The organism is Neisseria weixii, from assembly GCF_042658245.1.
In the GTDB taxonomy this organism is placed as follows: Bacteria; Pseudomonadota; Gammaproteobacteria; order Burkholderiales; family Neisseriaceae; genus Neisseria; species Neisseria weixii.
The window spans coordinates 1-51714 of record NZ_JBHSPY010000015.1 but is presented as its reverse complement, the minus strand read 5'-3'; the positions used below and the strand labels follow the sequence as shown (position 1 = coordinate 51714).

48 protein-coding genes and 6 pseudogenes are annotated in these 51714 nt (G+C 50.2%); 27 read left to right on the top strand and 27 right to left on the bottom strand.

Translation table 11 applies throughout. The annotated features are described in order from the left end of the window. Positions 1-91: 91 nt before the first annotated feature. The 4 genes and pseudogenes from ACFPVS_RS08510 to ACFPVS_RS08495 all read left to right on the top strand — a co-directional run. Positions 92-796, top strand: a pseudogene (locus ACFPVS_RS08510) (YheT family hydrolase); the annotation flags it as partial. A gap of 189 nt (positions 797-985) precedes the next feature. Continuing rightward, positions 986-1591: a trimeric intracellular cation channel family protein gene (locus ACFPVS_RS08505; protein ID WP_123804100.1), complete on the top strand. Its 606-nt coding sequence runs from the start codon at positions 986-988 to the stop codon at positions 1589-1591. Positions 1592-1656: 65 nt separating this feature from the next. Next, positions 1657-2439 carry an indole-3-glycerol phosphate synthase TrpC gene (gene trpC / locus ACFPVS_RS08500; protein ID WP_123804101.1) on the top strand — a complete coding sequence of 261 codons (783 nt, stop codon included), beginning with the start codon at positions 1657-1659 and terminating at the stop codon, positions 2437-2439. Between the two features lie 66 nt (positions 2440-2505). Next, positions 2506-2807 (top strand): annotated as a pseudogene (locus tag ACFPVS_RS08495) (monooxygenase). Positions 2808-2853: 46 nt separating this feature from the next. On the opposite strand, the gene murJ reads toward ACFPVS_RS08495, so the two are convergent. Continuing rightward, a complete protein-coding gene (gene murJ, locus ACFPVS_RS08490) occupies positions 2854-4392 on the bottom strand; it encodes a murein biosynthesis integral membrane protein MurJ (protein WP_378595643.1) in 1539 nt (512 codons plus the stop codon). A 290-nt stretch (positions 4393-4682) separates the two neighbouring features. Here murJ and ACFPVS_RS08485 point away from each other — a divergent pair, with 290 nt between their 5' ends. Then, the gene (locus ACFPVS_RS08485; protein WP_123804103.1) at positions 4683-5390 is read left to right on the top strand and encodes a thiol:disulfide interchange protein DsbA/DsbL; all 708 of its coding nucleotides are present in this window, start codon (positions 4683-4685) and stop codon (positions 5388-5390) included. A gap of 134 nt (positions 5391-5524) precedes the next feature. Here ACFPVS_RS08485 and ACFPVS_RS08480 read toward each other — a convergent pair whose 3' ends face one another. From ACFPVS_RS08480 to amgK, 4 genes are all read right to left on the bottom strand, one after another. Further along, positions 5525-5749, bottom strand: a complete 225-nt coding sequence (locus ACFPVS_RS08480; RefSeq protein ID WP_378595642.1) for a hypothetical protein — start codon at positions 5747-5749, stop codon at positions 5525-5527. Positions 5750-6067: 318 nt separating this feature from the next. Continuing rightward, the gene (locus ACFPVS_RS08475; RefSeq protein ID WP_378595641.1) at positions 6068-9169 is read right to left on the bottom strand and encodes an efflux RND transporter permease subunit; all 3102 of its coding nucleotides are present in this window, start codon (positions 9167-9169) and stop codon (positions 6068-6070) included. 141 nt (positions 9170-9310) lie between these two features. Further along, positions 9311-10282 carry a glycosyltransferase gene (locus ACFPVS_RS08470; RefSeq protein ID WP_378595640.1) on the bottom strand — a complete coding sequence of 324 codons (972 nt, stop codon included), beginning with the start codon at positions 10280-10282 and terminating at the stop codon, positions 9311-9313. Between the two features lie 186 nt (positions 10283-10468). After that, positions 10469-11473, bottom strand: a complete 1005-nt coding sequence (gene amgK, locus ACFPVS_RS08465; RefSeq protein ID WP_123804107.1) for an N-acetylmuramate/N-acetylglucosamine kinase AmgK — start codon at positions 11471-11473, stop codon at positions 10469-10471. Positions 11474-11543: 70 nt separating this feature from the next. On the opposite strand from amgK, the gene ACFPVS_RS08460 reads away from it, so the two are divergent. The 3 genes from ACFPVS_RS08460 (at position 11544) to ACFPVS_RS08450 (ending at position 16296) form a co-directional block, all read left to right on the top strand. Next, positions 11544-14021, top strand: coding sequence for an LPS-assembly protein LptD (locus ACFPVS_RS08460; RefSeq protein ID WP_123804108.1), 2478 nt, complete (start codon positions 11544-11546; stop codon positions 14019-14021). Then, the gene (locus ACFPVS_RS08455; RefSeq protein WP_378595639.1) at positions 14018-14932 is read left to right on the top strand and encodes a foldase protein PrsA; all 915 of its coding nucleotides are present in this window, start codon (positions 14018-14020) and stop codon (positions 14930-14932) included. The genes ACFPVS_RS08460 and ACFPVS_RS08455 overlap by 4 nt, the downstream gene beginning before the upstream one ends. A gap of 284 nt (positions 14933-15216) precedes the next feature. Then, positions 15217-16296 (top strand): endonuclease/exonuclease/phosphatase family protein, encoded by a 1080-nt coding sequence (locus tag ACFPVS_RS08450; RefSeq protein ID WP_378595638.1) that lies wholly within the window; start codon positions 15217-15219, stop codon positions 16294-16296. Between the two features lie 174 nt (positions 16297-16470). Here ACFPVS_RS08450 and ACFPVS_RS08445 read toward each other — a convergent pair whose 3' ends face one another. The 5 genes and pseudogenes from ACFPVS_RS08445 to ACFPVS_RS08425 form a co-directional block, all read right to left on the bottom strand. Next, the gene (locus ACFPVS_RS08445) at positions 16471-16848 is read right to left on the bottom strand and encodes an ACP-like domain-containing protein (protein WP_123804111.1); all 378 of its coding nucleotides are present in this window, start codon (positions 16846-16848) and stop codon (positions 16471-16473) included. A gap of 560 nt (positions 16849-17408) precedes the next feature. Beyond that, entirely contained in the window at positions 17409-17939 is a 531-nt protein-coding gene (locus ACFPVS_RS08440) for an alpha/beta hydrolase (protein ID WP_123804141.1), read from the bottom strand. Positions 17940-17964: 25 nt separating this feature from the next. After that, positions 17965-18741, bottom strand: coding sequence for an exodeoxyribonuclease III (locus ACFPVS_RS08435; protein ID WP_378595637.1), 777 nt, complete (start codon positions 18739-18741; stop codon positions 17965-17967). A gap of 135 nt (positions 18742-18876) precedes the next feature. After that, positions 18877-19635: a Slam-dependent surface lipoprotein gene (locus ACFPVS_RS08430; protein WP_123804113.1), complete on the bottom strand. Its 759-nt coding sequence runs from the start codon at positions 19633-19635 to the stop codon at positions 18877-18879. A gap of 127 nt (positions 19636-19762) precedes the next feature. Beyond that, positions 19763-20439: pseudogene (locus tag ACFPVS_RS08425) on the bottom strand (IS1595 family transposase). A 416-nt stretch (positions 20440-20855) separates the two neighbouring features. On the opposite strand from ACFPVS_RS08425, the gene pyrE reads away from it, so the two are divergent. From pyrE to ACFPVS_RS08370, 11 genes are all read left to right on the top strand, one after another. Next, a complete protein-coding gene (gene pyrE, locus ACFPVS_RS08420) occupies positions 20856-21497 on the top strand; it encodes an orotate phosphoribosyltransferase (protein WP_378595636.1) in 642 nt (213 codons plus the stop codon). A gap of 80 nt (positions 21498-21577) precedes the next feature. Beyond that, positions 21578-21979: an MJ0042-type zinc finger domain-containing protein gene (locus tag ACFPVS_RS08415; RefSeq protein ID WP_378595635.1), complete on the top strand. Its 402-nt coding sequence runs from the start codon at positions 21578-21580 to the stop codon at positions 21977-21979. A gap of 8 nt (positions 21980-21987) precedes the next feature. Next, a complete protein-coding gene (argA, locus tag ACFPVS_RS08410) occupies positions 21988-23292 on the top strand; it encodes an amino-acid N-acetyltransferase (protein ID WP_378595634.1) in 1305 nt (434 codons plus the stop codon). 227 nt (positions 23293-23519) lie between these two features. Next, positions 23520-23798, top strand: coding sequence for a hypothetical protein (locus tag ACFPVS_RS08405; RefSeq protein WP_233572090.1), 279 nt, complete (start codon positions 23520-23522; stop codon positions 23796-23798). Between the two features lie 112 nt (positions 23799-23910). After that, on the top strand, positions 23911-24186 hold the full coding sequence (locus tag ACFPVS_RS08400) for an oxidative damage protection protein (RefSeq protein WP_095503041.1): 276 nt from the start codon (positions 23911-23913) through the stop codon (positions 24184-24186). Positions 24187-24295: 109 nt separating this feature from the next. Continuing rightward, positions 24296-24847, top strand: a complete 552-nt coding sequence (menA, locus tag ACFPVS_RS08395; RefSeq protein ID WP_378595633.1) for a 1,4-dihydroxy-2-naphthoate octaprenyltransferase — start codon at positions 24296-24298, stop codon at positions 24845-24847. After that, positions 24820-25173, top strand: coding sequence for a UbiA family prenyltransferase (locus ACFPVS_RS08390; RefSeq protein WP_233572899.1), 354 nt, complete (start codon positions 24820-24822; stop codon positions 25171-25173). The genes menA and ACFPVS_RS08390 overlap by 28 nt, the downstream gene beginning before the upstream one ends. Positions 25174-25280: 107 nt before the next feature. Continuing rightward, on the top strand, positions 25281-25970 hold the full coding sequence (locus ACFPVS_RS08385) for a Bax inhibitor-1 family protein (RefSeq protein ID WP_378595632.1): 690 nt from the start codon (positions 25281-25283) through the stop codon (positions 25968-25970). A gap of 167 nt (positions 25971-26137) precedes the next feature. Then, positions 26138-26650 carry a pantetheine-phosphate adenylyltransferase gene (gene coaD, locus ACFPVS_RS08380; protein ID WP_123804118.1) on the top strand — a complete coding sequence of 171 codons (513 nt, stop codon included), beginning with the start codon at positions 26138-26140 and terminating at the stop codon, positions 26648-26650. Positions 26651-27264: 614 nt separating this feature from the next. After that, complete coding sequence (locus ACFPVS_RS08375) at positions 27265-27663, top strand: DUF485 domain-containing protein (protein WP_123804119.1); 399 nt, start codon at positions 27265-27267, stop codon at positions 27661-27663. A gap of 12 nt (positions 27664-27675) precedes the next feature. Then, positions 27676-29355 carry a cation acetate symporter gene (locus ACFPVS_RS08370; protein ID WP_123804120.1) on the top strand — a complete coding sequence of 560 codons (1680 nt, stop codon included), beginning with the start codon at positions 27676-27678 and terminating at the stop codon, positions 29353-29355. A 315-nt stretch (positions 29356-29670) separates the two neighbouring features. On the opposite strand, the gene ACFPVS_RS08365 is transcribed toward ACFPVS_RS08370, so the two are convergent. Continuing rightward, positions 29671-29931, bottom strand: a complete 261-nt coding sequence (locus ACFPVS_RS08365; protein ID WP_123804121.1) for a bacteriocin — start codon at positions 29929-29931, stop codon at positions 29671-29673. Positions 29932-30245: 314 nt separating this feature from the next. Further along, entirely contained in the window at positions 30246-31397 is a 1152-nt protein-coding gene (gene lpxB, locus ACFPVS_RS08360; protein ID WP_123804122.1) for a lipid-A-disaccharide synthase, read from the bottom strand. Positions 31398-31552: 155 nt separating this feature from the next. Between lpxB and ACFPVS_RS08355 the strand changes: the two genes are divergently transcribed. The 4 genes from ACFPVS_RS08355 to ACFPVS_RS08340 all read left to right on the top strand — a co-directional run bounded on the left by ACFPVS_RS08355 (position 31553) and on the right by ACFPVS_RS08340 (position 33964). Beyond that, positions 31553-32224, top strand: coding sequence for an XRE family transcriptional regulator (locus ACFPVS_RS08355; protein ID WP_378595629.1), 672 nt, complete (start codon positions 31553-31555; stop codon positions 32222-32224). Positions 32225-32449: 225 nt separating this feature from the next. Next, entirely contained in the window at positions 32450-32599 is a 150-nt protein-coding gene (locus tag ACFPVS_RS08350) for a hypothetical protein (RefSeq protein ID WP_158608757.1), read from the top strand. Positions 32600-32629: 30 nt separating this feature from the next. Next, a complete protein-coding gene (locus ACFPVS_RS08345; RefSeq protein WP_123804124.1) occupies positions 32630-32899 on the top strand; it encodes a hypothetical protein in 270 nt (89 codons plus the stop codon). A gap of 813 nt (positions 32900-33712) precedes the next feature. Then, on the top strand, positions 33713-33964 hold the full coding sequence (locus tag ACFPVS_RS08340) for a hypothetical protein (protein ID WP_123804125.1): 252 nt from the start codon (positions 33713-33715) through the stop codon (positions 33962-33964). Positions 33965-34038: 74 nt separating this feature from the next. On the opposite strand, the gene lpxA is transcribed toward ACFPVS_RS08340, so the two are convergent. The 10 genes from lpxA to frr all read right to left on the bottom strand — a co-directional run bounded on the left by lpxA (position 34039) and on the right by frr (position 44377). Beyond that, the gene (gene lpxA / locus ACFPVS_RS08335; protein ID WP_123804126.1) at positions 34039-34815 is read right to left on the bottom strand and encodes an acyl-ACP--UDP-N-acetylglucosamine O-acyltransferase; all 777 of its coding nucleotides are present in this window, start codon (positions 34813-34815) and stop codon (positions 34039-34041) included. 82 nt (positions 34816-34897) lie between these two features. After that, positions 34898-35347, bottom strand: coding sequence for a 3-hydroxyacyl-ACP dehydratase FabZ (gene fabZ, locus ACFPVS_RS08330; protein WP_123804127.1), 450 nt, complete (start codon positions 35345-35347; stop codon positions 34898-34900). Between the two features lie 10 nt (positions 35348-35357). Beyond that, on the bottom strand, positions 35358-36416 hold the full coding sequence (gene lpxD / locus ACFPVS_RS08325; protein WP_378595626.1) for a UDP-3-O-(3-hydroxymyristoyl)glucosamine N-acyltransferase: 1059 nt from the start codon (positions 36414-36416) through the stop codon (positions 35358-35360). 163 nt (positions 36417-36579) lie between these two features. Further along, on the bottom strand, positions 36580-37092 hold the full coding sequence (locus tag ACFPVS_RS08320) for an OmpH/Skp family outer membrane protein (protein ID WP_378595644.1): 513 nt from the start codon (positions 37090-37092) through the stop codon (positions 36580-36582). 70 nt (positions 37093-37162) lie between these two features. Beyond that, positions 37163-39556 (bottom strand): outer membrane protein assembly factor BamA, encoded by a 2394-nt coding sequence (bamA, locus tag ACFPVS_RS08315; protein WP_123804130.1) that lies wholly within the window; start codon positions 39554-39556, stop codon positions 37163-37165. A 4-nt stretch (positions 39557-39560) separates the two neighbouring features. Next, positions 39561-40901: an RIP metalloprotease RseP gene (gene rseP, locus ACFPVS_RS08310; RefSeq protein ID WP_378595624.1), complete on the bottom strand. Its 1341-nt coding sequence runs from the start codon at positions 40899-40901 to the stop codon at positions 39561-39563. A 74-nt stretch (positions 40902-40975) separates the two neighbouring features. Then, positions 40976-42154, bottom strand: a complete 1179-nt coding sequence (gene ispC, locus ACFPVS_RS08305; RefSeq protein ID WP_378595622.1) for a 1-deoxy-D-xylulose-5-phosphate reductoisomerase — start codon at positions 42152-42154, stop codon at positions 40976-40978. A gap of 43 nt (positions 42155-42197) precedes the next feature. Next, a complete protein-coding gene (locus ACFPVS_RS08300; RefSeq protein WP_123804133.1) occupies positions 42198-42995 on the bottom strand; it encodes a phosphatidate cytidylyltransferase in 798 nt (265 codons plus the stop codon). 4 nt (positions 42996-42999) lie between these two features. Next, positions 43000-43746 (bottom strand): isoprenyl transferase, encoded by a 747-nt coding sequence (locus tag ACFPVS_RS08295; protein ID WP_378595619.1) that lies wholly within the window; start codon positions 43744-43746, stop codon positions 43000-43002. Positions 43747-43819: 73 nt separating this feature from the next. Continuing rightward, the gene (frr, locus tag ACFPVS_RS08290; protein WP_123804135.1) at positions 43820-44377 is read right to left on the bottom strand and encodes a ribosome recycling factor; all 558 of its coding nucleotides are present in this window, start codon (positions 44375-44377) and stop codon (positions 43820-43822) included. 479 nt (positions 44378-44856) lie between these two features. On the opposite strand from frr, the pseudogene ACFPVS_RS08285 reads away from it, so the two are divergent. Further along, positions 44857-45267, top strand: a pseudogene (locus ACFPVS_RS08285) (IS1595 family transposase); the annotation flags it as partial. A gap of 142 nt (positions 45268-45409) precedes the next feature. Continuing rightward, complete coding sequence (locus tag ACFPVS_RS08280; protein WP_378595617.1) at positions 45410-45544, top strand: hypothetical protein; 135 nt, start codon at positions 45410-45412, stop codon at positions 45542-45544. Between the two features lie 143 nt (positions 45545-45687). On the opposite strand, the gene ACFPVS_RS08275 is transcribed toward ACFPVS_RS08280, so the two are convergent. From ACFPVS_RS08275 to ACFPVS_RS08265, 3 genes and pseudogenes are all read right to left on the bottom strand, one after another. Continuing rightward, entirely contained in the window at positions 45688-47118 is a 1431-nt protein-coding gene (locus tag ACFPVS_RS08275; protein WP_123804136.1) for an OmpP1/FadL family transporter, read from the bottom strand. A 202-nt stretch (positions 47119-47320) separates the two neighbouring features. After that, entirely contained in the window at positions 47321-48793 is a 1473-nt protein-coding gene (gene pyk, locus ACFPVS_RS08270) for a pyruvate kinase (RefSeq protein ID WP_123804137.1), read from the bottom strand. A 158-nt stretch (positions 48794-48951) separates the two neighbouring features. Further along, positions 48952-49597: pseudogene (locus ACFPVS_RS08265) on the bottom strand (IS1595 family transposase). Between the two features lie 210 nt (positions 49598-49807). On the opposite strand from ACFPVS_RS08265, the gene ACFPVS_RS08260 reads away from it, so the two are divergent. Together ACFPVS_RS08260 and ACFPVS_RS08255 are read left to right on the top strand one after the other, a co-directional pair. After that, complete coding sequence (locus tag ACFPVS_RS08260; protein WP_123804138.1) at positions 49808-50302, top strand: hypothetical protein; 495 nt, start codon at positions 49808-49810, stop codon at positions 50300-50302. 114 nt (positions 50303-50416) lie between these two features. After that, positions 50417-50721 (top strand): annotated as a pseudogene (locus ACFPVS_RS08255) (transposase); the annotation flags it as partial. A 470-nt stretch (positions 50722-51191) separates the two neighbouring features. Here ACFPVS_RS08255 and ACFPVS_RS08250 read toward each other — a convergent pair. Both ACFPVS_RS08250 and ACFPVS_RS08245 read right to left on the bottom strand, forming a co-directional pair. After that, complete coding sequence (locus tag ACFPVS_RS08250) at positions 51192-51479, bottom strand: ComEA family DNA-binding protein (protein WP_096296184.1); 288 nt, start codon at positions 51477-51479, stop codon at positions 51192-51194. 50 nt (positions 51480-51529) lie between these two features. Then, positions 51530-51714 (bottom strand): hypothetical protein (locus ACFPVS_RS08245; RefSeq protein WP_378595614.1); only part of this gene is annotated, 185 nt, incomplete at its 5' end.

Here is a 51714-nt window from a genome sequence, read left to right as displayed (position 1 = left end):
TTTCTACTCAAATTTCCCCTTATTTTTTGTTTTATTTGGATTTTTTTCCGTTTATGGTATTTATTGTCCCATGACAAAACTAACACCACCCCACAGCGTGGTGGCGCATTTTCGGGGTTGCGGCGGCATCGGCAACACCGCGCCGGTGTTTTACCACTCGGGCGATTCGGCGGAAATTGGGTTTGTATTAAACACGTTGGCGCAACGCTATGCCACGGTTTACGCCGTCGGTGTGTCGCTGGGCGGCAATGCCCTGGTAAAATATTTGGGCGAACAAGGCCTTGAGGCGTTGCCCAAAGCCGCGGCTGCCGTTTCCGCCCCCTTGGATTTGGCCGCCGCCGGTACCCGCTTCGACAAAGGCATGGCCCGCCTGCTCTACACGCGCTATTTCCTTGATTCGCTGGTTCCCAAAGCCGAAGCGTTTACACAGTTTCAGACGGCCTCACCGTTAAAAAGCTGCAAAACACTGGGGGATTTCGACGATTTGTTCACCGCCCCGCTACACGGCTTCACCGACCGCATCGATTACTACCGCCGAAGCTCGTGCAAGCCCTACCTGAAATCGGTACACACGCCGCTGCTGATGCTCAATGCCGTTAACGACCCTTTTCTGCCGCCGGAAGTATTGCCTACCGCCGCCGATGTATCCGACAGCGTGACCCTGCTGCAACCGCCCCACGGCGGCCATGTCGGGTTTGTGAGTAAAGATGAAGGCCGTCTGAATATCCGATGGCTGCCGCACACTTTGTTGCAGTATTTTTCGCAATTTGAAGCAAAATATAGTGAATTGAAATAAAAAGAGACAAGGCGGCAACGCGCACGGTGTAGCACATAAGCACGTTGGCAACGCAGTATATTTTGTGTTTTATTCACGATAAAAAGGCTGCAGGCCGTCTCAAACCCCAACCTTTCAGACGGGCCCGCCCCATTCCCACCGCTTCATGCTATCATCTCGCTTCATACACTTTGATGCATAACCTGACCCATGACCGCCACCGACGTCATCCACATTATCGGCACCATTGCCTTTGCCCTTTCCGGCTATCTGGTGGGCGCACGCAAACGGCTGGACATGCTTGGCGTGTGGATTTGCGCGCTGCTCACCGCCATCGGCGGCGGCCTGATTCGCGATGCCTTGGTCGGGCACATGCCGCTGGTGTTTACCGAATACGGCGCACTGACGATTACCGCGCTGACCGTGCTGGCGGCGTGGCTGTTTAAAGTGCAAAACAACCAAGGCCGCGTGTTGGCCGAAGCCTTCGTCTGGGCGGACTCGCTCGGGCTGGTGGCCTTCACCATCACCGGCGCGCAAGTCGGGCTGATGTATGATTTAAACGTTTTCGGCGTGGTCATGCTCGGCTTCATTACCGCCGTCGGCGGCGGCGTGGTGCGCGATGTGCTGGTGAACGACATTCCGATGATTATGCGGCAGGATTTCTACGGCACCGTCGCCGTAATCGTCGCGCTGGCCGTGTTCCTGCTCGACCGCCGGAACTGGGTCAACCCGCTAACGCTCAATATCCTGCTGATTGGCGGCTATGTGCTGCGGATGTGGGCATATAAAACCCGCCTGACACTGCCGAAACTGTAAGGCCGTCTGAATCCTTGTCCCGATAAAACCCCAACCGATTTCCCACACTTTCCCGAAAGTCAACCATGACCGACATTCTGAATAAAATTCTGGCCACCAAAGCCGGAGAAGTCGCTGCGCAAAAAGCCGCTGTTTCTTTAGAAGAGATGAAAACCCGAGCCCGCGCCGCCGAGCCGGTGCGCGGTTTTGCCGATGCGCTGCATGCCAAACACGCGCAAAACCTGCCGGGCATTATTGCCGAAGTGAAAAAAGCCAGTCCGAGCAAAGGCTTGATCCGCGCCGATTTCAACCCCGTCGACATCGCCAAAGCTTACGAAGCGGCCGGTGCGGCGTGTTTGTCGGTGTTGACCGACGAGCCGTATTTCCAAGGCTCGCCCGAATATTTGAAACAGGCGCGCGCGGCGGTAAATTTGCCGGTATTGCGCAAAGATTTCATTATCGATGAATACCAAATTTACCAAGCCCGCGCATGGGGTGCCGATGCCATTTTGCTGATTGCCGCCGCGTTGGCAGCCGAACAATTGGAACATTTCGAACAAGTGGCACATGATTTGGGCATGTCGGTATTGCTCGAATTACACGACGCATCCGAACTGGAAAAATGCCGTAACATGACCACCCCGCTGTGGGGCGTGAACAACCGCAACCTGCGTACTTTCCACGTCGATTTGCAGCAAACGCTGGATTTATTGCCCGTTTTAAGCGGTAAAACCGTCATCACCGAAAGCGGCATCCGCAACAAAAACGACGTCGATTTCATGCGCAGCCACGGCGTGCACACATTCCTTATCGGCGAAACCTTTATGCGTGCCGATGATATTGAAGCGGAAGTGAAGAAGTTGTTTTGATTATGAACACAGGCCGTCTGAAAGTTTTTCAGACGGCCTTTGCCATACTTATCTAAAGGACAAAAAATGTTTATCTTACAAGTCGATTTCCCCTATCAAGGCCCATGGGGCGAAGAGATGGCCGCCGGAATGAAAACGCCGGCCGAATCCATCGCCCAAGAGCCGGGTTTGATTTGGAAATTTTGACGGAAAACCAAACCGCGCAAGAAGCCGGCGGCATTTATTATTTTGCCACCGAGCAAGATGCACACCATTATCTGGCCATGCACACCGCACGTTTGAAAAGCTTCGGGGTGCCCCATGTGAACGGTAAGATTTTGCCGTCAACACCGATTTATCGAAAATCGACAATGCACCTTTGTAAATAAACATGCCGTCTGAAAGTTTCAGACGGCATGTTTCTATTTTAAACCCCTAACTTTCCGAACGCTTAAAATCACGCGGACGGAAACCGAGCAACCCCAAGGTCAGGAAATACAGGCCGCCGCCAATTGCCAGCAACACGCACAATTGCAGCACTTTCTGCAGGCCGCCGACACCGACCCAGGCAAACGGCAAATAGGTTTGCGCCGCCCACAAGCCGCCGCCCATCACCGCCAGCGCCAGCAGCATTTTGCCGAGAAACGCGCCCCAGCCCGCGCCGGGTTGGTAAATGCCGTGTTTGCGCAGCAGGTAAAACAGCAAACCGGCATTCAGACATGCGCCCAAGCCGATGGCGAGCGCAAGGCCGGTGTGTTTGAGCGGGCCGACAAAAGCCAAGTTCATCAACTGCGTACACACCAGCGTGAAAATGGCGATTTTCACCGGCGTTTTGATGTTTTGACGCGCGTAGAAACCGGGCGCCAGCACTTTAATCATAATCAGACCGATCAGGCCGAAGGAATAGGCAATCAGCGCGTGTTGCGTCATTTGCGCGTCAAACAGGGTAAATTCGCGGTACATAAACAGCGTCGCCACCAATGGGAACGACAACACCGCCAAGCCCACCGCCGCCGGCAAAGTCAGCAGCATGCATAATCTCAAACCCCAGTCGAGCAGTCCGGAAAAGGCTTGGCTGTCTTGGCCGGCGGCATGTTTGGATAAAGTCGGCAGCAAAATCGTGCCCAAAGCCGCGCCGAGCACACCGGTCGGCAGTTCCATCAGGCGGTCGGCGTAATACATCCACGACACGCTGCCCGATTGCAAAAACGAAGCGAAAATGGTGTTAATCACCAAGGAAATCTGCGCCACACTCACACCGAGAATGGCCGGCGCCATCTGTTTCATCACGCGTGTCACGGCAGGATTGCTAAAACTGAGCTTCGGCAGCTTCAAAAAGCCGAGTTTCGCCAGCCAAGGCAATTGGAACACCAACTGCAAAATGCCGCCGACAAACACCGCCCATGCCAAAGCCATCACCGGCGGGTCGGAATACGGGGCGAAAAACAGCGCAAACACGATAAAGGAAATGTTCAGCAAAGTCGGCGTAAAGGCCGGGATGCTGAATTTGTGGTAGGAATTGAGAATCGAGCTGACAAAAGACGACAGCGAAATCAACAAGATATAAGGAAAAGTAATCCGCAGCAAATCAATCGACAACTGAAATTTATCTGGATTTTTGGCAAAACCGGGCGCGGAAACATAAATCACCCACGGCGCGGCCAAAATACCGATGGCGGTCACCACCACCAACACAAAGCTCAACATGCCGGCCACATGGCGCACAAATTCGCGCGTGGCCTCTTCCGATTTGGTCTGCTTGTATTCCGCCAAAATCGGTACAAATGCCTGTGCAAACGCACCTTCGGCAAATATCCGCCGCAACAGGTTGGGCAGCTTGAACGCCACAAAAAACGCGTCCGTTGCCACGCCCGCACCAAACGCGCGGGCAATAATCGTGTCGCGCACAAAGCCGAGAATGCGCGACACCATGGTCAGGCCGCCGACTTTGGCCAAAGTACCTAATAAATTCATAATCGTTTCATCAGTTTGAAAATTAACATAAAAGGCCGTCTGAAACAGCATTCGACCGTCATTTTAAAGAATCGTTTCCGCTCAGCTGAACTTTTCAGACGGCCTTGAGAAAAACCGTTTATTGTACGACAGCACAAACTGTTTCAGCTATGTTTTCCGACCAATGGTCAGGCCGTCTGAACGATTTCGCCATTGTTTCCCACGATGAAACCGTCTTTTTCACGCCAACCCATTCATGCGCTGCCGAAAATGCTTTAAAATCACGTTTGTCTTTTACAGGAAGTAACATCATGAACTTGAAAAAAATCACCCTCACCACATTAACGGCTCTGGCCTTGGCAGCTTGCGGCGGCCAAGCCGAAACCAGCGTACCTGCCGAAGGCACGGCGCAAAACACCGCTTCCGCACCGGCACCGGCCGCCCCCGTCGGCTTGGTAGAAGGCCAAAACTACACCGTATTGGCCAATCCGATTCCGCAATTGCAAGCCGGCAAAATCGAAGTGGTCGAATTCTTCGGCTATTTCTGCCCGCATTGCGTCAACTTGGAACCGGTGTTGAGCGAACACGCGAAATCGTTCAAAGACGATACCTACCTGCGCAAGGAACACGTCGTTTGGGGGCCTGAAATGAAACCGTTTGCACGCTTGGCCGCAGCGGTGCAGATCGCCGGCGAAAAAGCCGCCGATATGCCGATTTTCAACGCCGTCATCAATGAAAAAATCAATCTGGCCGATGCAGAATTGGTGAAAACATGGCTGTCTGCGCAAACCGTGTTTGACGGCAAAAAAGTCCTAGCCGCGTTCCAATCGCCCGAAAGCCAAGCCCGCGCCGACAAAATGGAAGAGCTGGCCAATACCTTCCAAATCAGCAGCACGCCGGTGGTGATTGTCGGCGGCAAATACCAAGTGCAGTTTAAAGATTGGCAATCGGGCATGAACACCGTTGATTTGCTGGTGGACAAAGTTCGTGAAGAACAAAAAGCCGCGCCTGCGCAATAAGGTTTTTTAATGAGAAAGGCCGTCTGAAAGCAACCACTTTCAGACGGCCTTTTATTCTATGTAATCGATTCAACCATTGGTTTCAGTCAAACACAACTTACTAAAGCAGCCTCTTAATTTGAAAAAATCTTTATTCAAATGTTCAGAAATCCGATTATCACACTCAACACCGAAGCAGCCGTCAATGGCCACAACAGCCAGCGCTTCTGCCTACTGCTCCGCCACATTTGGTCTGCATTGGTCGCTACAAAAAACAGCCATAAAAAACCCAACAGAATATTCAACACCACTGCGGCTACGACGGTCGCCGCCATCTTAGGCGGCAGGCCGAAGCTTAAAAGCACAACAAATTGAATCAAAAATGTCGAAAGTACAGCGTATCGTGCGCGGAAATTAACCGCATGCGGATTGCAATAAAGGCCTCGTTTAATGATTTGGTATTGCAGCGTGAGAATCAGAGCATAAACGGCTAGGCCGACCAAGAATACTGCAACGCGTATATTCCACTAAAATCCACTCATACTCCTTCCGGCTGTTAAGCATACAATATGCATTTAGTACTCACAACAAGATACCGCCTGCCGTCTGAAAAGGTTTGATTTTTCAAACGGTATGGCTTACTGACAAAAGTAGAGCGCTTCAAACCTCGTGGACAAATTTCCCACGCGATGCTTTTTTCAGACGGCCTCCCGCCTTTTCTGTATCCAAGCCCGAATCCACACAAAAAAGATCGGCACAAACAGCAAGCCCAAAACCGTTGAAAACACCATGCCGCCCAATACCGCCGTGCCGATCGCCACGCGGCTGCCCGCGCCTGCGCCGGTACCGAGCGCCAGCGGAATCACGCCGAAACCGAAAGCGAGCGATGTCATCATAATCGGGCGCAGACGCAGTCGGGCGGCTTCGGTGGCGGCCTGCCAAATGTTTTTGCCCTGTTCTTGCAGTTGCACTGCGAATTCCACAATCAGAATGGCGTTTTTCGCCGCCAATCCTATGGTGGTGAGCAGGCCGACTTGGAAAAATACATCGTTCGCCAAACCGCGTGCCGATGTAAACAATAATGCCCCCAACACGCCCAACACCGCCGAGAGCATGACGGCAAACGGCACGCTCCAGCTTTCGTACAACGCCGCCAAGCATAAAAACACAAACAACACCGACAAGGCATACAGCAGCGGCGCGAGCGCGCCGGCGCGTTTTTCCTGCAAAGATGCGCCCGTCCATTCGATGTTGTAGCCGTGCGGCAATTGTTTGATCACTTCCTCCACCGCCGCCATGGCATCGCCCGAACTCACGCCCTCGCCAGCCGAAGCCTGCATTTCCATTGCCAAGCTGCCGCTGAAACGGATGAGCTGCGGCGGTGCGACATTCCAACGCACGCTGCTGAAGGCAGAGAGCGGAATCATTTCGCCGTTTTGGTTGCGCACTTTCCATTCGCCGATGTTTTGCGGCTGCATACGGAACGGCGCATCGGCTTGCAGATACACGCGTTTGACGCGGCCGTTGCGGATAAAGTCGTTGACGTATGTGCCGCCCAAAGCGTTGGTTAGCACCGCATTGATGTCATTCAAATTAATGCTGTAGGCCAAGGCTTTACGGTCGTCTACATCGACCACTACCTGACTGCGCGGGTCTTGGTTGTTGATGCGCACGCTGCGTAAGCGGGCATCTTGTGCGGCCAGCGAGGTGAATTGTTCGGCAGCAGCCACCAGTTGGCCGTAGCCTTGGCCGTTGCTGTCTTTAATCACGAAATTCAAACCGCCCGCCGAACCCAAACCACGCACCACCGGCGGCAAATTGACGAAAATCCTGGCGTTTTTGCGCTGACGGAACAGGCGCGTGGCGCGTTGTTCCAATGCCTGTGCACTTTGGCCGGCGCTGCGTTCTACCCACGGTTTCAGGCGCACGGTAAGCAAACCGAAACCCTGGTTACCGCGTATGCCGGTGAGTGCCATCACATTGGCGACTTCGGGCTGTTGTTGAAAAAAAGCTTCCAAATCGTCCAAGGTTTCGCGCAAACGCGCATCCGTCGACCCCGAAGGCATGGTCACGCTGACTTGCAGATAGCCTTGGTCTTCTTCGGGCAAAAACGATGTCGGCAAGAAATGGAATAAAGCGGCGCAAGCGGCGATGATGGCGAGAAAACCGGCAAACATCCACTTGCCGTGCTTGAAGGTGCCGCCCACCCATGCGGCGTAGCGTTGCGATAATCGCTCGAAATTGCGGTTGAACCAGGCAAAAGGCCGTCTGAACAGGCTGCCACTCGGTTTGTCGTGTGCTTTGGGTTTAAGAAACTGGGCGCACATGGCCGGCGAAAGCGTCAAAGCCACCAACACGGAAAAGCCCATCGCCGCAATCAGCGTGACGGCAAACTGGCGGTAAATCACGCCGGTGGTACCGGGGAAAAATGCCATCGGCACAAACACCGCCGACAACACCATGCCCACGCCCACCAGCGCGGAAGAAATCTCTTTCATCGATTTTTCGGTAGCGGTTTTGGCATCCAGACCTTCATCGTGCATCACGCGCTCGACGTTTTCCACCACCACGATGGCATCGTCCACCAGCAAACCGATGGCCAACACCAGTGCAAACATGGTCAGCATGTTAATCGAGTAACCCAAAGCCGCCAAAATGCCCAGCGTGCCCATCAGCACCACCGGCACGGCAATCGCAGGAATCAGGGTAGCACGCCAGCTTTGTAGAAACACAAACATCACCAGCACCACCAACACAACCGCTTCAATCAGCGTTTTCATCACTTCTTTTAACGACGCTTTCACAAACGGTACGCTGTCTTGGCTGGTTTGCGCCTTAATGCCGTAAGGGAAATCCGGCTCCAGCTCGCGGATTTTCGCTTCCACCGCCGCAGCCGTATCCAAAGCATTGGCGCCGTCTGAAAGCACAATGCCCAGCGCACCGCCGTTTTTGCCGTTAAACCGCGTTTGCACATCGGCACTTTCCGCGCCCAATTCCACCCGCGCCACGTCTTTAATTGTTACCACCGCACCGCTCGGCGCACTTTTCAGCACCACATTTTCAAATTGTTCCACCGTTTGCAGCTTGCTGCGCGCCTGAATCGGCGCGTTCAACATTTGCCCGTCAACAGAGGGCAACTGACCCAGCTGACCGGCCGAAACCTGCGTATTCTGACTCTCCAGAGCCGCACGCACATCAGAAGGCATCAGCTGGAATTGCTCCAATTTATTTGGATCCAGCCAAATGCGCATGGCGTAGCTGCTGCCGTAAAGCTGCACTTCGGCCACGCCGTCGATGCGTCCCAGCACATCCACCACATTACTCGCCAGATAATCGGTTATCGCCACGCGCGGCACGTTCGGGTCATCGGTATAAAACATCCACGACACCAAATTATCCTGCCCGCCGCGCGTCACCGACACGCCGCGGCTGCGCACCGCTTCAGGCAGGCGCGACATCACCTGTTGCAAAGCATTTTGCACCTGAACCTGCGCCACATCGATGTCGGTGCCCGGCTCGAAGGTAATCGTTGTGCGCGACTGACCCGACGAATCGGCAGTTGAGGTCATGTACATCAACCCGTCCAAACCGGTCAGCTGCTGCTCGATCACCTGCGACACGGAATCATTGACCGTCTCCGCCGACGCACCGGTATAACGCGCCACCACAGAAACCTGCGGCGGCGCAATATCGGGATACTGCTCCAGCGGTAATGCCAAAATCGACAGCGCACCGGCCAGCGTAATAAAAATCGACAGCACCCACGCAAACACGGGGCGGCGGATAAAAAAGTGAGCCATAAGCTGATGAGAAATTGATATATTATTTTTCAAACGGCCTGATTGTGAACAATTTACCTGACTTAAGCAAGGCCTCCAATGTAAAAAGGCCGTCTGAAAATCCCACTCGGATTTTTAGACGGCCTTTTGGTAAAGACCGAGCTATCTTGCCATGACTTTACTGGCGGCCAATGCCTGTAATGCGGCTTTACTGCGGAATAATGCGCACAAAACACGCGTGCGCATACGCCGGTTAAACCGACTCGGATACCCTTTTAACTGGTAATCGTAGCCCACATCCTGTAAACGACGGAACATTTCCGATGCCGAAATACGGTTTTTCAGCATCGATGCAATGTAAATGAATTGGAAAGAGTCACGGATTTCCAATAAGCGCTTGCTGACTTCCGGCTGCTTATCCGCCTTCATAATGCGGGTGTATTCTTTAACCGATAAGCCAATGTCGTCGAGATATTTCTGGGTTTGCTCCGCCGTGCGTTTTTTGCGCATCACGGAATCGGGATTGTCCACATAAAGATAAACTTTTTGATGAGTCGCCGCCACTTTTTTACAGGCCAGCATGTATTCCAATAAAAAGACTCCGTCTTCCAAATAAGCCATGCCCGGGATAAAACGCAATTTTAATGACTCGATTAAATCTCGACGATAGATATATGACCAAACCGCCGACATAAACGACAATTCATTCATGTATTTGGCTAAGTCCATCACTGTGACACTATCGCCTAATTGGAATTTTTCTTCGACATCAAACTGAAGCAAATCAGCGGCCTGCGTATCCATGATTTCTAAGAAACGGCCCAGCTCTTGAGGGTTCAATTGATCGTCGTGATCCATAAACATCACAAATTCGCCGCCGGCTTTTTCCAAAGCCAAATTACGCGCCCGGCTGACTCCGCCGTTGGGCGTATCAATCAAATGGTGTTGCAGGTAAGGATGCTCCGCAAACAATGCTTGTAACTGCACCAGCGTGTCATCGCGGGAACCATCGTTAATCACGATGAATTCAACATTGCCCAAAGCCTGATGGATGTTTAAGAAATTTTCACCCAGACCGGCAATGAACTTACCGCCATTATAAACAGGAACAATTAAAGAAAGTTTTGTCGTCATTTTCAGTTGTGCATGAAGGTTAAAATATTAATCGGCTGTATGGTAAGCGAAAATCCTCAAACAGCCGAATTCCGCTGTCTTAAAGGTTGACTGACCTATCCAACGGTAGCCGCAAACGGCCCCGTTGGCTTAGAGTGTAAAACTGCCGTTTAATTCCCTGCTTGGCGGCGTTTGACCTAAATTTGGTTAAAACGTAAAACCCGTTTCCAATTCTTCGTCGCCGACCAACTCAACCAACAGTGCGTACAATGGCGCCAAATCGACATAACGGCGGCTGGCACGACGCAGATAATTCAGGAAACGCGGGATTTCAGGACGGTATTTGTCTTTGCCGTCGCGGTGGTAGAGACGGGCGAAAATGCCGGCGACTTTCAGATGGCGTTGTACGCCCATCCATTCGAACCAGCGGTAGAATTCGTCAAAATCGGCCGGTACGGGCAAACCGGCGGCGCGGGCTTTTTCCCAATAGCGGATCACCAAATCCAACACAAATTCTTCTTCCCATTCGATAAACGCATCGCGCAGCAGTGACACCAAATCATAAGAAATCGGACCATACAGCGCATCTTGAAAATCCAATACGCCCGGGCGTCCGGATTGCAGCATCAGGTTGCGCACAATGAAATCCCGGTGCACATACACCTGCGGTTGCGCCAACAGCGGCGGCAGCAAGGTATCGACCACTTGCTGCCACAATTGACGCTGCTTGAAATTGAATTCCTTGCCCAACTCTTTGGCAACAAACCATTCTGGAAACAAATTAATCTCGCGCAGCAATACTTCGCGATCATACGGGGGCAACTGGTCGGGCTGACTGGCTTTTTGCAGCACAATCAATTCGTCGATTGCTTCAAGCAGCAAGGCTTTGTGGGCGGATTCCGACGTTTCCTGCGTCATGGCGGTTAAAAACGTGGTGTTACCCAAATCGTTCAACACCATAAAGCCCAACGCTTCATCAACCTGCAAAACCTGCGGCACATTGAGCATGTCGAACAATTTCTGCACCTTCAAATACGGCGTCACACTCATTTTTTCCGGCGGCGCGTCCATACACACCACCGTGCGGCCGTCTGAAAAAGTGGCGCGGAAATAGCGGCGGAAATCGGCATCGGCCGCGGCAAAGCCCAACTCGAAAGATTCATTCGGATAAACGGTTTTCAACCAATTTTGTAATTCAATTTGTCGTTGCATAGCAGTTTCTTGGATTTTCAGGTTAAAATAAACGCTATTCTAACTGGCAAAACCGATTTAAGGTGTAACTTTGGCTCGTTTATTTTCACTCAAACCTTTGGTCATCGCATTAAGCGTCGGCTTCAGCACGGCGGCGGCAGCACAGACCGGTGGCGCGTTTGCTGCGGATGCGGCCGATTATGTGCCGATTGAAACCGCCCAAGATACGGCCAACCCCCTTGCCTCAGCCGAACACAACGTTGCCGGAAATGCTCAAAAGACCCGGGCCGACGACAATAGGCCGTCTGAAAAAGCGGATGAATTGTCTTTGGGCAGCACCTGTCTGTTTTGCACCAAAGAAACCTTGGCCGGCCACGCCAAAGCGCAACAAGACGAAACTGCTGTCAAACGTAGCGGCGAAGAGTCTCTGCCCACCGATTACACCCGCGTGACCGCCGATTACGTCGAAGGCCGAACCAATGTGCAGGTGCAGGCCAAAGGCGGGGTGATTATCGAGCGCAATGATGAAGTTCTCAACGCCGACTGGGCACATTACGATCAAGCCAGCAACAGCGTGACCGCCGGCGATCAGTTTGTGCTGTATCAAAACGGTTCAGTCGTCAGCGGCGGCCAAATCAATTACAACTTGGATTCCGGTGCAGGCGTGACTGAAAACGTGCGCATGGCAACCGAACGCGATGGCCGCCGCCTGCAAAGTGTCAGCGAAAAAGCCGAAATGCTCAGCAAAGCACGTTACAAACTCATCAACACCAAATTCAATACCTGCGCCCCCGGCGATGCCAGCTGGTACATCAAGGCCAAAAGCATTGATGCCAACCAAGAAACCGGCATCGGTGTCGCCAAAAGCGCCTCGCTGGTGTTCGGCGGCGTGCCCGTTTTGTATACGCCCTGGGCAGATTTCCCACTCAACGGCAACCGCAAAAGCGGCTTGTTAGTGCCAAATATTTCTACCGGTTCAGACGGCCTTGAACTCTCGCTGCCTTACTACTTAAACCTGGCACCGAATTTAGATGCCACCGTGACACCGGGCATTATCTCCAGTCGCGGTGTGCGTTTGGGCGGGCAGGTGCGCTATCTCGAGCCGAAATACCACGGTCAAATCGAGGGCACTTGGATGCCCGACGACAAAAAAAGCGAACACAACAACCGCTACCAATTCAAGTGGAACCACAACCATCAATTTACCGCCAAACTCAGCGGCGGCGTAGATTTCAACAGCGTATCGGATAACGACTACTACCGCGACTTCTACGGCCGCAACGATATAGCCGACAACGTCAATCTCAACCGCCAAGTTTGGTTAAACTACCATGACACCTATTGGGGCGGTAATTTTGACGGCTCGCTGATGGCGCAAAAATACCAAACCTTGGCCAACGAATACGGCTACAAAGACGAACCTTACGCCATCATGCCCCGCTTGTCCGGCCGCTGGCAGCGCAGCCTCGACAATATGCAATTCGATGTATTCGGCCAGTTCACCCGCTTCAAGCATGACGACAAACAAAGCGGCAACCGTTTCGTATTCCACCCAAGCGTAAAATGGGATTTCCACAACAATTGGGGCTATGTGCGCCCCAAAGTCGGCGCACACGCCACTTATTATGATTTAGACAGCTTCAACGGCAGCAGCCGGCGCCATTTCAGCCGTTTCCTGCCGATGGTCAGCGTCGACAGCGGCATGACGTTTGAACGCCACACGAATTTTTTGGGCAGCGAATACCTGCAAACGCTGGAGCCGCGCCTGTTTTACAACTACATTCCGACCAAATCGCAAACCGACTGGCCGAACTTAGACACTTCGGAAAACAGCTTCACCTACGAACAATTGTTCCGTGAAAACCTGTTTTCGGGCAACGACCGCATTAATGCGTCCAACAGTTTGTCGACCGCCGTGCAGAGCCGTATTCTCAACCCGAAAACCGGTGCCGAATTGTTCCGCGCCGGTATCGGTCAGAAATTCTATTTCAAAACCGACACCGTCTTACTCGACGGCAGCGTGAGCCAATACGAACGCAACCGTTCCGACTGGGTGGCGTTTGCCCACGGCAACGTCACCGACAGCGTACGCTTTGATTTCGACATCCACTACAATCAAAACCAAAACCGCGCCGAGAGCTATGCCGCAGGTATCCGCTACAACCCGGAACCGGGCAAAGTATTGAGCGCACGTTACAAATACAACCGCAACACCCGCATCTACCTGCAAGACGACGGCCAATATTTGTACGACAAATTAAGCCAAATCGATTTGGCCGCCCAATGGCCGCTGCGCAAAAACCTGTATGCCGTTGCCCGCTACAACTATGAAATCACCGTGAAAAAACCGCTGGAAATGCTGGCCGGTGTCGAATACAAAAGCGATTGCGGCTGCTGGAGTGCCAGCGTGGTGGCACAACGCTACGTCACCGGTGAAAACAGCAAGAAAAACGCCGTTTTCTTCAACTTACAGCTGAAAGATTTGAGCAACGTCGGTCAAAATCCGTTTGAACAACTCCGCTTAGCCATTCCGGGCTACAGCAAAACCAACGAGGTAGTAAACCCATGAATGTGAAACCCTTAATGCTGGCCGTGGTATTCGGTCTGAGCCTGAATGCCGTGCATGCCGCCGATGTCAAAGCGTCCGACAGCATCGCCGCCGTGGTGGACAACGACATCATTACCCAGCGCCAGGTCAACGAAGCACTGGCCGCTGCACGCCGCAACCTGCCTAAAGGCACGCAAGTCACCGATGCCGAACTGCGCCAGCAAGTCGTGGCGCAAATGGTGAACCAATCTTTGATCGTGCAAGCCGGCAAACGCCGCAATATTCAAGCCAGTGAAGCCGAAATCGATGCCGTGATTGCGCAAAATCCGGCCTTGAAAAACGCCAACAACCGTGTGCGCCGTGAAATCGGCGACAGCATCATTGTCGAAAAAGTACGCCAGCAAGCCATTATGGAAAACAGCCGCGTCAGCGACAGCGAAGTCACCAGCTTCATCAACCGCGCGCAGCAGCAAGGTGTTGCTCTGCCCGAAGGCGAACCATTGCGCCAATACAATGCACAACACATTCTGATTAAAGCCGATTCCGACAACGCAGCAGCCGCAGCCGAAAGTACCATCCGCAAAATCTATACCCAAGCCCGCAGCGGTGCGGATTTCGCCGGTTTGGCACGCCAATACTCGCAAGACGGCAGCGCGGCCAACGGCGGTGACTTGGGCTGGTTTTCAGACGGCATGATGGTGACGCCGTTTGAAGATGCCGTGCACAAACTCAAACCCGGCCAAGTCAGCGCACCGGTGCGTACCCAGTTCGGCTGGCACATCATCAAGCTGAACGACATCCGTGAATCGGGTACGCCGGAAGAGCGCCAACGAAATGCCGTACGCCAATTCATTTCGCAACAAAAAGCCCAACAAGCCACCACCAATTTGCTGCGTGAATTACACTCGAGCTCATTTGTGGATATCCGCTAAGCGCTTCAATTTTGCTTCAATCATCAAGGCCGTCTGAAAAAAATATTTCAGACGGCCTTGATGATTTTTTGATGGTTTGCAGCATTATCCTGCCACGTTTACAAAGTATTCATTAAAATGGATAATAAAACATTCACCAATCAAAATTCAAACCGCCCGAAGCGGCTTCATCCTTTTAATATCGGCATAGACGCTGTCGCCCAATATACCGATTAGCTTCACCGTGATGAATGATGGCGGCGGCGCAAACGTATTTGACCGAAAGATTTCATCAGGAAACGATTATGTCCGATTTACCCTTAGGCGATTGGCTGCTGTTGGCGCTGTTGTGCGTGCCTGTGGTGGCTACCCTGCTGTCGCTGCTGAAATCCGACCACTGGGTGATGCGGATATTCGATTTCCCGCGCCTGCAAATCGCCGCCTTGAGCGTATTGTGCATGCTGCTCAATTATTGGCTGGAACAGAGCAGCAATGTCATTTTCGACCTGATGGAAGTAGTGAACTTTGTCTGCGCCGTGTGGCAGTTTTGGCAAATCAGCGCCTACACCCGCTTGAGAAAAAAGCAGGTGATGGGTTATCAGGGGGAAGACAACGACCATACTGTCAGCATTTTGGCCAGCAATGTGCTCACGCCCAACCGTCAAGCCAATAAACTGTTGTCGCTCGTGCGCCAATACCGCCCTGACGTGGTGCTTACCCTGGAAAGCGACCAATGGTGGGAAAACGCACTGGCGGAATTGGAAACCGACCACCCTTATACAGTGAAAGTGCCACTCGACAACCTTTACGGCATGCATCTATACAGCCGTCTGCCGCTGCATGATGCGGAAGTGAAATACCGTGTGCGCGACGATATTCCGTCGATTACCGCCAAAGCCGAGCTGCCCGGCGGCGAGCTGATCCGCATTTACTGCCTGCACCCGATGCCGCCCAGCCCGACCGAAAGCGAAACATCAACCGAACGCGATGGCGAGCTTTTGTTGGTCGGCAAAGAAATCGCCGAATCCGATGAAAGCTGTATGGTGTTTGGCGATTTGAACGATGTCGCCTGGTCAGATACCTCACGTCTGTTCCAACGCGTCAGCGGCCTGCTCGACCCGCGTATCGGCCGCGGTTTGTACAACACCTTTCATGCCGATTGGAAACTGCTGCGCTGGCCGCTCGACCATATTTTCCACAGCAGCGATTTCTTGGTAGCCGATTTGAAAGTATTGCCGCACATCGGCTCCGACCATTTTCCTGTGTACGGCAAATTTCAATACCATCCGCCGGCAGAACATATCCACGAAACGCCCGAAGCCGACCGCAGCGACAAACAGGAAGCTGCGGATAAAATAGAGGCGGCAATGGAGATGCAGCAGTAAACAGACTTACCGTTTTGTGATGATTAAAGAATGATTAAACAACTGCTCTTAGACAGCCGGTTGAAACCCGTTTTCCGAAACTGCCGTTATCAACGGGCCGGCAATATTGAGTCAATGTAAAAAGGCCGTCTGAAAAATAAAGTTTCAGACGGCCTTTTTGCCAAACTGTTTCAATTAACGGCGCGTCTCGCAACCTTTATACAGAATCTGGTTGTTCGGGGAAGTCACCATCGCGGATGACGTGCGGTAATTTTTAGAATCCAAATAGCCGGTGCTGACAACATAGCCGTTCTCTTTACCGAACATGGTGCCGGCGATGTCGGAACGAGCCAGATTAATCGGCAAGACGCGTTTCCTACCGTTTAGCGAGGCTGCAGCATAAGTCGGCAAGCCTTGTTTATTGAAACCGTAAGTCACTTTTAAAGTCCGGCCTTGCTGGCAGCTGTAGGTAACGGTTTTTTTACTGACGGTCGGATTGCTCCCTGCTGCCTGAACCGTACCTCCGGTAATCGCCATCAACGCTGCCGTAACAAGCAAACACCATTTTTTCATTGTATTTTCCTTTAGTTTTTTAATTTTAAAGAGATACCAGCATTGTTATAATGCGGCCAGCTGGTTGTCATAATATGTTTTTTTTGCCCTACCGGCAACATGCCTTCTGAAAATCTTTGTGTGTTTGTTTTAAAAGAACTTGAAGAATGGTTTATCGCCCGGTTTCTAACAAATTTTACAGTATCCGGACTATCTAGCGGCTTTAGTCTCTAAGATGAAGATGCAGAAAAATGACAACAACAAATAAAATTCAATATCTTGAATCTGGGGCCTGTTGACAATTAACGCAACGGCGGTGTTTTTGGTCAAAAATCCCTGTCTGCGGCGTTAAAAATGCCCGCAAGGTGTCCAACCTTACTGCGCTTTTTGCCTTGCATACGCGGGTTTTGCCTCAAAAAACCGCTTCGCCGGTCAATTGTCGACAGGCTCTAGTGGTGATTATCAACTTCAACCGCGACGGATAATTTTAGGCTGCAGAATCAGGATAACGAACTTTCAATCCCTACAAGACAAAAAGCTACCTGAAGCCAGATAACTTTCAGGCGGCCAAGAACCTTTTCTCAGCTCAGCAACATCTCCTGCATAAGCTTCATGCCCCATTGCCAGCCGCCCAATACCCCGTTCAGACGGCCTTCTTGCGGCGACACCAGTAAACGCGCATTCCAACGCAGCGCTTGCTCCTGCGCCCAATCGAGCGGACAATCGCCGCTTTTTCCAATCACCAAGGCCGCGCGGCAATGGCATCGGGCGCGTTGCAAGGTGTGTCCGGCGTCATCGGGAAACGCTTGTAGCAAGGGCGACACCAAAATCAGATTGCACACGGTTTTCTGCACGTTCACATCCGCCTGATACAGCCACGCCAATACCGCCGACACGCCCGCACCGTGCGCCACCACCGCCACATGGCGGCTTTGGTGCCCGGCAAAAGCCGTCTGAACCGCCTGCTGCCATTCCCGAATACTTTGCGAACGCGATACTTCCGCGTGCAATACAATCGGATAGCTCACCGCCCAGCGTTCCATCCATACCGGCGGCGCTTCGGTATCATGCACCAGCAACAGGGTCAAATCTTCAAGGTCATACGCGCTCAACATAGCATTTCCGTTTCAGACGGCCTCACACCGCATAATCATATTCCACCACCAAAGGCGCATGGTCGGAGAATTTCCCGTCTTTATAAACATGCGCCGACACCGCCTTGGCCGCCAATTCCGGTGTGACCATTTGATAATCAATCCGCCAGCCCACGTCTTTGGCATAGGCCTGTCCCCGGTTGCTCCACCACGTATAGCCCGGTACTTCAGGATAAAGCGTACGCCACATATCCGTCCAACCCAAAGTCGCAATCACTTTGCCGATCCACTCGCGCTCTTCAGGCAGGAAACCCGAATTTTTCTGGTTGCCTTTCCAGTTTTTCAGATCAATATTCTGATGGGCAATATTCCAGTCGCCACACACCACAATATCGCGCCCTTCCGCCTTCATCGCCGCCAGCATCGGATAAAACGCATCCAGAAAACGGTATTTCAACTCCTGACGCTCCGGCGCACTGGTGCCGCTGGGCAGATACAGCGAAATCACGGTCAGATTGCCAAAATCACAACGCACAAAACGCCCTTCACGGTCGAATTCTTCAATACCCATGCCGTATTGCACCGCATCCGGCTTTTGCCTGCTGTAAACCGCCACGCCGCTGTAACCGCGTTTTTCCGCGCAATGCCAATGCCCGTACATCCCATGCGGCTGCTTCATTTCCTCCGACAAATCCGCCTCCTGCGCCTTTAATTCCTGCACACAGACAATGTCCGCATCGGAAGCGGCGATGTATTCATAAAAACCTTTTTTGTAAGCAGAACGGATGCCGTTGACATTGGCAGAGATGATTTTCAGCATGATGAGTGTGTTAAAAATGAAATAAAAGCGATTGTAACAGAACTTGCCGGGCTTAGCTTTTTGTTGGGAAAGGCCGTCTGAACAAACATTTTTCAGACGGCCTTCTATTGTGTTTTATATCACTGAATCAAGGTATTACTTTTTACCGGCAAACGCGCCAACAGTTTCACCGTTTTTAAAGATACCACCGATTTCCGCCGCATTTGCACCGAAGAAACCGCCTTCGACTTGTGTAGCCGCACCTGCTGCGGAAGCAAATTTGCTGCCGCTGATATCGGCGTTAATGGCAATATTGCCGCCGTAACGGGCATCGCGCAAAATATCGGCGGTCACTTTTTTCGCACCGAAATCGGCAGTAAACCGGCTGCTGCTCAAAGTTTGACTGCTTAAGCCGTTAAACTGCATAAACTGCACAACGCCGGCGTTGTACACGGCCTTACCGGATGCCGGCATTTGGGCGGCATCGGTAAATTTACCGTTGTAGAAAGCATAGTTATTGCCTGATTTGGTCACCACACCAGCAACCAGATCGCCGGATTGGTTATACACCAACCAATCGCTTACACCCGCAGGAGCGTTGGCATTGCCTGAACGGATGCCGCCGAAATTACCCTGCCAATCGTTGAAATGACCGCCGCCGATGGTTGCCAAATCAATATCAACACCATCAATTTTGATTTTTTTGATATTGCTGCTGTCGAAAGTAACCGCATCGGCTTTGCTGTTGTACAAACTGTAAAACTGTCTGCCTGAAGCATTCTGTGAGTTTGCCGCAGTTGACGAAGTTTGATTGGATGTATTGGTCGGGGTTGATTGCGTTGTCGGCGTACTGCCACCGCCACCGCCACAAGCAGCCAATGCCGCCACACACAATAAGGCCAAATATTGTTTCATTTTCTTCCTTTCCGCTTGTTTCCGAATAAACGGTTACGACATATAACCATACCCATAATATCATAACTTATAATTATAACGTAAAAGAATGTTTGATATTTTAAATTAGGGGCTTAGGAAGCAAAATTCATTTTAAAGGGTCATACCGTAACATTTTCAGCAGCACCTTATACAAACCAACATTCCTGTAATTGAAGCGGAATTCTGTCTCTTTCAAATGTAGATAAAACGTATGCTTTGCCACACCGTTAAATCGTATCAGACGATGCTTAGCGTAGCTCCGGAATGACCCAATACCGTTGATATGCTGCGAACCTCCGGCAAACTCATTCTCCCCTTGGCGCACTCTGAAATGCCCGGCAAAGCCCATATCGACCAACCCCTGATAACCGCGCCGGCTGTCGGTATCGATAACGCTTTCAACAGAGATATGCCCTCTGATAACCTTTTGCAGTGTGGCTTTGGAAGCATCAGGGACGATTCCGGCATACACCTTATCACCCCGTTTAAGTATTCCGAAAACAATGTTTTTACCGCCTGCACCACCCCGTGCTTACTACGGATATGTTTTGCGCCGAAATAGGATTCGTCCAACTCGATAACGCCGAAAAGTGTTTGTTTTTCACACTCAAGAGCCATACGCCGCCGGAGTTTGAGAAACAGGCTGTTGATGCTTCTGACGCTGATACCTGTCAGTTTGGCGGTATCGGAAGCTGTCAAACCCAAAGCGAAAAACCGTAGGATTTGACGAAATTTCGGTTCGGAAATTTTACTGAACTTTTGATATTTGTTTTTTATTTCCATTTCAGAAGCTTATCATTTTTTTGGGTGATTTTGCTTCCTAAGCACCTAAATAAATAACGCCGTTCGGTTAAATTATGCGATTAAAGGCGCTTTTCATCAAAACCTCCTTACCGGTTGAAACCCCGCCTTTCAGGGCGGCAGAATCGGGGGTTGTCCGGAAGAGGTGTAACCCCTTCCGAATCGGGCAGCGCATAGGGCTGCACTTTATGTGAAGTCCTGTGTGTTGAAACATGTATTTGTGTGTGATGGTGTACAAAAATATTTTGTCTTAAATGTGTTTTCCTCTGCCTAATCGCCTACCCTATTTCAGCCTAAAGCCGTCTAAACACAACATTTTTTCAGACGGCCTTTGGGTTTTGCCGCGCAATCCTTTATAATCCCTATTTTAAAATCAACACCTTTTGAAAGCCCGTGTTATGTCTGATTTCCGCCAAGATTTCCTGAAATTCGCCTTGTCTCAAAACGTATTGAAATTCGGCGAATTCACCACCAAAGCCGGTCGCCGGTCGCCATATTTTTTCAATGCCGGCCTGTTTAACGACGGTGCTTCCACCCTGCAACTGGCGAAGTTTTACGCCGAAGCGGTTATTGCCAGCAAAGTGGAATTCGATATGCTGTTCGGCCCGGCATACAAAGGCATTATTTTGGCGGCGGCCACGGCGATGGTGTTGGCGGAAAAAGGCGTGAACGTGCAGTTCGCCTACAACCGCAAGGAAGCGAAAGACCACGGCGAAGGCGGTGTGCTGGTGGGTGCGCCGCTCAAAGGCCGCGTACTGATTATCGATGATGTGATTTCAGCGGGCACCTCGGTACGCGAATCAGTGAAACTGATTGAGGCCGAAGGCGCGACTCCGGCCGCTGTCGCCATCGCGCTCGACCGGATGGAAAAAGGCACAGGCGAATTGTCGGCGGTACAGGAAGTCGAGCAGCAATACGGTTTGCCGGTGGTATCGATTGCCAACTTGAACGATTTGTTCACGCTGTTGCAAAACAATTCTGAATTCAGTGGTTTTTTCGAGCCGGTGAAGGCTTACCGCGAGCGTTACGGCGTGACCTGATCATGAATTAGGCCGTCTGAAAAATCTCAAAAGGCCTCCATATAACAATTAAATCAATATATTATGAAACGAGTTTACCCATGCCAGCTTGCACCTGCCCCCACTGCCGCACACATCTTTGGGTGAAAGACGCTCAATTGAATGTGGCGCAAGGTTTTGTGGTCTGCCAAGAATGCGAGGGCTTATTCAAAGCCAAAGACCATCCGACCTACCTGAAAGAGCAATTCCAACCTGAAGCCCTGCCCAATGCCGTGACCGATGTGCGCTTGGTGCACAACATCGGCGCACAAGCCCGCCAACACAAGCAACTTTCGCGCAATGAAATCGCTGATTTGCTCGACGGCGTGACGCTTTCAACCAAGCCTGAAACCACGGTGGCGGTGACGGAAAAGAATAAAGACGGTTTCAACTGGACACTGGCCTCGCTTATCGCGCTGACCGTGTTAATCATGCAGCTTTTCTATCTGATTTTATTGGCTTAATTTTTTACATGAATACATCTGTTGGTTTTGTCGGCGACTTTCGCGAAGCCGCGCCCTACATCAACTATCTGCGTGGCAAAACGCTGGTCATCGGCGTGGCCAGCAGCCTGTTGGAAGGCGAACCGCTCAAACGCTTGGCCGCCGATTTAAACCTGCTCGCCAGCCTGGGCGTGCGTTTGGTGTTGGTACACGGTTCGCGCGTGCAGATTACTGCTGCCCTTGCCGCGCAAAACCGCACCCCGGCCTACCACAACGAACGGCGCATCACCGACGAAACCACGCTGCAACTGGCCAAACAGGCCAACGGCGTGTTGCGCAGCGACATCGAAGCCGCCTTGTGCAGCAGCATTTCCCAATCGCCGCAGCGCAACAAACCCTTAAGCGTCGCTTGCGGCAATTTCCTTTCTGCCCGCCCGATGGGCATCATCGGCGGTACCGACATGGGCTACACCGGTTTGGTACGCAAAATCGACACCGAATCCATCGTCAACCGCCTCGACAGCGGAGCTTTGGTACTCATCAGCCCGCTCGCCCACTCTTTAAGCGGCAAAACCTTCAACCTCAGCATGAGCGACATCGCCGAATCCGCCGCCATTGCACTCAAAGCGGAAAAGCTGATTTATCTGATTGAAGAAGAAGGTATTTTAGATTCAGACGGCCTATTGATTACCAATCTTTCCGCCCAAGAGGTGCGACAATTGATGACGCAGCATCCGCCGCAGCAACGCCTGATTCAATCCGCGCTTCATGCTGTCGAACACGGCGTGTTACGCACGCAAATTCTCAGCGGCCGCGACGACGGCAGCCTGATTCGGGAACTCTTCACCCGCCACGGCGCCGGCACCTCCATTGCCCGCGATTCCTTCGTCAACATCCGCGCCGCGCACAGCCACGACATCCCCAACATCATGGCGCTTATCCGTCCGCTGGAAGAAAAAGGCATTTTGCTGCACCGCAGCCGCGAATACCTCGAAGACCAAATCCACACCTTTTCCGTGTTGGAACACGACCAACACATCTACGGCTGCGTGGCCTTGAAAACCTTTGCCGAACCGCATTTGGGCGAACTGGCCTGTTTGGTCGTCTCACCCGATGCGCAAGACGGCGGCTACGGCGAGCTGCTGCTGGCGCATCTTTTCCACAAAGCGCGCCAAGCCGGCATCCGCAAATTGTTCGCGCTGTCCACCCACACCGGCGAATGGTTTATCGAACGTGGTTTTCAGACGGCCTCGGCACAAGATCTGCCGGCCGAACGCCGTCAGGATCTAATCGACAGCGGCCGCAATTCCAAAATATTTGTTTACGGTTTATAAGCCAACACGCCAAACCAAAAAGAGCAGAATCCAGATTCTGCTCTTTTTGGTTTGGCGAAACGGTTACCTTAGGCCGTCTGAAAATCATTCACGCCCAATGTTTCCCAATAAGAAATATTACATCAACAAAACAACCATTTATCAACCAAGAAAGACTAGAATGCACTCATCGGTTGAAAAAAACAACCTTTACAACATAACCTGTTTACAAGAGTAAGGAATTTATCATGAAAACCATTTTATTCACCACTTTAATCGCCGTCTCTGCCACTTTAGCCGCAGCCAAAGGCGCACCGCAACCGGCTTGGGATCACGCTAACGATTCAGGTCCGATTGTTGGCTTGCAACAAGTTGAACAACCGCAAGGCCAACGTTTCAAGAAAAAGACCGTATTGAATATACCGCGCCAAGTACCGGCACCCGCCAACAAAGCGACATCCGCTACAATGACACCCATGCCCGCTTGGCCGCTGAAAACTAATCCTGCATACAAAAAAGCCGTCTGAAATACAGTTTCCGACGGCTTTTTTGTGTCTGCGCATGATAAGCATGTGTCTTTCGCAATCTGCGGTAATCCGTTAAAATGAAGGCCGTCTGAAACCCACCAAAGGAACTGCCATGACCCGCATGGTACATTGCGTCAAACTCGGCCGAGAAGCCGAAGGCATGAAATTCCCACCGCTGCCAAATGAATTGGGCAAGCGCATTTTTGAAAACGTATCACAAGAAGCATGGCAGGCTTGGACGCGCCACCAAACCATGCTCATCAACGAAAACCGTTTGAGCCTCGCCGACCCGCGCGCACGCGAATATCTGGCGCAGCAGATGGAACAATACTTCTTCGGCGACGGTGCCGACCAAGTACAAGGTTATGTGCCGCAAGAACCGGCGTAACGCCCACAGGCCGTCTGAAACGTTCAGACGGCCTTTTAACTGATTTTCCTTTTATTTTCCAGTCTATTATTTCGCCATATCGCTCAACGCTTGGATACACGCCGCCCGTTTGCGCACCCTTCCCTTGGCCACCGCCTCTACCCTGTGCGGCTGCCTGCTGGCAGCGTTGCAGCAATCATTACATTGGCCGACCGCAATACTAACCATCGCCACGGCGGTGGCTTTGCAAATTTTCAGCAATCTGTCCAACCAACGATTACGGCGGTGCGCAAAACGGCGCCGATTCGGCCGGCAAGGCCCGCCGCGCATGGTGGCTGCCGGCCGCATCAGCCGCCACACCATGCAAAAAGGGTTGGCCATCAGCGCCGGATTGTGCTGCCTGCTCGGTATTGCCTTGCTGGCAACCGCCTTGCCGGCTTTAGCACAAAGCAGCGGCAAAGACTGGCTGGTCTGGCTGCTGCTCGGCGCCACAGCCTTGGCAGCGGCCTATGGCTACACCGCCGGACGCAAACCTTACGGCTACATCAGTTTCGGCGATGCGGCGGTATTTGTGTTTTTCGGCCGGCTGGCGGTTTTGGGCAGCGAATATCTGCACACAGGCCGTCTGAACACCGATCCGTGGCTGCCAGCGCGATGGGGTTGTGGTGCACCATGGTGCTGAATCTGAATAATATGCACGACATCGAACATGATTGGATCAGCGGCAAACGCACCTTGGCCGCGCGTTTGGGTTTACCCCACGCCAAACATTACCATCGGGCATTGGCCGTCATGGCGGCGGTTTGCTGGAGCGTGTGGCTGGCGCGTTATTTTCACGGCTTTTCATGGCTGGTTTTACAAGCCTTTATGCTCGCGGCAACGTTTGTTCACTTGAATTTATTGAACAATACCTCATCTTCTTTTGAACTGGACAAACTGCTGCCGCAATGGAGCATCACGGTTTTGGCGTGGGTGATGGTGCCGGCATTATTTACATTATTTATTTGAATGATTTATTTGAATGTCTCGCGATAAATTCCGCACAAAGTTCAGACAATTACTGTTAAAATCCGGTTTCATTCATTTTTACACACTTATCTTCAGGAGCAAACGCCATGCAAAACGACGTTTACGACTACACCTCTACCGGCAGCGCGGTACAGAAAAACACCGTGCTGCAAAAAACCTACCGCCTGCTGGGCTTGTCTTTTATTCCAGCCATGGCCGGTGCCTTCATCAGCAGCAAAATGGGCTTCAGCATCTACAGCATCCTCGGTGGTGGCTGGATAGCGGCCATCGCCTTTTTCGTGTTTTTCTACGCCATGGCCTTCATGATTGAGAAAAACCGCTACAGCAACACCGGCGTTGCCCTGCTGATGGTGTTCACTTTCGGCATGGGCGTATTGATCAGCCCGCTGCTGCAATACGCTTTGGGCATGTCTGACGGCGCGCAAATCGTCGGCATCGCCGCTGCGATGACCGCCGCCGTGTTCTTCACCATGTCGGCTATGGCTCGACGCACCAACATCAACATGAGCTCGCTCGGCCGCTTCTTGACCGTCGGCGCAGTGATCTTGATGATTGCTGTGGTGGCGAATCTGTTTATGCAGATTCCGGCTTTGAGCCTGACCATTTCCGCCGGTTTTGTGTTGTTCAGCTCGCTACTGATTATGTTTCAAGTGCGCCAAGTGATTGACGGCGGCGAAGACAGCCACATCAGCGCAGCATTGACCATCTTTATTTCTCTCTACAACATTTTCAGCAGCCTGCTGCATTTGTTGTTGGCATTGGGCGGCGACGATTAACCGGTTTAGCTGCTCATGCATAACAGGCCGTCTGAAACGGTATAGGTTCCATTTTCCGGATCGTATGCAGTTTCAGACGGCCTGTTGCTTTGTCATTACGGATATTTCTTTGACACCCCGCCTTTCAAGCATTATTCTGTCGCCTTAACCCTTTCTCCTGCCCCATTATGAACACAAACCCCGTCCGCCGCGCCGTGTATGCCGGCAGTTTCGATCCGCCTACGCTCGGTCATGTTTGGATGATTCGCGAAGCTCAGGCTTTGTTTGACGAACTGATTGTCGCCGTCGGTGTTAATCCGGAAAAACAGAATACCTACACCATTGAAGAGCGGCAGGCGATGCTGGAAGCAGTGACCGCCGAATTTCCCAACGTCAAAATCACCGTGTTTGAAAACCGCTTTCTGGTGCATTATGCCCGCCAAGTCGAGGCGCGCTTCATTGTTCGCGGTATCCGCACCGCCGCAGACTACGAATACGAACGCTCAATGCGCTACATCAACAGCGATTTGGCACCGGAAATTTCCACCGTATTCCTGATGCCGCCGCGCGAAATCGCCGAAGTCTCATCCACCATGGTAAAAGGGTTAATCGGCCCGGATGGGTGGCGCGAAATGATTAAGCCTTACCTGCCGGACGATGTGTATCAGAAAATCCTGCACGATCATACGCAGGGTATCTGACCCGACAAAAGAGCCGGATCTGTCCGGCTCTTTTGTTTGGACGGTTGGTTGAGGTTTCAGACGGCCTGAGATGCCTTTACAAACCCCGAAAATCCTCAAAAACCTCTAATCCGTTATCAGCTGCGGGAGGTATGGGCAGCAGACTTGCGCAGCTAATGACGGGCATAGGTTCTCAGACTCAAACCGGGTTTTGTAAAGGCCTCAACCCACAATCGGAACTTTCTTCCAATTATTCTTATTCCGTTTTGATTGATTTTAAGTCCGGCGGCCAACGAAAAAACTCAATTTATGCGTCAAAGAGTCTTTTTTAAATATTAAACGAAAATTTTTTCTTTCAGACGGCCTATGTCTGTCTAAGCGCTTGATTTTGTTGTACGACCAAGCTTTGTTTTTTCTACGTAACAGATAATTAACATAGCAACTATATGATTTTTAAAAAGATTAACATTTTATCGACTATTGAAATAAACATTTAACTGCGGTAATGTCGTTTCATCCCGTCAGAAGCGTACGACGACATGCGGTATCGCGGTAGCATAAGAAGTTTCACTCAGCCGCTGAATAAAAAAGCGGTTTTTTAAGTCTTTGTTTTAAGTCTTTAGAAGGAAAAAATCATGAATCGGCACGACCACTACGCTGTTGAGGAGCAGCGTCGGGTTGAGCAGGTCTTAGCTCATCCGAAATTCAAACGCATGGCCATGCAGAAATCGATTTTGGGGTGGATGTTTTCCGCCGTCATCTTTTTCGTGTATGTCGCTTTCATTTTGGCCATCGGCATCAATCCGCAACTTTTCGCCATCAAAACCAGCCCCGGCAGTGTTACTACTTGGGGCATTTACATCGGCATATTTGTGATTGTGTTCTCATTCATTACCACGGCGATTTACGTATATATCGCCAACGGTAAGTTTGAAAACATGACCCAAGAAGTGATTCGCGAGGTATTCGGAGACGAACCTGCCTCAGACAGGCCGTCTGAAACCGCGCCTGCCCGCCACCAATCCCGTCAGTGAAGGAGGAGCAGAATGATGCGGAAATTATTATCTTTGTCAGCATTCTTGACTTCAGGCCGCCTGTGGGCGGCGGACGCGATTACCGGCGAGGTACAGCGTCAGGCCACCAACTGGACGGCGATTATCATGTTCCTGATTTTCGTCTCCGCCACCTTGTTCATTACCAAATGGGCGGCCAAGCAGAATAAATCGGCACAGGATTTCTACACGGGCGGCGGCGGGATTTCCGGCACCAAAAACGGCTTGGCAATCGCCGGCGACTATATGTCGGCCGCATCATTCTTGGGAGTATCGGCCCTTGTGTTCACACGCGGTTACGACGGCCTGATTTACTCGGTAGGCTTTTTGGTGGGCTGGCCGATTGTGTTGTTCCTAATAGCCGAACGTCTGCGCAATTTGGGCAAATTCACCTTCTCCGACGTGGCGGCCTACCGCTTCAACCAAAAACCGGTACGCCTGTTCGCCGCGACCAGTACACTGCTGATTGTGGTACTCTACCTTATCGCACAGGTGGTGGGCGCAGGCAAACTGATTCAGCTTTTGTTCGGCATGAATTATTTGTCTGCCGTGATTTTGGTCGGCACGCTGATGGTGGTGTATGTATTGTTCGGCGGTATGCTGGCAACCACTTGGGTACAGATGATTAAAGCCGTGCTGCTACTGGGCGGCGCGACGCTGATTTCGTTTATCATCTTGAAAAATTCGGGCTTCAGCTTGGAAACCATGTTTGCCACCGCCGTCAAATCGCATGAAAACGGCGAAGCCGTTATGGCACCGGGCGGCATGGTGAAAGACCCGGTAGATGCACTCTCTCTCGGCCTGGCTCTGATGTTCGGCACGGCCGGCCTGCCGCACATCCTGATGCGCTTCTTTACCGTACCCGATGCCCGCGAAGCGCGCAAATCCGTGGTTGTGGCCACAGGCTTGGTCGGCTATTTCTACCTGCTCACCGGCATTATCGGTTTCGGCGCGATGATTTTCCTGACCAAAGACAATCCGCAATTCTTCACACAAATGCTGAAAGACGGCAAAACCGTGTACGAAATGGTCGGCGGCGTGAACATGACCGCAGTCCACTTGTCCGGCGCTTTGGGCGGCAACCTGCTGCTGGGCTTCATCTCCGCCGTCTCATTCGCTACCATTTTGGCAGTGGTGGCCGGTTTGACCCTGTCGGGTGCGTCTGCGGTAAGCCACGATATTTATTCGTCGGTGATTCGCAAAGGTAAAGCAACCGCAGAAGAAGAAATGCGTATCTCGCGCGTGGCAACGGTTGTCTTGGGTGTGTTAGCGGTAGCATTGGGCTTGGCCTTCGAAAACCAAAACGTGGCCTTTATGGTGGGCTTGGTGTTCGCCGTTGCTGCTTCGGCCAACTTCCCTGTGCTGATGTTGAGTATGTTCTGGAAAGGCTTGACGACCCGCGGCGTGGTGGCCGGCGGCTTGGCCGGATTGTTCGGCGCATTGCTGCTGATCTTCTTAGGCCCAAGCATTTGGGTGGCCGTATTGGGCAACGAAGCACCCGTCTTCCCATACGGCAGCCCGGCCATCTTCACCATCCCATTGGCCTTTATCGTGGCTTGGTTGGTATCGGTTACCGACCATTCTGCCCAAGCAGCGAAAGACAAGGCGGGCTTTGCCGCACAATACATGCGCTCAATGACGGGCGTGGGCGCGGCGAAAGCTTCGGATCACTGATGGTTTGATGTTGTTTTCAAATTAAAGGGCCGTCTGAAAGCGTTTTGCTTTCAGACGGCCTTTTGATCTGTTACGGATTCGAAATATTCAATTTTTCATTTGCATTATCTGAAAAAACAGGTAACTGGCAACTATTGTTACAACCAACTGAACAACAAATGACCATATTGAATTTTCAGAAATGCGGCGCATAACAAGCTTATAAACAGAATAGACACCTAAGAAAGTAACTGTTATTAAGATAACCTGTAAAACACTTAGACGAATATTCAATACGGTATCTAACATATTAGTTATGCCCATTGAAAATTTTGACTATTTTGACAAATAAGTATTGACACCGGCAGAAGCCAATCCGCTTGCAACGGCACGAGCTCCCATTGCCATCCCTCTAACCGGGCTAAGTGCTCCTCCGGCAGCCCCGCCTGCAACAGAAGCAAAGAAACCATTAGGATTTTTTCCTCCCGCTGCCAAATAACCATAACCTCCTGCATAACCACCTAACACGGCACCTGCTGCATTAGCAACCCAGCCGCCAGAAACATTATTCAATTCACTGTTAGTTAATGTACGCATTCTTTAACTCTTTAATAAATGGGTAAATAAATTTAGAACATTTACCTAACTGCTGTAGCTGCCCTTCTTTTTGAAAAATAGAAATACGAATTAGTTTCAATATTTTCGCTTACTTTTTTATAAATTTTTGCAATTAAAAAATATTAAAAGCTCAGAAAATTGACGACTATCTCAGATAACTTGACCCTACATTCCAAAAAATTATAAAATCAACTCGTTAGTTTGGTTGGATCGATGGACTGGCAACAGTGTTATACCCTTCCAAACGCGAGTTTATCCCCCCGTTGAGCAATCAACGGGGGGGTTTCGTTTTTTCAGACGGCCTTCACTTGCGCCAACACCGCTTCTGCAGCCAGCGCGGTGGTATCTTTTTTCAGCAGCTCATGCAGCGCATGAAAATCCTGTTTCAATTGCGCCACCGCTGCCGGATGGTCGTACCAATGCGCCACCGCCGCCGCCAGCTTCTCCGGCGTGGCATCGTGTTGCAGCAATTCCGGCACGGCTTCTTTGTTCAGCAGAATATTCGGCAGCCCGACGTGCGGCACGTTGACTTTGCGCTTCACATAAGCATAAGTCAGCGGCGAAATCTTGTAGCTGATCACCATCGGCCGCTTGCACAAAGCCACTTCCAGCGTGGCCGTGCCGCTCGTCACCAACACCACATCGGCGGCGGTACACACCACATCGGATTGCTTGTCCACCAAAGTCAAAGGCAGGCTGGCAAATTCCGCTTGCGCCAAAATTTCGTTCAAACGCTTGCCAGTGGCGGCGGTGGCCGCCGGCAACACAAACTGCGCCTGCGGATATTTTTCCAGCAGCAATAAGGCCGTCTGAAAAAATATCGGTGCCATATAATCGATTTCGCTCACACGGCTGCCAGGCATCAAGGCGAACACCGGAATGTCAGACGGCAAACCGAGATGCGCCCGCGCCGCTTGTTGGTCGGCTTCCATTGGCATGGTTTGCGCCATCGGATGCCCGACAAACGCCGCCTGCCCGCCCGCTTCCAGATAAAGCTGCGGCTCCATTGGGAACAGGCACAATACTTTGTTGACCTGATGCACAATCTTATTCACCCGCCCGCGCCGCCACGCCCACACCGACGGGCTGACATAATGCACGGTCGGAATCCCCGCAGCTTTGAGTTTCTCCGCCACGCCGAGATTGAAATCCGGTGCATCAATGCCGACAAACACATCAGGCTTGATACGGATTAAATCATTCACAATGCCTTTGCGGATTTTCAGGATTTCCGGCAGCCGCTTCACCACCTCGACAAAACCGCGCACCGCCAGCTTTTCTTGGTCATACAGGCTCTCAAAGCCCTCTGCCTTCATGTGCTCGCCGCCGATGCCGATAAATTCCGCGTCAGGGCAACGCTGTTTCAAAGCACGGATTAAATGCGCCCCGAGCAAATCGCCTGAAGCCTCGCCGACGCAGATGGCGATGGTTAGGTTTGTTTTCATGGTTTGATCAGACTGATTAAGTTGTCGGTATTTTAACAGATGGATACGGAAAGGCCGTCTGAAAGTTTCAGACGGCCTAATTTTAAAATTAAATTTGATATTAAAGTCAGGGTATTTTAATATTGTAAATTTCAAACCACTACACAACGGACATTATGGAAACCATACATACCCGAATCCGCCAAATGAGACAGCAAAAAGGTTGGACATTACAGCAGCTCGGCGATGCGGTCGGTGTAACCGCACAAGCTGTCAAACACTGGGAAGATGAAAACAGCAAGGTTATTCCCCGTGCCAAAAGATTGGAAAAAATTGCCGAAGTATTAGATGTCAGTCCCGTGTGGCTGCAATTCGGCAAGGATACCCTTTTACCCGAACATTCACCGGTAGCTGTACAAGAATACAGTCAGGGTTCCGACACCCATCACGAAATAGGTTTCTATGACTACAAATTATCGGCAGGCAGCGGAAATTTCGTCTGGATAAGCAACCACAAAGAAGACCCGCTGCTGTTCCGACAACGCTGGTTTGCGGCCAAGCGGTTAAATCCTGAAAACCTGCGCGGCATGTATGTGCGCGGCGACAGTATGGAGCCCGAACTCAAAGACTGGGATACGGTATTAATCGATATTTCCGATTTGGATATTGCCGACGGAGAAATTTACGCATTCGTGTTTAAAGAAAAGTTTTACATCAAACGTATCCGCCAAACCGAAGACGGCCTGCTGCTTATCAGCAGCAATCCCGATTACGAACCGATGACCGTCGGTTTTGACAATGCCGATAAATTCCAACTGCTCGGCAGAATGGTCTGGCGCGGCGGATAGTCAAATAAATTTTTAAAATCACCTTTCCGCAGGGCATGGCTCTGCGGTTTTTTTATTTTAAAAATCAACAATTAATTAATTTTTAAAATAAATCTAAAATAATACTTTGCATTTATAAAATTTAATTTTAAATTTACTCCGTCAGTCAGGCACTGGCACAAAAAAAGTCTGAATATTCCTAAGTTTTCAGACTTCATTCAAAAAAATTAAAACAGGAGAAATAAAATGAATTTTAAAAATAAATTCAAACTGACCGCAGCCGCAATCTGCTTACTTACCGTAACCCTGATTGCCGCCTGCTCATCTTTCAAAAACCAAGGCGATGTCAATCTGCAGGCCGATAACCCGCAGCTGAACGCTACCGTTACAAAGTAATCATGCCAAGTCTATAAAGGAGAAATTAAAATGGCTCAACATAACTTTACTGATAACGACTTCAAAATCGCCGTAAGCGGCCTTATTGATGCAATTTGGGGGAAAGGCGTCGTTGCCGCCAACCGTCCTGAAAATGTCAATGATGATGTGATTCAAGTCGTAGAAGACGTGGTAAACAGTATTAAAACCTGTTCGAAACGTATGCTTGCAGTAGATGTGACATACAATTTTCTATATACTGCACCAGGTTCGCTGCGGGAAATGATGGTCGGGATAATTGCCGATATGGTTGGCGCATGACCCACTTACAACCTATAAGGGGTGGCTAAACGTCATCCGCAGTAACCGCCAATATCGCAGCTGTATCAATACAGCAGCATTATATCATCGTTCCCGCTTAGAAATGGCTTTCTTGGGCATATGAGAAGCAGGAGGCATCGGCATTATGTGGCACCGTATTTCGGAATTTATGAATAACCTGTTTCGAAAATACAAAAAACCCGTCTGTGTATTAGTCGTCAGCGGTATCATATATAATATTTTCGGTGTGAGTAATGAATGTGGTATGCGCTGTCCGGCACCGCCGATGACTTCTTTTGAAAATTTCTTATCTACTGTTTTTCATATTATTATTTGGGTTTGTGTCATTTGGATTGTTATTATTCATATGACTGATAAACACAATGATATGTAAGCTGTAAAGCCGTGCAGACCGCACGGCTTTTTTAACAATAGACAGTATTGAACTGTTAGGACTCTAAACACTAAGAACGCAGCCATTGATAAAATAATATCAATGGCTGTTTCAATTACAACACATCAGTAACAAATGCCGCTATAAATGCAAAAAATGCAGACCACCCTATTTTTATGACCGTCATCATAAAAAACCAAAGGAATCAAAGAAAGTGCAAACAACCCGACAAGCCAATAAAATACTTCTATAAAAAATGCATTGAACATTTCAAGCATTCCAACAAAGCCTACGTTTATCTGATTTTTTTCGGCATGACATTTTTAATTTTTCTCTAAATCATTGAACCGTCAATAGAAGAACACTATAAACCCTTCTCCATAGAAATGGCTTGGGCATCTGACTATAGGGAATAAGGCATGATATCAGACACCATTTTGGATTTTATCCGCAATATTTTCCAAAAATACAAAAAACCCGTTATTATTTTGGTTATCAACGAAGTCATTTATTATATTTTCGGTGTAACCAATGAATGCGGTGTACGGTGTCCTATGCCGCCGATGACTGCGCTGGAAAACCTGCTGTCTACTGCCTCATCAGTTATCATGTATGCCTGTCTTTTGTGGATAATGGTTATCTATATGTCCGACAAATACGATAAGATGTAGGTACAGGCAAACCGGACAAAAGGCCGTCTGAAAAACATTTTTCAGACGGCCTTTGCTATTTTTTTATAACCTAATCAACGGATAATGCCGCGCGTGGATTCGGCGAAAAAGTCTTTAAACACGGCCAATTCGGATTGGGTCTCTGCACGTTTCAAAATGTCGGCTTTGGCTTCTTCAAACGGAATGCCGCGGTGGTAGATGGTTTTGTATACGTCTTTCACGCTGGCGATTTGTTCGGCGCTAAAGCCGTTACGGCGCATGCCTTCGCTGTTCAAGCCCGCAGGTTCGGCGCGGTAGCCTGCGGCCATGAAATACGGCGGCACGTCTTTATGCACGCCGGCGGCAAACGCGGTCATGGCGTAGTCGCCGATATGGCAGAATTGGAACACCAGCGTATAGCCGCCGAGAATCACATAATCGCCGATGGTGACGTGTCCGGCCAAGCTCGCGTTGTTGGCGAAAATGGTGTGGTTGCCGACAACGCAGTCGTGCGCCAAGTGGCAGTAGGCCATAATCCAGTTGTCGTCGCCGATGCGGGTTTCGCCGATGCCGGTCACGGTGCCGAGGTTGAAGGTGGTGAATTCGCGGATGGTGTTGCCGTTGCCGATAATCAGGCGGGTCGGTTCGTCGCGGTATTTTTTGTCCTGCGGGATTTCACCCAAGCTGGCAAATTGGAAAATGCGGTTGTTTTCGCCGATGGTGGTGTGGCCGTTAATCACGACGTGCGAACCGATTTCGGTGTTCGCGCCGATTTGCACGTTCGGGCCGATCACGGTGTAAGGCCCTACTTTCACGCTGGAATCGAGCTGGGCTTTGGGGTCGATGATGGCGGCCGGGTGGATGAGGGACATGTTATGCTCCTTATTTCAATGAGGCCGTCTGAAAAGGTTCAGACGGCCTGTTATCTGCTGCATAAGTGGCAACGCTAAAAGTTTATACCACGCGCTTGGCACACATGATTTCGGCTTCCACCGCCACTTGGCCGCCTACTTTGGCCACGGCGTTGAATTTGCCGATACCGCGTTTGCTGGTGATGAGTTCGACTTCGAACACCAGTTGGTCGCCCGGAATCACTTGGCGCTTGAAACGGGCGTTGTCGATGCCGGCGAAGAAGAAAAATTCGTTGTCTTTGCGGCCTCCTTCGCTCAAGATGGCCAGCGTGCCGCAGGCTTGCGCCATGGCTTCGATAATCAGCACGCCCGGCATCACCGGCAAATCCGGGAAATGACCTTGGAATTGCGGCTCGTTCATGGTGACGTTTTTAATCGCGGTCAGGCATTTCATCGGCTCGTAAGCGGTAATGCGGTCGAGCTGTAAAAACGGGTAGCGGTGCGGAATCAGTTTTTGAATATCTTTTGCTTCAATCGGTAACGTGAAGTCCATGATTTTCCTCTTATTTTTCAGAATCAGTGTGGATTGGGTTATCGGTGCCCAGTGTTTTTTCCAGCTGCTTGAGACGCTTGTGCATGTCATTCAGATGGCGGATGTGTACACCGTTGCGCACCCATTCTTTATACGGCATGTCAGGGAAGATGCCGGCAATGTGCTGCCCCGGTTCGGTAATGCTGTGGGTCAGGCTGGTACCGCCGCCGATGTTGGTTTTGTCGGCGATTTCGATGTGGCCGACCGTGCCGACACCGCCGCCGATGATGCAGTAATTGCCGACGGTTACGCTGCCGGAAATGCCTGTTTTGGCCGCAATCACGGTATGCGAACCGATTTTGCAGTTGTGGCCGATTTGGATTTGGTTGTCGATTTTGGTGCCGTTGCCGACGGTGGTATCGCTCATGGCTCCGCGGTCGATGTTGGTATTGGAACCGATTTCGACATCATCACCCAAGGTCACGCCGCCGGTTTGCGGGATTTTAAACCATGAGTCACCGGCAAAGGCCAAACCAAAACCGTCGGCGCCGATAACCGCACCGGAATGAATTTCCACGCGCCTGCCCAAGGTGCAGCCGTAGTAAATCACGGCGTTGGGGTGAATCACGGTTTCTTCGCCCAAAGTGCAGTCGTGTTCGACCACGGCATTGGCCAGAATACGGCAGTTTTCACCCAAAACAGTATTAGCACCGATATAGACGTTGGCACCGATTTCGCAACTGGCCGGCACAGTCGCACTCGGCTCAATCACGGCAGTCGGATGCACGCCGCCGGTGGCTTTCACGATGGGGGAAAACAGGCGCGCCACTTTGGCGAAATAAAGATAAGGGTCAGCCGCAACAATCAGGTTGCGGCCACTGAATTCATCAGCAGATTTGTCCGATACGATAATCGCACCGGCTTGGCTGTCGTGCACATCGGCTTTGTATTTCGGGTTAGCCAAAAAGCTGATGTGCGTGGCATGTGCTTCGGCCAATGGGCGCACGGCTTCAATGGCAATATCGTCGCCACGCCATTCGCCGCCAAGCTCGGCCACAATTTGGGAAAGGGTGTAGGTTTGTGAAGTCATGATGGGACTTTCAGGCCGTCTGAACGCTTGCAATGATACGCGCCAACGGCAAAAAGATGATTTGCGGCCAGTCGCAACAGGCCGTCTGAATCGAAAAACAATAAGGCTGATGGCTGCGCAATGTTTTCAGACGGCCTATGTTATTTTAAGGCCGTCTGCAGCCTTATCGTGCATTCATCGCTTTAATCACGCTGTCGGTGATGTCATATTTGCTGTTGACGTAGATGACGTCCTGCAAAATCACGTCATAGCGTTCTTGCTTGGCCAATTCGAGAATCACGCGGTTGGCGTTTTGCTGCAAAGCGGCGAATTCTTCATTGCGGCGCAGATTGTAATCTTCCGCCAACTCGGCTTGTTCACGGCGGAAACGCTGTACCATGTCGCCCCATTGCTTGGCAAGCTTTTCACGCGCTTGGCCTTGTAAGCTGTTGTCAGCCAGCTTTTTCTCTAAATCCGCACCTTGTCGCTGCAGCTTTTGCAAGTTTTTTTGGCGACTGTTGAATTCTTTTTCCAGCTTGGCCTGAATGCCTTGCGCTTGTTTGGATTCAAGATACACGCGCTCGGTATTGATAAAGCCGAGTTTCTGCACAGCTTCGGCCGCTGCCGCTTGCGCCATCAAACCAAAGCCCAATACCGCGGCGCCGCCCAAACGGATGACTGTCGATAATGTTTTCATCATCAATTCCTTTACATTCTTGTGGCGAGAAACCTAGGCCGTCTGAAAACCTTCAGACGGCCTGCCTGAATCAGAATGTAGTACCCAATTGGAATTGGAAGCGTTGGATTTCATCGCCTTCTTTTTTCTTAATCGGATAAGCATAACTGAATTTCATCGGACCCAAAGGCGAGAGCCAAGTCACCGCCGCACCAGCAGAGTAACGCAACTCTTCTTTGAAGGTTGACTTGTGGCTGGTGCCCATACCATAGACATTTTGTGTCGCACCGTTCGAGTAATAAGTGTCGTTGTCTGAATCGGTATAAGTTTTACCGTCCCACACGCTGCCGGCATCGGCAAACAGGCTCAAACGCACGGTGCGCGCATCTTTAATGCCCGGCATTGGGAACAGCAATTCAGCCGATACGTTGGCTTTACGGTTACCGCCGTAGCTGATTTTATCGCCGTATTCGTCATACACTTTCGGCCCTAAGGTGCCGCTTTCAAAACCGCGCACCGAGCCTAAACCGCCGCCGTAGAAGCTTTCAAAGAACGGCATGGTTTTGGTGCTGCCGTAGCTGTTGCCGTAGCCGACTTCACCGCCCAACATCAGGGTTAAATCTTTGCTCAATGGGAAGAACCAAGTCTGATTATGGGTCAGGGTGTAGTATTTCAAATCGCTGCCCGGCAAAGCCACTTCACCGTTAATGCCGGTCAGATAGCCGCGGCTCGGCCACAAGGCATTGTCGGTTTTGTTGCGTCCCCAACCGATGGTGCCTTTATACAGCCAGCCTTTGTAGCTGCCGATTTCGCTGCCGGTGTGTTCGCTCATAAACTCACGGTAACGTTTCGGCGCACCGGTATAGGTGTTTACCTTCAAATGCTCGGCTGCCAAACCGAAATTCACGCGGTCGTATTCGGTAATCGGCACACCCATGCGCAAGCCGCCGCCGACGGTGGTGGTTTGATACTGTTTCGCGCTGGAAGAGGCTTTGCGCGGGTCGTATTTGCGACCGTAAATGTCGTAGCCCAAGCTCACACCATCGGGAGTGAAATACGGATCGGTAAACGACAGCGAACCGTTGAGCGTAGTTTTACTGCGGGACAAACGGGCGGAAGCGGATTTACCGGTGCCGAACAAGTTATCCTGCGCCACACCGGCAGAAACCACCATACCGGTATCCTGTACCCAACCTGCGCTCAAATCCAAAGAGCCGGTCGAACGTTCGGTCAGGCTCATGTTCAAATCCACTTGGTCAGGTGTACCGGTGACCGGTTTGGCATCGAATTGCACGTTGTCAAAGTAGCCCAACAATTCCACACGCTCTTTAGAGCGTTGCAGCTTAGACGTGTCGTAAGGCGCGGCTTCCATCTGACGCAATTCACGGCGAATTACTTCATCACGGGTTTTGTTGTTGCCGGTGATGTTGATTTCGTTCACATAGACTTTGCGGCCCGGTTCGACGTGCAACACAAAATCCACCACTTTGGTTTCCGGATTCGGTTGCGGCTGTACATTCACTTCGCTAAAGGCATAACCCGCCGTACCCATGCGGTTTTGGATGCCTTCCAGCGCAGTCACCATCTGCTGGCGCTCGTACCACTTGCCTTCTTTCATTTTCAGCAGTTTGTACAAATCTTCTTTCGGCACTTCGCGGGTGTCGCCTTCAATGCGCACCTTACCCCAACGGAAGCGCTCGCCTTCATCCACCACCACTTTGATGGTTTGCTGGGTTTTGTCTTCGTTGGTTTGAATATCGGTATCCACAATGCGGAAGCCGAAATAGCCGTTGTTTTGATAGAAATCATTCACGCGCTGCATGTCTTGCGCGAATTTTTGTTCGTTGAATTGGTTGCTCTTGGTCAGCCAAGTCCACATACCGCCTTCGCTCAACGACATTTGTTTCATCAGTTTGCGGTCGGAATATTTCTCGTTGCCTTCAAACTCGATGTTGGTAATTTTGGTCGATTTACCTTCTTCCACCGCGATGTCGATGGAAACGCGGTTGCGCGCCAGCTTGGTCACGGTCGACTTGATTTCCACCGACTGCTTACCGCGGCTCATGTATTCCTGTTTCAGGCTGGAAATAGCTTGATTCAAAGTCGCTTGATTGAAATATTGAGATTGTGCCAAACCGAATGCTTCCAAGTTTTTCTTGATGGCATCGTTTTGCAGCATTTTCGCGCCGGTGATGTTCAAGGTGGCGATGGTCGGGCGCTCAACCACAGTCAGCAGCACTTGGTTGCCCAAGGTTTCAACGCGCACATCGTCAAAGAAACCGGTGGCATACAGGTTGCGGATGATTTCCTCACTGCGCTCGTCGCTGAAGTTGTCACCCACTTTGACCGGCAGGTAGTTGAACACGGTGCTAGGCTCAGTACGTTGCAAACCTTCGACACGAATATCCTGAATGGTGAAATCGGCCAATGCCAAAGGCGTCAAACCCAACATCATCAAAGCAGAAGCAATCTGTTTTAATTTCATACAATTATCCAAACAAACGATTAATATCATTAAAGAAAGCCACCGCCATCAACATCAGCATGGCAGCCAGGCCAAATCGTAAGCCGATAGCCTGAATGCGCTCGCTCAACGGCTTTCCGCGTATCCATTCGGCGGTATAATACACCAAGTGACCGCCGTCTAAAACAGGCACCGGCAGCAAGTTGAGAATACCCAAACTGATGCTGACCAAGGCCAAAAATTCCAAATAACTCTGCAGGCCCAAAGACGCTGAACGGCCGGCGACATCGGCAATGGTCAATGGCCCCGAAACATGGCTGGCCGAAGCGTTGCCGGTAATCAGCTTACCGAAAAATTTCAAGGTGGTGGCTGAATAGCCGAGCATTTTATCCCAGCCCATCCGAAAGGCTTCGCCAACCGACGGGGTATATTGGAAGCGAACCTGCTTATCCCACGCTTCGTCACGCTGAGCGGCGACGCCGACACGGCCGACCAAGGTGCCGTCTTTCAATTCCACCGTATTCGGGCGTAAGGCCGTCTGAAAGATTTGACCGTCGCGCTCATACACCACTTCCAACTTCTTGCCCGGGCTGTCGCGGAACAATTCCGTCCAAGCCTCCCATTCGCCGATTCCGCGTCCATCAGCACTGATCAGCTTATCGCCTGCTTTCAAACCGGCTTGCTCGGCCGGGCTGCCTTCTTGCACGAATCCGACATGGTTGGTGATTTTAAAAGGCCACAGGCCGATGTTGCCGTTATTTTTCGCAATTTTACCCGCTTCCGGTGTGCCGGCAGCATCAATCACGCGTGTCGCTTCTTGACCCGAGGCCGTCTGAACAGCCACGTCCACTTTACCGGCTTCCACGTTCAAAATGATTTCGGTCTGGGCATCGCTCCATTCGCCGACAGTGGTTCCGTTGACCGATTGGATTTTATCGCCCGGCTGAAAACCTGCTTTGGCGGCAATACTGGCCGGCTCGACCATGCCGACGTATGGGCGGATTTCGGTCACCCCGAAAGAAAAACTCAAACCATACAGCAACACCGCCAAGGCCAGATTGGTCAGCGGACCGGCGGCGACAATAGCGATTTTCTTGGCCGGATGCTGCTTGTCGAAGGCATAAGGCAAGTCTTGTTCCGACACGTTGCCTTCGCGCGTATCGACTATTTTGACATAGCCGCCCAAGGGAATCGGCGCCAAACACCATTCGGTGTCGCCGCGTTTTTTGGTCAGAAACGGCTTACCGAAGCCGACAGAAAAGCGCAATACTTTCACGCCGCACCAACGTGCCACAATGTAATGGCCGAATTCGTGCAGGCTGACCAGAATCAGAATCGCGACGATAAATGCTAATAAGGTTTGCAAAAAAATCCCCTGATATTTTGATGTTGTGTGTTTCAGACGGCCTTAATGATAAACATGCCGTCTGAAGATTATTTTCAACGGTTAATGCATTCTTGCGCTTGAATGCGTGTGCGTGCGTCTTGTGCCAGCAGGCTTTCGATATCGTGCAGGCCGTCTGAAACATTGTGTGCCAAACAATCGGCCACCACTTTGGCAATGTCGGTAAAACGGATTTTGCCGTCTAAAAACGCTGCGACGGCGATTTCGTTGGCGGCATTCAACACGCAGGGGGCGGCACCACCGGCGTGCATGGCTTCGTAAGCCAGCTTCAAACACGGAAAGCGGTCGAAATCAGGCTTTTTAAAGGTTAAAGCCGATAAACTGTCGAAATCCAACGCGCCTACGCCCGATTCAATACGCTCAGGCAAGCCCAAGCAATAGGCAATCGGTGTGCGCATATCCGGATTGCCCATTTGCGCCAGTACCGATCCGTCAAGATAACGCACCATGCTGTGAATCACGGATTGCGGGTGAATCACCACTTCGAGCTTCTCGGGCGGACAATTAAACAGCCAATGCGCTTCAATCAGCTCCAAGCCTTTATTCATCATCGAAGCGGAATCCACCGAAATTTTCTGCCCCATACGCCAATTCGGATGTTTTACCGCTTGCGCCGGCGTGATGTTGTCGAATGCAGCCAAATCGGTTTCGAGAAACGGCCCGCCGGAAGCGGTGAGAATAATCGATTGGATGCCATGTTCGTTCAGACGGCCTTGATAATCGCGCGGCAACACTTGGAAAATGGCATTGTGTTCGCTATCAATCGGCAACACAGTCGCACCGTTGGCTTTGGCTGTTTCCATAAACAGTGCGCCGGATACGACCAGGGTTTCTTTGTTGGCCAGATAAATAGTTTTGCCTTTTTCTGCGGCGGCCAAAGCGGAAGGTAGCCCGGCGGCACCGACAATCGCGCACATCACGCCGCTGACTTGCTCGTCACCCGCCACATCGATCAAGGCTTGCGGACCGTGCAACACTTGGGTTTTACAGCCCTTGGCCTGCAGCAGGTTTTGCAACTTCGCTGCGTGTTCGCCATCGGCCACCACCGCATATTCGGGTGCAAATTGCACACATTGCGCCGCCAATTTCTCAACCTGTTTGTGTCCTGCCAACGCGAAAACGCGGAATTTGTCAGGGTGACGCGCAATCACGTCTAAAGTGCTGACGCCAATGCTGCCGGTACTGCCTAAAATGGTGAGAACTTGTGTGGTCATGGTTTGATTTCTGCTTAGGCCGTCTGAAATGTTCAGACGGCCTTTAATTCAAAATTGCTATCATCGCGGCATATACGCTCAATACGGCAATCAGGCTGTCCACGCGGTCGAACACGCCACCGTGGCCGGGCAACAGATTGCTGCTGTCCTTGATACGGGCGGCGCGTTTGAGCCAGCTTTCCAACAAATCACCGCACACGCTGACCACAGTCAACACAAAACCAATTAGCAGTACATTCAACCAAGTGGTTTCAAACGCTAACCAATTTACATACCATACCCAAGTCATGTATAAAGCCACGCACACCATGCCGCCGACGGCACCTTCCCAGCTTTTTCCCGGGCTGATGTTCGGTGCGATTTTGTTTTTGCCGAATGCTTTGCCGGTGAAATAAGCGAAAATATCGGCTACCCACACCAAACCCATTACCGCCAGCAGCGACACGGCGCTTTCAGGGCCGGAGCGTAAATCGACTAAGGCGTACCAAAACGGCAGCATCAACATCCAGCCGGTGGCATAAGCTTGCCAACCGCCTTTGAGCGTCCATTTCTTCTTCAGCCAAAGCGGCATAACCAGCAGCCAAAACGCCAACACGGCATACCACACCACGTTTGGCAGTTTCCAATCGCCCAAATAGGCGACGATACCGAAAATCAGGCTGGCCACGATGAAATGGTTGATTTGGATTTTGCTCAAGCCGCTCATGCAGGCATATTCCCACAGAGCCAACAGTGCAATCAGGCCGCTGAATGCCGCCCACAGGCCGTCAGGTGCGTAAAACAGCATCCCCAACATCACGGGCAGCAACACGAGTGCGGTAAAGATTCGTTGTTTCAACATCGTTTCAACCCCTTTGCTGCTCGACCGGCAATTGCTCGGAAGTACGTCCGAAACGACGTTCACGGTTTTGGAAAGATGCAATGGCTGCGCTTAGGGCTTTTTCGTCGAAATCCGGCCACAGTACGTCGGTAAAATACAGCTCGGCATAAGCCATCTGCCACAATAAGAAATTACTGATGCGGGTTTCGCCGCCGGTGCGGATAAACAAATCCGGCTCGGGCGCATCACCCAGCATCAAATGGCGGCTGATAAGCGCTTCGGTGATTTCGCTATGGCCTTCGGCCACCACCTTATTGGCCGCCTGCAAAATATCCCAGCGGCCGCCGTAATCGGCGGCAATGCTTAAGGTCAGGCCGGTATTGTTGGCCGTCAGCGCTTCAGCCGCTTCAATGCCCGCCACAATATCGGCATGAAACCGCTCGCGGCTGCCGATAATTTTCAAGCGCATATTGTTTTCGTGAAGACGCTGCACCTGTTTTTGCAGAGCCTGCAAAAACAGCCCCATCAGAAAAGAAACCTCATCTTCGGGGCGGCGCCAGTTTTCCGTTGAAAAGGCAAACACGGTCAGGTATTGCACGCCCATTTCGGCACAATGCTTCACCATGGTCTCAAGCGCATCGAGGCCGCGTTTGTGCCCCATTACGCGGGGAAGGAAGCGTTTCTTCGCCCAGCGGCCGTTGCCGTCCATAATCACGGCAATGTGACGCGGCACGTCGGTATGCGCCAAAATTGTCTGCGTACTGCTGTTCATGTTTGCCTCATCAGGAGAAAGACTGCAAAGACAGGGCAGCCCGCCCCGCCTGTTCAAATCCCAAAATCAGGATTTAGATGGCCATCAAATCTTCTTCTTTGGCAGCCAAAGTTTTGTCCACTTCGGCGATGTATTTGTCGGTCAGCTTTTGCACCGCTTCTTCACCACGGCGCGCATCATCTTCCGGCACTTCTTTTTCTTTCAACAATTTTTTAATGTGGTCATTGGCATCACGGCGCACGTTGCGGATAGACACGCGGCCTTCTTCAGCCTCACCGCGCACCACTTTAATCAAATCTTTACGACGCTCTTCGGTCAACATCGGCATCGGCACGCGAATCAAATCGCCCACCGCCGCAGGGTTCAGACCCAAGTTAGAATCGCGAATCGCTTTTTCCACTTTCGCCGCCATATTGCTTTCAAACGGCTTCACGCCAATGGTGCGTGAATCGATCAAAGTTACGTTAGCCACTTGGCTCACCGGCACCATGCTGCCCCAATATTCCACTTCTACTTGATCCAATAAGCCGGTATGCGCACGGCCGGTGCGGACTTTAGACAGGTTTTCCTTCAATACTTCCAACGAACGCTGCATTTTGCTTTCAGCAGTTTTTTGAATATCACTAATCATTTCTTAGCTCACTTATTATTAAAATCAAACAGATAAGGACTCAGGCCGTCTGAAACACACTTCTGGGGCGCACAAATCGGCTTAATAACGTTGAATAGTACCGTTATTAAGGCATTCCGACAAGCCAAACCGTTCAGACGGCCTTGTTTTTTAACCAATATTTAATATAGTGAAAGCCAAATATCCGTCTGAATCATCACTTTTCCAAACAACCCCAACCTAATAATCGGGCCATCTGAAAAAATCATTTCAAGCCAGACTGCAAACCATCGGTCTTTTACCCTTTTGCCCCGGTATCAATATGTCTTACCACGGCTGCGCCAGCACTACTTCCACACAGCAGGCTGCTTGTTGCTGTTGTAAAGGCAAGCCGAATTCGTCTTCATCCGTAAAATCGGCAACTTCAAAACAGAAGTTATGACTCAAGTGATCGCCGTTCAAAGAGATGATTCAAACAATCACACGGGATAACGGCCAGCGGACAACAGGAAGGCAAATGCGGTTGTGGCGCTGCCGGTCAAGTAGTTGTTTTGGGTATTCTAAAACGACAAGGCAAGGTTTACACCATTGTTTTTGAAAATACCAAACAAGATACTTTACTTCCTGTTGTTAAACGAAAAAGAATATTTGACGGTATTGTTTATACCGGCTGTTATAAGAGTTATGATGCACTTAGATGTGGGTGAATTCACTCATCATCACTTCAATCATTCACAGATTTTGCAGACCGTCAAAACCATATCAATGGGATTGAAAACTTTTGCAATCAGGTAAAACGTGTTCTACGCAGATACAATGGAATTGACCGTAAATCTTTCCCATTGTTCTTGAAAGAATGTAAATTTCGTTTTAACTTCGGCACACCAAAAGAGCAATTGAACATTTTGTGAATTTGATGTGTTGTTTAGGGCTGACCTAATACAGCCTTAATTTATTTTGAGCGGATTTTGGTATTGGCATTTGAGTGTTGCACCTAAAATGCGAATGTACGATCCTTTTAAGTGACATTACCCTGAATTATAAAGGAAAAACATGAAAACTTATTTCACCATCAGCTTGATTTTGCTGCTCTCCGCCTCCGCCGGCAGCCTGTCTGGCAGCAGCTCGGAAATATACGGAGAAATTAAAACAGGCTTGGAAACCTCGCACACGCGTATCGCTAATTGATGTTTTGCGTATATCAAACAGATTTGAAAATTGCGCAAAATGTTGTCAACAGTCAATAAATATAAACACAGGCCGTCTGAAAAAGAATTTTACCCTTTCAGACGGCCTGTTTGTGTCACAGCCTCATTCAGCTTGCTCTATTTTTAGCGGAATTTATAACTGTATTGCACGCCCAAGATATTGGCGTAGTTATTAAATTTCGCCGTTGCCGTTCCTTTACTGTCGACATTGTCGCCGGTAGAAGCGGCTGCGTTAAAAGTTGTATCGTTGATATGAATATGGCTGTAGGCGACGTCAAAGACATGGTTTTTGCGGTATTGGTATTTGGCACCGACCGAATACCAAATGCGGTTGCCGTCAGGCAAGGTATTCAAGCGGCTTTCTGCACCACGCACAGGGCTTTGGTCAAAGGCGATACCGGCACGCAATTGCAAGGGTTCGCTGTATTGATATGAACCACCGATGGCCACTTTGTAGGTGTTACGCCAGTTCGGTGTGATAATGGTGCGGTCGGATTGCTTGCCGCCGCCGATGTTTTTGGTGTTTTCAAAGACCAATTCTGCCTTATTGAAACGGCTATGGCGTGTCCAAGTGATATCCCCAAACAGGTTCAGCTTATCAGTTGCTTTATACATGCCGTGTACCGACAAAGATTCAGGCGTCACGATTTTAACCGAAGCTTTTTCGTGCGGTACATAACCGTTACCGCCTTCGGCAACCGTTTTGCCAATCAAGGCCGGATACGCGGCCTGCACCATGGTTCCATCAGCCTGCCACTCGGCTGTACCTTCCAGCTTGTGTTCTACTTTCGAACGATAGTTCACACCGACACGAGCACGCTCATTCACATCCCACATCCATGCCAATTGGTAGCCAAAACCCCAGTCTTTGCCTTTCACATCAGCATGACCGTCGGCTTGACCGGTAGCGTCCACACTTACTTGTCTGCCCGCACGCTGGCTGGCTTGATAGCTGGCCAATCCGCTCACTGAACCGGTGGCATCCCAGTCGGCATATTTACGCAATTCGGCAGTCGAATATTGGGTAATCGCACCGACACCAATCGAATGTCGCGGATGAAATTGATAGGCTACTACCGGTTCGACAGCAATGGTGGTCAAGCCCAATTGGTTTAAATGATGACGTAATACCGAATCTTTGCTGTATTCGGTTGACGAGCCAAACGGCACATACACGCCCACGCCGACGGTGACATCATCATTCACTTTATAGGCACCGTAAGCATGCGGGGCAATCACGATATCATCGGTAATTTTGCCGCCGGTTTCACCGTTGACCTTACCGCCACGGCGGTAAGTTGCCTCAGCAGCGCTATATTTGATGTGTGGCGCCACAGCATTGATGGCCGCGGTAATTTCGTGTTTTTCCAGCTTAGTCAAACCGGCCGGATTGTAGAAAATGGTAGACGCATCAGCCGCTTCCGCAGCAGCGGCATTGGCCGTGCTTTGTGCGGTTACCGATTGGGTACCGAAATGATAACCTGAAGCTTGGGCGGCGGTGGCTGCAAATGCTAGGGCCACGCCCAAGCTAATTTTTTTCAAAGACTTTTCCATAATGAGTATCGTCAAACATAAAAAGGCCGTCTGAAACAACCATGTATATAAAAATAAAATTAGTGTAGCTGCTCGATTTTATAATAGCTTGTGCGCGAATAACAGTTTTTTCTACTTTTTGTCTATCTTTCAGTTACATTGTGCTACTTTTATGCAAAACACAAAAAAAGCAGGCTGAAACAGCCTGCTTTCGGACATAAAGTTACTTCACTTGCAACACTTCCAACATATTGGTCGAACCTGATTCACGCATTTTTGAGCCGCTGGTGATGATGTATTGATCACCGGATTTCAAAATATTATGCTCGATTAAGGCGGCTTCGACTTCATTCAAGGCTGTGCTGTGGTCGGTGCTGGTTGCCAGAATCATTGGGCGCACACCGCGGTACATGGCCATGCGGCGTTGTGCCGAAATGCTTGGGGTCAAAGCAAAAATCGGCAATTGAATATTGTGACGGCTGATTTCAAAAGCAGTCGAACCGCTTTCGGTCAAGGCTACAATCGCTTTGGCATGAACGGCACGTGCTACACTGACTGCCCCTGCTGCAATGGCTAAATTGGTGCTGACCGCTTCTTTATCTTCAATCACTTCCGATACACCGTTCAACGAATCCTGCTCTTTTTCGGCTGCAGTGCAAATCATAGCCATTTGGGTTACCGTTTCAAACGGATACGCACCTACTGCGGTTTCTGCTGAACACATTACGGCATCAGTACCATCCAGTACGGCATTGGCCACATCGCTCACTTCGGCACGGGTCGGTACCGGATTGGTGATCATACTTTCCATCATTTGGGTCGCGGTAATGCTGAAACGACGCAATTCACGCGCACGGCGAATCATGCGTTTTTGCAGCGCAGGCACCGCTGCATGGCCGACTTCTACGGCCAAATCACCACGTGCGACCATAATGCCGTCTGAAGCGAGAATAATTTCATCCAAGTTTTCAATTGCTTCTACGCGTTCGATTTTCGAAACCAAGCCCGGACGCACGGCATTGCTGCCCTGCATTTCTTCTTCTACTTTGGCGCGGGCGAGATGCAAATCTTCAGCCGATTTGACAAAACTGATGGCCAAGTAATCGCAACCGATGGCAATCGCGGTTTTCAAATCACGGAAATCTTTTTCGGTTAACGCACCGGCCGACAAGCCGCCACCCGGTTTGTTGATGCCTTTGTTGCTTTTCAAAACATGGCTGTTGGCTACCGTTGTAATAATTTTACTTCCCTCAACCGAGTCAACAGTCAACGTCAACAGACCATCGTCCAACCACAATACATCACCCGGCTTCACATCATTCGGTAAGTCACGGTAATCCAAGCCCACTGCTTCACGCGTGCCTTCTCCTTCCAATGCCGCATCCAAAACCAGTTTTTCTCCCTGATTCAACTGAATGCTGCCGCCGGCAATTTTACCAACACGGATTTTAGGCCCTTGTAAATCAGCCAAAATCGCAATTTCTTGCCCGGCACGTTTGGCTGCCTCACGCACAATGCTCGCATTTTCCTGATGAAATTCTGCAGTGCCGTGACTGAAATTAAAACGAACGACATTCAAGCCACCCACGCGAATCATGTCTTCAAGCAATTGAACATCATTGCTACCGGGGCCCAGTGTGGCCACAATTTTGGTATTGTGGCTGATACGAGTTATATCGCGTTTTACGGTATTCATTGAAATCCTTTCTGGTAAGACTACTGTTATTAATAAACAAATTGTACCCTGAAATTATTTTATTTTGGTATAAAATTACAGAATTTGTAATTCAAACCAAACTTTTAGCAATCTTTTTTCTATCTTGCCATGATAAAGTAAGGGGCTGTACTAGATAACTAGAATAAATTCTGCTTTACTAATTGTTTTAAAATGGAACAAGAGACTTTATCTCACTGTGGTTAAAACGCCATTCACATTCCTTCAAATACAGCTCAAAATGCTCTTTGGGAATGCCGTTAAACTTACGTAAGCGGCGTTTTGCCTGATTCTAAAAGTTCTCAATCCCGTTGATGTGATTTTGCCGATCAGCAAAGTGTGTATTGTAATTGATGCGAAAGTGGCTAAACTCACATCAAGTACGTCATAGCTTTTGTAACAATCAGTGTAAACAATACTGTCAGGCTTTACTTGCTCACGTATTACCGGCAATAAAGTGGCAGTTTGTGTATTGGGCACAGCAACGGTGTAAACCTTGCCGTTGCGCTTCAGAAGCCCGAATACAGCGACTTTGCCGGCTGCACCGCGACCACGTTTGCCTTTGCGCTGTCCGCCAAAACAGCTTTCATCAACTTCTACTCCGCCATCAAACATTTCCGGATGCGGGCTGTTATGGAAAATCAGTACGCGCAAACGATGAAAGCAATAGGCTGCCGTGTTTTTATTAACACCGGCTAATTGAGCTGCAGTACGGGCAGTAACACCCGCAATAAACAGTTCAATCAGTTTGTTTTGCTTGTACTGACTTAAACGGCTTCTTCTCATAGGGATTATTCTAACTTGAAATTAGATTTCCCTGGTTATCTAGTACAGCCCCTAAAGTAAAATTTGCCGGCTGTTACATGGCATGTCAAATAGCACATAAACCATTATAGTTTGCCATTTAATACATATTTTTTACATGGGCAAATAGCCAAATTTGTACTGAATAAGGTATTATATTTTTGTAATTTATACATTAATTTTTCATCAATAATGAACCGCTTACTTACCTCACTTCCGATTTGGATCATTTTGACAGACATGATTTACGGCTTAGGTTTAAATATTCTCCAAAGCGTGGGGCGACAATCCGGCCAAACACAAATTGATACCGTAACGCCCGATATTGCCTTCAGCAGTTTGCAAGTTATCTCCAACGGTGGGATGATTCTTATCATTGGTTTCGGCTTAATCGTTTTACTGCAGCTCAACCGAACCGTATTACAAAAAAAAATCTTACCCATTGGAATTTTCAGAACATTAGGGTTAATTGCCGTATTAGCGGTTAGCTTGCCATCGCTATGGGAGTGGTTATGGGCAATAACATCGCTTTTCTCCGGTAACAATGTATTCAATTTTAATAATATTCGCTATTTAATCAGCGCTTTATGCTTGCCGGCCATTGCTTTGCTTTGTATATACCGTTTATTTGGCTGGTATCGCTTACACAAAACGTTACCGGCACCAACTACACAAGCATCACCATAAAACACAAAATTTTAAAAAATTAGTATAAGTAAGATCTCTAGACTAGCAGAACAACTCTGTTAGTCTAGAAAAATAAAATACAACAACAAGTTAAGCACATATCAGCTTAAAATAACTGAAATTATTTCCTACTGTAAAAATCATACGCTTCAGTCAGTTATACTTGAGAAAGTCTGTTTGGCAAGCATCATTTAATCTGGATAGGTGCTGTGGTTACAGCAGTTTAGTTGATGTAGGCTTTCCAAAGCACCTGCGCACCAATCACGAAAAAACCGAGTTTGCCGAATACAAGTGGCACATCAACGGTATCGAAAGTTTTTGGAGTTTTACCAAACGCAAGCTTGCTAAATTCAACAGTGTTATCAAAAATTTCGACCTTGCATCTGAAGGAATGTGAATGGCGCTGGAAACGCTATTAGAATGAGTTGTAAGTGGTGCTCTGAAAATTCTTAAAAAGCAAAATTCCACAAATCTGCTGGACTGGAACCTTGTCTGTTTTTACATAATAGAAACCTTTGTAACACTTCCCAAAATCCTCTAAATTTCCCTAACATCGAGCCCGAGAAATTTAGAGGATTTTTGGGTGTTTGAGAAGTACCAAGTTACTTTGCATGGGTTTTAAGAAGGGTTTTGCAAAGGTCTCAGTCTATTCGATTCCGAACTCAAATACAGCCTTATTACCCGAAAAGTTGAAAAAGCTATCGAAAAAAAGCTTACTTGGCAACCTAAGTAAGCTTTTTTGATTTTGGTTAGGATTTTGCAAAGATCTCGGTCTAGGTTTTATCTAAAAATTAACCTAATATATACCAAAGCAAAAGGCCATCTGAAACACGTGTGTTTCAGACGGCCGCTCCCCACCTGCTCTATGCCCTTACCATCAGCCACAACCCTACTTTTTCACCGCAGTCTGCGCAGTTTTCTTAGCAGGCGCAGCAACAGTGGCTTCATTCTTCAGTTTCGAGAAGATGCCTTCCCCAATACCTTTGACGTTTTTCAGTTCGTCCAAGGTCTTAAAGTTACCATGCTGTTTGCGGTATTCTACAATCGCTTTGGCTTTGGCCGGACCTACTCCCGGCAGTGCGGTCAGTTCACTCTCGGAAGCGGTGTTGACGTTCACCGCGGCAGCAGAGACGGAAGCAACTAAAGTGGTCAGTGCGTAGAAGATGATTTTCTTCATCGGATTCATGCGTTTTCTCCTGAATATGTTGATAATACCGTAAATTATATTTACTCAATATCAATAACGCAAACTTTATCTGCTGACCGTTTCAGAATTGTTTCATCATCACCACACTTTGGCTGCATACTTGCCGGGCGTAAAGAAGCCCCTGACAGAGTCAGAGGCTTCGGAATGGGTGTTTGGCAGTGACCTACTTTCACATGGAAGAACCACACTATCATCGGCGCTGAGT

What these genes read in the sequence shown, in the direction of transcription:
- ACFPVS_RS08505 (WP_123804100.1), top strand. Translation starts at nt 986, where the DNA reads ATGACCGCCACCGACGTCATCCACATTATCGGCACCATTGCCTTTGCC.
- trpC (WP_123804101.1), top strand. Translation starts at nt 1,657, where the DNA reads ATGACCGACATTCTGAATAAAATTCTGGCCACCAAAGCCGGAGAAGTC.
- murJ (WP_378595643.1), bottom strand. Translation starts at nt 4,392, where the DNA reads ATGAATTTATTAGGTACTTTGGCCAAAGTCGGCGGCCTGACCATGGTG.
- ACFPVS_RS08485 (WP_123804103.1), top strand. Translation starts at nt 4,683, where the DNA reads ATGAACTTGAAAAAAATCACCCTCACCACATTAACGGCTCTGGCCTTG.
- ACFPVS_RS08475 (WP_378595641.1), bottom strand. Translation starts at nt 9,169, where the DNA reads ATGGCTCACTTTTTTATCCGCCGCCCCGTGTTTGCGTGGGTGCTGTCG.
- ACFPVS_RS08470 (WP_378595640.1), bottom strand. Translation starts at nt 10,282, where the DNA reads ATGACGACAAAACTTTCTTTAATTGTTCCTGTTTATAATGGCGGTAAG.
- amgK (WP_123804107.1), bottom strand. Translation starts at nt 11,473, where the DNA reads ATGCAACGACAAATTGAATTACAAAATTGGTTGAAAACCGTTTATCCG.
- ACFPVS_RS08455 (WP_378595639.1), top strand. Translation starts at nt 14,018, where the DNA reads ATGAATGTGAAACCCTTAATGCTGGCCGTGGTATTCGGTCTGAGCCTG.
- ACFPVS_RS08450 (WP_378595638.1), top strand. Translation starts at nt 15,217, where the DNA reads ATGTCCGATTTACCCTTAGGCGATTGGCTGCTGTTGGCGCTGTTGTGC.
- ACFPVS_RS08445 (WP_123804111.1), bottom strand. Translation starts at nt 16,848, where the DNA reads ATGAAAAAATGGTGTTTGCTTGTTACGGCAGCGTTGATGGCGATTACC.
- ACFPVS_RS08435 (WP_378595637.1), bottom strand. Translation starts at nt 18,741, where the DNA reads ATGCTGAAAATCATCTCTGCCAATGTCAACGGCATCCGTTCTGCTTAC.
- ACFPVS_RS08430 (WP_123804113.1), bottom strand. Translation starts at nt 19,635, where the DNA reads ATGAAACAATATTTGGCCTTATTGTGTGTGGCGGCATTGGCTGCTTGT.
- pyrE (WP_378595636.1), top strand. Translation starts at nt 20,856, where the DNA reads ATGTCTGATTTCCGCCAAGATTTCCTGAAATTCGCCTTGTCTCAAAAC.
- ACFPVS_RS08415 (WP_378595635.1), top strand. Translation starts at nt 21,578, where the DNA reads ATGCCAGCTTGCACCTGCCCCCACTGCCGCACACATCTTTGGGTGAAA.
- argA (WP_378595634.1), top strand. Translation starts at nt 21,988, where the DNA reads ATGAATACATCTGTTGGTTTTGTCGGCGACTTTCGCGAAGCCGCGCCC.
- ACFPVS_RS08405 (WP_233572090.1), top strand. Translation starts at nt 23,520, where the DNA reads ATGAAAACCATTTTATTCACCACTTTAATCGCCGTCTCTGCCACTTTA.
- ACFPVS_RS08400 (WP_095503041.1), top strand. Translation starts at nt 23,911, where the DNA reads ATGACCCGCATGGTACATTGCGTCAAACTCGGCCGAGAAGCCGAAGGC.
- ACFPVS_RS08390 (WP_233572899.1), top strand. Translation starts at nt 24,820, where the DNA reads ATGGGGTTGTGGTGCACCATGGTGCTGAATCTGAATAATATGCACGAC.
- ACFPVS_RS08385 (WP_378595632.1), top strand. Translation starts at nt 25,281, where the DNA reads ATGCAAAACGACGTTTACGACTACACCTCTACCGGCAGCGCGGTACAG.
- coaD (WP_123804118.1), top strand. Translation starts at nt 26,138, where the DNA reads ATGAACACAAACCCCGTCCGCCGCGCCGTGTATGCCGGCAGTTTCGAT.
- ACFPVS_RS08375 (WP_123804119.1), top strand. Translation starts at nt 27,265, where the DNA reads ATGAATCGGCACGACCACTACGCTGTTGAGGAGCAGCGTCGGGTTGAG.
- ACFPVS_RS08370 (WP_123804120.1), top strand. Translation starts at nt 27,676, where the DNA reads ATGATGCGGAAATTATTATCTTTGTCAGCATTCTTGACTTCAGGCCGC.
- ACFPVS_RS08365 (WP_123804121.1), bottom strand. Translation starts at nt 29,931, where the DNA reads ATGCGTACATTAACTAACAGTGAATTGAATAATGTTTCTGGCGGCTGG.
- lpxB (WP_123804122.1), bottom strand. Translation starts at nt 31,397, where the DNA reads ATGAAAACAAACCTAACCATCGCCATCTGCGTCGGCGAGGCTTCAGGC.
- ACFPVS_RS08355 (WP_378595629.1), top strand. Translation starts at nt 31,553, where the DNA reads ATGGAAACCATACATACCCGAATCCGCCAAATGAGACAGCAAAAAGGT.
- ACFPVS_RS08350 (WP_158608757.1), top strand. Translation starts at nt 32,450, where the DNA reads ATGAATTTTAAAAATAAATTCAAACTGACCGCAGCCGCAATCTGCTTA.
- ACFPVS_RS08345 (WP_123804124.1), top strand. Translation starts at nt 32,630, where the DNA reads ATGGCTCAACATAACTTTACTGATAACGACTTCAAAATCGCCGTAAGC.
- ACFPVS_RS08340 (WP_123804125.1), top strand. Translation starts at nt 33,713, where the DNA reads ATGATATCAGACACCATTTTGGATTTTATCCGCAATATTTTCCAAAAA.
- lpxA (WP_123804126.1), bottom strand. Translation starts at nt 34,815, where the DNA reads ATGTCCCTCATCCACCCGGCCGCCATCATCGACCCCAAAGCCCAGCTC.
- fabZ (WP_123804127.1), bottom strand. Translation starts at nt 35,347, where the DNA reads ATGGACTTCACGTTACCGATTGAAGCAAAAGATATTCAAAAACTGATT.
- lpxD (WP_378595626.1), bottom strand. Translation starts at nt 36,416, where the DNA reads ATGACTTCACAAACCTACACCCTTTCCCAAATTGTGGCCGAGCTTGGC.
- ACFPVS_RS08320 (WP_378595644.1), bottom strand. Translation starts at nt 37,092, where the DNA reads ATGAAAACATTATCGACAGTCATCCGTTTGGGCGGCGCCGCGGTATTG.
- bamA (WP_123804130.1), bottom strand. Translation starts at nt 39,556, where the DNA reads ATGAAATTAAAACAGATTGCTTCTGCTTTGATGATGTTGGGTTTGACG.
- ispC (WP_378595622.1), bottom strand. Translation starts at nt 42,154, where the DNA reads ATGACCACACAAGTTCTCACCATTTTAGGCAGTACCGGCAGCATTGGC.
- ACFPVS_RS08300 (WP_123804133.1), bottom strand. Translation starts at nt 42,995, where the DNA reads ATGTTGAAACAACGAATCTTTACCGCACTCGTGTTGCTGCCCGTGATG.
- ACFPVS_RS08295 (WP_378595619.1), bottom strand. Translation starts at nt 43,746, where the DNA reads ATGAACAGCAGTACGCAGACAATTTTGGCGCATACCGACGTGCCGCGT.
- frr (WP_123804135.1), bottom strand. Translation starts at nt 44,377, where the DNA reads ATGATTAGTGATATTCAAAAAACTGCTGAAAGCAAAATGCAGCGTTCG.
- ACFPVS_RS08280 (WP_378595617.1), top strand. Translation starts at nt 45,410, where the DNA reads ATGAAAACTTATTTCACCATCAGCTTGATTTTGCTGCTCTCCGCCTCC.
- ACFPVS_RS08275 (WP_123804136.1), bottom strand. Translation starts at nt 47,118, where the DNA reads ATGGAAAAGTCTTTGAAAAAAATTAGCTTGGGCGTGGCCCTAGCATTT.
- pyk (WP_123804137.1), bottom strand. Translation starts at nt 48,793, where the DNA reads ATGAATACCGTAAAACGCGATATAACTCGTATCAGCCACAATACCAAA.
- ACFPVS_RS08260 (WP_123804138.1), top strand. Translation starts at nt 49,808, where the DNA reads ATGAACCGCTTACTTACCTCACTTCCGATTTGGATCATTTTGACAGAC.
- ACFPVS_RS08250 (WP_096296184.1), bottom strand. Translation starts at nt 51,479, where the DNA reads ATGAAGAAAATCATCTTCTACGCACTGACCACTTTAGTTGCTTCCGTC.